This is a genomic window from Intestinimonas sp. HCP28S3_D6 (assembly GCF_052065695.1).
Lineage (GTDB): Bacteria > Bacillota > Clostridia > Oscillospirales > Oscillospiraceae > Intestinimonas.
The window spans coordinates 1-43061 of the sequence record NZ_JBQHTM010000033.1; the positions used below are offsets into that span (position 1 = coordinate 1).

General features: G+C 61.4%; 41 protein-coding genes, 6 tRNA genes and 1 riboswitch. Of the genes, 32 read left to right on the top strand and 15 right to left on the bottom strand.

Annotated features, from left to right (window positions below; translation table 11 throughout):
* Positions 1–83 precede the first annotated feature (83 nt).
* Complete coding sequence (locus ACTNBK_RS11330) at positions 84–332, top strand: hypothetical protein (RefSeq protein ID WP_441146147.1); 249 nt, start codon at positions 84–86, stop codon at positions 330–332.
* A gap of 98 nt (positions 333–430) precedes the next feature.
* Here the strand turns inward: ACTNBK_RS11330 and ACTNBK_RS11335 are convergent.
* From ACTNBK_RS11335 to pyrB, 6 genes are all read right to left on the bottom strand, one after another.
* Positions 431–506, bottom strand: a tRNA-Lys gene (locus ACTNBK_RS11335).
* A gap of 40 nt (positions 507–546) precedes the next feature.
* Positions 547–621: transfer RNA gene (locus tag ACTNBK_RS11340), tRNA-Gln, on the bottom strand.
* 65 nt (positions 622–686) lie between these two features.
* Positions 687–762 (bottom strand) — tRNA-His (locus tag ACTNBK_RS11345).
* A 76-nt stretch (positions 763–838) separates the two neighbouring features.
* A tRNA-Arg gene (locus ACTNBK_RS11350) sits at positions 839–915 on the bottom strand.
* Positions 916–918: 3 nt separating this feature from the next.
* Positions 919–992, bottom strand: a tRNA-Gly gene (locus ACTNBK_RS11355).
* 131 nt (positions 993–1123) lie between these two features.
* Positions 1124–2182, bottom strand: coding sequence for an aspartate carbamoyltransferase (gene pyrB / locus ACTNBK_RS11360; RefSeq protein ID WP_441146149.1), 1059 nt, complete (start codon positions 2180–2182; stop codon positions 1124–1126).
* A gap of 182 nt (positions 2183–2364) precedes the next feature.
* Between pyrB and ACTNBK_RS11365 the strand changes: the two genes are divergently transcribed.
* From ACTNBK_RS11365 to ACTNBK_RS11380, 4 genes are all read left to right on the top strand, one after another.
* On the top strand, positions 2365–2934 hold the full coding sequence (locus ACTNBK_RS11365; RefSeq protein WP_441146151.1) for a putative ABC transporter permease: 570 nt from the start codon (positions 2365–2367) through the stop codon (positions 2932–2934).
* 124 nt (positions 2935–3058) lie between these two features.
* Complete coding sequence (trhA, locus tag ACTNBK_RS11370; RefSeq protein WP_441146153.1) at positions 3059–3799, top strand: PAQR family membrane homeostasis protein TrhA; 741 nt, start codon at positions 3059–3061, stop codon at positions 3797–3799.
* Positions 3800–3886: 87 nt separating this feature from the next.
* Complete coding sequence (locus tag ACTNBK_RS11375; protein WP_441146155.1) at positions 3887–4696, top strand: DeoR/GlpR family DNA-binding transcription regulator; 810 nt, start codon at positions 3887–3889, stop codon at positions 4694–4696.
* A 475-nt stretch (positions 4697–5171) separates the two neighbouring features.
* Positions 5172–5417 (top strand): hypothetical protein, encoded by a 246-nt coding sequence (locus ACTNBK_RS11380; protein WP_441146157.1) that lies wholly within the window; start codon positions 5172–5174, stop codon positions 5415–5417.
* 50 nt (positions 5418–5467) lie between these two features.
* On the opposite strand, the gene ACTNBK_RS11385 is transcribed toward ACTNBK_RS11380, so the two are convergent.
* Both ACTNBK_RS11385 and ACTNBK_RS11390 read right to left on the bottom strand, forming a co-directional pair.
* Positions 5468–5554: transfer RNA gene (locus ACTNBK_RS11385), tRNA-Leu, on the bottom strand.
* A gap of 96 nt (positions 5555–5650) precedes the next feature.
* Positions 5651–5923 carry a DUF6514 family protein gene (locus ACTNBK_RS11390; RefSeq protein WP_441146159.1) on the bottom strand — a complete coding sequence of 91 codons (273 nt, stop codon included), beginning with the start codon at positions 5921–5923 and terminating at the stop codon, positions 5651–5653.
* A 287-nt stretch (positions 5924–6210) separates the two neighbouring features.
* Between ACTNBK_RS11390 and ACTNBK_RS11395 the strand changes: the two genes are divergently transcribed.
* From ACTNBK_RS11395 to ACTNBK_RS11425, 7 genes are all read left to right on the top strand, one after another.
* Positions 6211–7158: a 2-hydroxyacid dehydrogenase gene (locus ACTNBK_RS11395; protein WP_441146161.1), complete on the top strand. Its 948-nt coding sequence runs from the start codon at positions 6211–6213 to the stop codon at positions 7156–7158.
* Between the two features lie 135 nt (positions 7159–7293).
* Positions 7294–7887 carry an AAA family ATPase gene (locus ACTNBK_RS11400; protein ID WP_441146163.1) on the top strand — a complete coding sequence of 198 codons (594 nt, stop codon included), beginning with the start codon at positions 7294–7296 and terminating at the stop codon, positions 7885–7887.
* 23 nt (positions 7888–7910) lie between these two features.
* On the top strand, positions 7911–9251 hold the full coding sequence (locus ACTNBK_RS11405) for an MATE family efflux transporter (protein WP_441146217.1): 1341 nt from the start codon (positions 7911–7913) through the stop codon (positions 9249–9251).
* A 134-nt stretch (positions 9252–9385) separates the two neighbouring features.
* A complete protein-coding gene (locus tag ACTNBK_RS11410) occupies positions 9386–10102 on the top strand; it encodes a DUF554 domain-containing protein (protein WP_441146165.1) in 717 nt (238 codons plus the stop codon).
* 235 nt (positions 10103–10337) lie between these two features.
* Entirely contained in the window at positions 10338–11114 is a 777-nt protein-coding gene (locus tag ACTNBK_RS11415; RefSeq protein WP_441146167.1) for an enoyl-CoA hydratase-related protein, read from the top strand.
* A gap of 108 nt (positions 11115–11222) precedes the next feature.
* Positions 11223–12074, top strand: coding sequence for a 3-hydroxybutyryl-CoA dehydrogenase (locus tag ACTNBK_RS11420; protein WP_441146169.1), 852 nt, complete (start codon positions 11223–11225; stop codon positions 12072–12074).
* Positions 12075–12157: 83 nt separating this feature from the next.
* Positions 12158–13231: a M24 family metallopeptidase gene (locus ACTNBK_RS11425; protein ID WP_441146170.1), complete on the top strand. Its 1074-nt coding sequence runs from the start codon at positions 12158–12160 to the stop codon at positions 13229–13231.
* A 52-nt stretch (positions 13232–13283) separates the two neighbouring features.
* Here ACTNBK_RS11425 and ACTNBK_RS11430 read toward each other — a convergent pair whose 3' ends face one another.
* From ACTNBK_RS11430 to fumC, 3 genes are read right to left on the bottom strand one after another with little or no spacing between them, the layout of a single operon-like run.
* On the bottom strand, positions 13284–14306 hold the full coding sequence (locus ACTNBK_RS11430; protein ID WP_441146172.1) for an aldo/keto reductase: 1023 nt from the start codon (positions 14304–14306) through the stop codon (positions 13284–13286).
* 14 nt (positions 14307–14320) lie between these two features.
* Positions 14321–15493 carry an NAD(P)-dependent malic enzyme gene (locus ACTNBK_RS11435; protein ID WP_441146174.1) on the bottom strand — a complete coding sequence of 391 codons (1173 nt, stop codon included), beginning with the start codon at positions 15491–15493 and terminating at the stop codon, positions 14321–14323.
* An 18-nt stretch (positions 15494–15511) separates the two neighbouring features.
* Complete coding sequence (gene fumC, locus ACTNBK_RS11440; protein ID WP_441146176.1) at positions 15512–16879, bottom strand: class II fumarate hydratase; 1368 nt, start codon at positions 16877–16879, stop codon at positions 15512–15514.
* A gap of 126 nt (positions 16880–17005) precedes the next feature.
* On the opposite strand from fumC, the gene ACTNBK_RS11445 reads away from it, so the two are divergent.
* From ACTNBK_RS11445 to ACTNBK_RS11455, 3 genes are all read left to right on the top strand, one after another.
* Positions 17006–18436 (top strand): S41 family peptidase, encoded by a 1431-nt coding sequence (locus ACTNBK_RS11445; RefSeq protein ID WP_441146178.1) that lies wholly within the window; start codon positions 17006–17008, stop codon positions 18434–18436.
* A gap of 94 nt (positions 18437–18530) precedes the next feature.
* Complete coding sequence (locus tag ACTNBK_RS11450) at positions 18531–19037, top strand: RNA polymerase sigma factor (RefSeq protein WP_441146180.1); 507 nt, start codon at positions 18531–18533, stop codon at positions 19035–19037.
* A gap of 37 nt (positions 19038–19074) precedes the next feature.
* Positions 19075–20349, top strand: coding sequence for a DUF4367 domain-containing protein (locus tag ACTNBK_RS11455; protein WP_441146182.1), 1275 nt, complete (start codon positions 19075–19077; stop codon positions 20347–20349).
* A 58-nt stretch (positions 20350–20407) separates the two neighbouring features.
* On the opposite strand, the gene ACTNBK_RS11460 is transcribed toward ACTNBK_RS11455, so the two are convergent.
* Positions 20408–20866 (bottom strand): Lrp/AsnC family transcriptional regulator, encoded by a 459-nt coding sequence (locus ACTNBK_RS11460; RefSeq protein ID WP_441146184.1) that lies wholly within the window; start codon positions 20864–20866, stop codon positions 20408–20410.
* A 277-nt stretch (positions 20867–21143) separates the two neighbouring features.
* Here ACTNBK_RS11460 and ACTNBK_RS11465 point away from each other — a divergent pair, with 277 nt between their 5' ends.
* The 5 genes from ACTNBK_RS11465 (at position 21144) to ACTNBK_RS11485 (ending at position 25516) form a co-directional block, all read left to right on the top strand.
* Positions 21144–21725, top strand: a complete 582-nt coding sequence (locus ACTNBK_RS11465) for a chromate transporter (RefSeq protein WP_441146186.1) — start codon at positions 21144–21146, stop codon at positions 21723–21725.
* Positions 21722–22273, top strand: coding sequence for a chromate transporter (locus tag ACTNBK_RS11470; protein WP_441146188.1), 552 nt, complete (start codon positions 21722–21724; stop codon positions 22271–22273). The genes ACTNBK_RS11465 and ACTNBK_RS11470 overlap by 4 nt, the downstream gene beginning before the upstream one ends.
* Before the next feature lie 172 nt (positions 22274–22445).
* The gene (locus tag ACTNBK_RS11475; protein WP_441146190.1) at positions 22446–23870 is read left to right on the top strand and encodes a Na+/H+ antiporter NhaC family protein; all 1425 of its coding nucleotides are present in this window, start codon (positions 22446–22448) and stop codon (positions 23868–23870) included.
* 19 nt (positions 23871–23889) lie between these two features.
* Positions 23890–25029 carry a M20 family metallopeptidase gene (locus ACTNBK_RS11480; RefSeq protein WP_441146192.1) on the top strand — a complete coding sequence of 380 codons (1140 nt, stop codon included), beginning with the start codon at positions 23890–23892 and terminating at the stop codon, positions 25027–25029.
* Between the two features lie 136 nt (positions 25030–25165).
* A complete protein-coding gene (locus ACTNBK_RS11485; protein ID WP_441146194.1) occupies positions 25166–25516 on the top strand; it encodes an arsenate reductase family protein in 351 nt (116 codons plus the stop codon).
* A gap of 4 nt (positions 25517–25520) precedes the next feature.
* Here ACTNBK_RS11485 and ACTNBK_RS11490 read toward each other — a convergent pair whose 3' ends face one another.
* On the bottom strand, positions 25521–26459 hold the full coding sequence (locus tag ACTNBK_RS11490; RefSeq protein ID WP_441146196.1) for a lysophospholipase: 939 nt from the start codon (positions 26457–26459) through the stop codon (positions 25521–25523).
* Positions 26460–26607: 148 nt separating this feature from the next.
* On the opposite strand from ACTNBK_RS11490, the gene pepT reads away from it, so the two are divergent.
* The 3 genes from pepT (at position 26608) to ACTNBK_RS11505 (ending at position 29525) form a co-directional block, all read left to right on the top strand.
* Positions 26608–27819 carry a peptidase T gene (gene pepT, locus ACTNBK_RS11495; RefSeq protein WP_441146198.1) on the top strand — a complete coding sequence of 404 codons (1212 nt, stop codon included), beginning with the start codon at positions 26608–26610 and terminating at the stop codon, positions 27817–27819.
* A gap of 453 nt (positions 27820–28272) precedes the next feature.
* A complete protein-coding gene (locus ACTNBK_RS11500) occupies positions 28273–28827 on the top strand; it encodes a nucleoside-triphosphatase (RefSeq protein ID WP_441146200.1) in 555 nt (184 codons plus the stop codon).
* An 11-nt stretch (positions 28828–28838) separates the two neighbouring features.
* Positions 28839–29525: a FadR/GntR family transcriptional regulator gene (locus ACTNBK_RS11505; protein WP_441146202.1), complete on the top strand. Its 687-nt coding sequence runs from the start codon at positions 28839–28841 to the stop codon at positions 29523–29525.
* A gap of 68 nt (positions 29526–29593) precedes the next feature.
* Here ACTNBK_RS11505 and ACTNBK_RS11510 read toward each other — a convergent pair whose 3' ends face one another.
* Positions 29594–30598: a hypothetical protein gene (locus tag ACTNBK_RS11510; RefSeq protein ID WP_441146204.1), complete on the bottom strand. Its 1005-nt coding sequence runs from the start codon at positions 30596–30598 to the stop codon at positions 29594–29596.
* A 28-nt stretch (positions 30599–30626) separates the two neighbouring features.
* Positions 30627–32084, bottom strand: coding sequence for an MBOAT family O-acyltransferase (locus ACTNBK_RS11515; RefSeq protein WP_441146206.1), 1458 nt, complete (start codon positions 32082–32084; stop codon positions 30627–30629).
* A 172-nt stretch (positions 32085–32256) separates the two neighbouring features.
* On the opposite strand from ACTNBK_RS11515, the gene ACTNBK_RS11520 reads away from it, so the two are divergent.
* The 9 genes from ACTNBK_RS11520 to ACTNBK_RS11560 all read left to right on the top strand — a co-directional run bounded on the left by ACTNBK_RS11520 (position 32257) and on the right by ACTNBK_RS11560 (position 43001).
* The gene (locus ACTNBK_RS11520) at positions 32257–33384 is read left to right on the top strand and encodes a hypothetical protein (RefSeq protein ID WP_441146208.1); all 1128 of its coding nucleotides are present in this window, start codon (positions 32257–32259) and stop codon (positions 33382–33384) included.
* Between the two features lie 157 nt (positions 33385–33541).
* Positions 33542–34543: a hypothetical protein gene (locus tag ACTNBK_RS11525; protein ID WP_441146210.1), complete on the top strand. Its 1002-nt coding sequence runs from the start codon at positions 33542–33544 to the stop codon at positions 34541–34543.
* Between the two features lie 63 nt (positions 34544–34606).
* Positions 34607–36037 carry a MutS-related protein gene (locus ACTNBK_RS11530; protein WP_441146211.1) on the top strand — a complete coding sequence of 477 codons (1431 nt, stop codon included), beginning with the start codon at positions 34607–34609 and terminating at the stop codon, positions 36035–36037.
* Between the two features lie 60 nt (positions 36038–36097).
* Positions 36098–36274: riboswitch (Lysine riboswitch) on the top strand.
* A gap of 148 nt (positions 36275–36422) precedes the next feature.
* A complete protein-coding gene (locus ACTNBK_RS11535) occupies positions 36423–36809 on the top strand; it encodes a hotdog fold domain-containing protein (RefSeq protein WP_130850820.1) in 387 nt (128 codons plus the stop codon).
* An 83-nt stretch (positions 36810–36892) separates the two neighbouring features.
* Positions 36893–37711, top strand: a complete 819-nt coding sequence (locus ACTNBK_RS11540; RefSeq protein ID WP_294512755.1) for a 3-keto-5-aminohexanoate cleavage protein — start codon at positions 36893–36895, stop codon at positions 37709–37711.
* A gap of 320 nt (positions 37712–38031) precedes the next feature.
* Positions 38032–39072 carry an L-erythro-3,5-diaminohexanoate dehydrogenase gene (locus ACTNBK_RS11545; protein ID WP_441146214.1) on the top strand — a complete coding sequence of 347 codons (1041 nt, stop codon included), beginning with the start codon at positions 38032–38034 and terminating at the stop codon, positions 39070–39072.
* Between the two features lie 158 nt (positions 39073–39230).
* Positions 39231–40502, top strand: a complete 1272-nt coding sequence (gene ablA / locus ACTNBK_RS11550) for a lysine 2,3-aminomutase (RefSeq protein WP_441146215.1) — start codon at positions 39231–39233, stop codon at positions 40500–40502.
* A 148-nt stretch (positions 40503–40650) separates the two neighbouring features.
* Positions 40651–42210 carry a lysine 5,6-aminomutase subunit alpha gene (locus ACTNBK_RS11555; RefSeq protein ID WP_441146219.1) on the top strand — a complete coding sequence of 520 codons (1560 nt, stop codon included), beginning with the start codon at positions 40651–40653 and terminating at the stop codon, positions 42208–42210.
* Positions 42210–43001 carry an OAM dimerization domain-containing protein gene (locus ACTNBK_RS11560; protein WP_294512763.1) on the top strand — a complete coding sequence of 264 codons (792 nt, stop codon included), beginning with the start codon at positions 42210–42212 and terminating at the stop codon, positions 42999–43001. Before ACTNBK_RS11555 ends, ACTNBK_RS11560 begins: the two co-directional genes overlap by 1 nt.
* The last annotated feature ends 60 nt before the right edge of the window (positions 43002–43061 follow it).

Here is a 43061-nt window from a genome sequence, read left to right on the forward strand (position 1 = left end):
CCCCCCCCCCCCCCCCCCCCCGCCCCCCCCCTCTCCACTTTTTTCCTTTACCAGATCGGGCGCCTGGCTTGCAGGCGTAGAAGTTGACGGGTGGTCTGCATGCGGCGCTGTGTGTGGTATTGCAGATACCGTTTCTTGGCGGCGCGCTGCACCTGCTGTTCCGCCTGAAATTCCCGCCAGAGGCCGCAGCTCTTGTGGCATCCGACACAGTACATGGCACAGGTGTTTTGACAGGGAAGCATATTTTGACCACTCCCATCCGGATGATGCTTTGTCCGTTCCTGGGTACAGTATATGCTTTGGATTTGGTTCCCACTACCATGTCCGTGTAAAAACTGGGTCAAGCTCCCGGGAAGCAGGGAAGGGGGTAGCAGATATTTTTGTGCATGAGCATAAAAAATGTGGTCGCAAAGCGAACTTTGCGACCACGTGGTGACCCAGCGGGGATTCGAACCCCGGACCCATTGCTTAAAAGGCAATTGCTCTGCCAACTGAGCTACTGAGTCTCATCAATATTGCAAAAGCCGACAAGGCGGCAGGAATATTTGGCTGGGATGGCTGGACTCGAACCAGCGGATGCGGGAGTCAAAGTCCCGTGCCTTACCACTTGGCTACACCCCAATACAGCGGTACCTAAAAGCGAAGGGCCGGAGCGGACGCTCCGGCCCTTCCGCCTTGAGGTCATATGGGGTGGGTGATGGGACTCGAACCCACGACACTCGGAACCACAATCCGATGCTCTACCAACTGAACTACACCCACCATATTAAAGACCGTGTATGAGTTTGCGCAAGCAGTTCAAGAATGTGCAACCGATCCCGGCCGCTTCTGGATCGTATGGCACGCCAGAAGGGACTCGAACCCCCGGCCCACTGCTTAGAAGGCAGTTGCTCTATCCAACTGAGCTACTGGCGCGTATGGAGCGGGTGATGGGAATCGAACCCACGCAACCAGCTTGGAAGGCTGGGATTCTACCATTGAACTACACCCGCACGGGCACTGTCCATCCTCGAATGTCAGCCAGGATATATTAACACATCGGGGGAGGGTTGTCAATCGATTTTTCCCACTTTGTGAAAATTTTTTTCTGCCCCGGCTCTGCCGGGGCAGAAAAGGGCTCTCGTCAATCCAGAGCGGCGTCGCAGTAGGCGCAGCAGTCCACACCGCCGTTCTTCTTCACCAGCGGGGGGAGGTAGTGCTCGGTCTGCGTGATGCAGCGGGGGTTGTGGCACACGGGCTCATGGCCGATCTCCACGGCGCCGGGGTCAATCCGGGGCTGGTTGGCCAGGTCGGTGAGCAGGGCCATCCGGGCGAACATGCCGTAGCGGGCCTGCTTGAAGTAGACCGCCCGGGGGTCGTCGTCCACGTCGATGTCGATCTCGTCCACACGGGGCAGGGGGTGCATCACCAGCAGGTCCTTCTTGGCACGGTCCAGCTTCCGGCGGGTGAGGACATAGATACCCTTGTTCCGCTCGTACTCCAGGGGGTCCACGAAGCGCTCACGCTGAATGCGGGTCATATAGAGCACATCCAGCTGGGGGATGACCGACTCCAGGCCGGTAACCTCGGTGAACCACATGTCGTTCTCCCGCATGAAAGATCGCATGTACTCGGGGATGGCCAGCTCACGGGGGGCAATGAGGAAGAACTTGATGCCCTGGAACTTGGCCATGGCCTTGATGAGGGAGTGGACGGTGCGGCCGTTCTTCAGGTCGCCGCACAGGCCCACGGAGAGACCGTCCACCTTGCCCCGCAGGCGGGTGATGGTGGTGAGGTCAGCGGTGGTCTGGGTGGGGTGCATGTGGCCGCCGTCGCCGGCGTTAATGACGGGCACGTCGGAGTAGAGGGAGGCGGCCTTGGCGGCGCCCTCCTGGGGATTGCGCATAACCACCACGTCGGCGTAGCCGGAAACCATCTTAATGGTATCCTTCAACGTTTCGCCCTTGGCCACCGAAGAGGAACGGGGATCAGCAAAGCCGAACACCGTGCCGCCCACCCGGAGCATGGCGGTCTGAAAGGAGAAGTTGGTGCGGGTAGAGGGCTCATAAAAAAGGCTTGCCATGACCCTGCCCTTGCAGGCGTCCAAAAAATCAGCGGGGTGGTCCATGATTTCACTGCACCGCTGGTACAGCGAATCCCACTCCGCTCGGCTGAGGTCTCCAAAGTCGATGAGATGCCGCATATCTTGACGATCCCCTTTAGAATTTTTTTCATTCTACCACAACCGCCGCTGAGAGACAAGGGGCAAGGTGACAAATTTCCCCTGACTTTCCGGCCATTCCTTGTGGCAGACGGGCAGGAAGGTGGGTATGTTTTTTGGATGCCCGACCATCCTAAGATGGAGACGTCAGGAGGGATGGATTTTTGGAGCGGTTGCTTTGGTATTTTATCCTTTATAGTTTTCTTGGATTTCTGGTGGAGGTTGCATTTGCTCGGGTGGTGCGGGCAGAGAAACAGGACAGGAAATGCTTCTATTTTCTTCCTTTATGTCCGGTCTACGGGCTGGGCGCCCTGCTGATTCTGGCACCGGCGCACCGGCTTTACCCTTATCCCGTCCTGGTGGCGGTGTGGTCGGCCATGGCCGCTACCGGCGCGGAGTATATCATGAGCCTCTTTTACGAAAAGGTGCTGGGGGTGTCCTTCTGGGATTATACCCAGCTGCCCGGAAATCTCCGGGGAAGGATCTGCCCCCTCTTTTCCGCCTTCTGGAGCCTGCTGGGGCTGCTGTCGGTCTATCTCATCCAGCCCCTGGCCGCTGAGGCGGCGGACCAGATCCCCACGCTGCTCCTTCGGGCAGTGGCCGTGCTCCTGCTGCTGGACGGCGGACTCACGGTCATTCTCCTGCGGAAAACCGGTTCGACCGACGTGCTTTGCTGGTATCGCCGTTTGCCTTTACTCATTCTGCCCAATTCTAAATCTGATTTAGAAAACTAGATTTTGTGATTTTTATATTGATATTTTGAGATGGGGCGAGTTATAATAGGAGCAGAGAAAAAACAGATCTTCGGACGACGTCAGGCCATCCGGAGGAAGCATCGTAAAGGGCGCGGTGATGAGTATGGATGAGCGCATGGAATATCGGACCCTTCCCATGGCAGGTGTGGAGCGGCAGCGCCGGTCCAGAGTCCGACGGGAGAAGGGGAGAGACCCCTATGATGGCCTGCGGCCCTGGTCGGCCATCACCCACGGGGTGGGCGCTGTGCTGGGCGTGATCGGCACCGTTCTGCTTCTGGTGCGGATGGTGGTGCTGGGGAGCGGCTGGGCGAGCACCGCTGCCTTCCTCATCTACGGACTGAGCATGATCGGCCTCTACACCGCCAGTACCCTCTACCACTGCATCAACACCAGCGTGGCGGGGCGGATCGCTTTGCGGAAGTACGACCACATCTCCATCTATTTCCTTATCGCGGGCACCTACACCCCCATCTGCCTGCTGACCCTGCTCCATGACGGCGGCATCCCCATGCTGATCATTGTCTGGGCGGTGGCGCTGCTGGGCACCGTGATGGCGCTGGTGTGGATCGACGCCCCGCGGTGGATCACTGCCGGTGTCTACCTCCTCATGGGCTGGATGTCGGTCTTTATGCTGCCCTCTCTGCTGCGGAACATGCCCCCTCTGGGTATCTTCTGGCTGGCGCTGGGCGGCGTCTTCTACACGGTGGGCGGCGTGCTGTACGCCATCAAGTGGCCCGGGCGGAACAATCCACGGTTCGGCTGCCACGAGATCTTCCATCTCTTTATCCTGCTGGGCAGTGTGGCCCACTTTTTCCTCATGTATCAGGTGGTGGCCTTACAGTGAGACGCACTTGGCCCCAACACCTCGCCGCCGGGATTTTATCTCCCGGCGGCGATTTTCTTTTACTTGCGTTTTGGCAGGAAATGCGCTATGATACTCTTTAAGAGAAAACCAGCCGGTATTTCGTACGGCGTACAGGAGGCTTTCGCATTGTTCAATCAACGGCAGTTAGAGATCATTGATCTCCTCCAGACGGAGGACAAGGTCAGTGTCAGCGAGCTCACCCAGCGCTTTGGGGTGTCTCTGGTAACGGTGCGGCAGGACCTGAAGAAGCTGGAGGACCAGGGCGTTCTCAAGCGGACTCATGGCGGAGCCATCCCCGTGGACAACGGATATGATACCTCCACCCGGATGTGGAACAACTATGAGCAGAAGCTGCGGATCGCCCAGCGAGCGGCGGAGATGGTGAGCGATGGGGAGACCGTCATCGTCGAGACGGGGTCCACCTGCTCTCTGCTGGCCAGGGAGCTGGCCTCCAAGCGGGGCGTCACCGTCATCACCAACTCGGTATTCCTGTGCAACTTTGTGCGTCGGTGCCCGGCGCTGGATGTGGTGCTGCTGGGCGGCTCCTTCCAGCACGACGCCGAGGCCAACGTGGGTCCCCTCACCAAATTGGGCCTGGCCCAGTTCTCGGTGGACAAGTGCTTCATCGGCGCCGACGCCATCAGTGAGGACAAGGGTATCTCCACCATCAACCTCTTCCGGGCTGAGGTGGCCCGTGCCATGGCCAAGTCGGCCAAGAAGATGATTGTGCTGGCCACCTCCGACAAAGTGGGGGCCAACGCCGTGGCGTCCAGCTTCCCCCTCTCGTCTGTCCACACCGTTATCACGGATAAGGACCTGAGCAAAGAGGGAAGGACACTGCTGGACCAGGCAGGCGTGGAAGTCATTACCGTCTGAGACCAGGAAATACCAGCGGCCCCCGGACACTGTCCGGGGGCCTTTTTGCGGGTTCACAAATTGTTCACGCATCCTTCAAAGTTTGTCCATCCATTCCCCGTGGCGGATGTGGTATCCTATGAGCGTGGACAGGATAACAGATAAAAACATCACTTCATCATCTCCAACCTCCTCTCTCTTTCTCAACTCAACACAGGGAAACGCCTCGCTGACAGCGGGGCGTTTTTCTATCTTCAGAATCGGACGACGGTTATGGTTGGCAAAGGAGGCTTTGCATTGAACGCAGGGGAAGGATATCATATCCCGTTTCGGAAAAGTACGGATCAGGAGTTGATACAGCGGCTTGTTAGGAAGGTGGATGTCGAGCCGGTCGACTTGTCCATTTTCTGCTTATTTTGTGAAGAGTCTTTATTTCAATGCGTTTCACGCGATTACCAATTATGTGCCCGCTCTGAAGCCGGAGGATTTTTGCTTTGTGGCCTATAAACTCCTGGATTCGGCGCGGAATACAGCGTATAATCAAGTCCTGATGGGAATAAAAGAAAAATTCGTTTATTTTATCCTGGAACGCAAAACCGGCTATATTATGTGCAACAGCCCACAGCTTTTTTGGGAGGGCATGGTCAAACGGGGCATCGGACCAGAGGAATATGAGAATGAACCCGCATTTTTGATGTACTATCTTGATTGCGTAGAAACCTATCGCATGCAATATCTGTGATGATCGGGAAAAAGAAAAAGAGAGACAGGACTAAGTCCTGTCTCTCTTTTTGGTGCGGCTGGCGGGAGTCGAACCCGCACGCCCATACGGACACAAGCACCTCAAGCTTGCCAGTCTACCAGTTCCAGCACAGCCGCAAAATGCGACCCAAGTTTGAATCGCAAGGGTTATTATATCTGCTGTGGCTGGATTTGTCAACAGCTTTTTTTCAAGTCGCAGCATTTCTGTTGCGGTCACAGCCAGTCATCCACCACATCCCGGACTCCGGCGGGGCCCACCGTGTTTCGGGTGAGCAGCTCCATGAGGCTGTCGATCCGTTCGGTGTTCACGGTGAGGTCGGGGATGGCAGCCGTCTCGCCGCCTGCCTCTCGAACCTTGACGCCATAGCTCTCGCAGGCAAAGTGTCCCCCCACTTCCATCTGCCCAATGAGCACGTAGTATTCAAAGCGGTGGGGTTGTCCATCTTCTCCGGATGCTGTCCGGCTGCCCACGAACAGTTCACGCATGCTTATACCTCCTCTTTTGTTATGATTACCATTATATGTAATATTATTCCAATTTCAAGGGGCGCGTATCGCCTGTTTTGACAGAAAACGTCCGAAGCCGTCCCCAAAACCGGGGACGGGATGGGGGATGGTGGCGAAAAAGCATGGCGGAAGAAGAGGACCGTCGGACGATTCCATAAATGGTAGTACCCTTGCTTTTGACGGCGCTGGTGGTATAATGGATCTATTCAGACGGATTGCGAGGCGGCGCTAAGCCGCCGGGACCACAGAGAATGGGAGGATCATAGATGAAGATCGTACTTTTGGAATCTCTGGGCGTGCCGGATGCCCTCCTGAACGAGTGTGCCCGGCCCTTTGTGGAGGCCGGACACACCTTTGAAGCCTATCCTAAGGACACCGATCCCAAGGTCCAGCTCCAGCGGGCGGTTGACGCCGACGTCATCATGCTGGCCAACATGCCCCTTACCGGGGAGGTCATTTCCGGTTGCTCCAACCTGAAGTTTATCGATGTGGCCTTCACCGGTGTAGACCACGTGGATCTGGCCGCTGCCAAGGCCAAAGGGGTGACCGTGTCCAATGCGGCGGGCTACTCCACCCAGGCGGTGGCCGAGCTGAGCCTGTGCATGATGCTCTCCCTGCTGCGGAACGTGCCCCAGGTGGGGGAGCGCTGCCGGACCGGCGGTACCAAGGACGGCCTGGTGGGCTCCGAGCTCCGGGGCAAGACGGTGGGCATCGTGGGTGCCGGCGCCATCGGCACCCGTACCGCTCAGCTGTGCGCCGCCTTCGGCTGCAAGGTGCTGGCCTACAAGCGCCACATCAAGGGGGACGAGCCTGACTTCATGACCTTTGTCTCCCTGGATGAGCTGCTGGCGCAGTCTGACATCATCTCCCTCCACTGCCCCCTGAACGATGAGTCCCGGGGTATGATCAACCGGGAGACCATCGCCAAGATGAAGGAGGGGGCCCTCCTCATCAATGCCGCCCGTGGTCCCGTGGTGGACAGCCAGGCCCTGGCCGACGCCCTCAACAGTGGCCGTCTGGGCGGAGCCGGCATCGACGTCTTTGAGATGGAGCCGCCGGTACCTCAGGACCACCCCCTGCTCCATGCCAAGAACACCATCGTCACCCCCCATGTGGCCTTCGCCACCGCCGAGTCCATGGAGGAGCGCTGCCACATCGTCTTCGATAACCTGAAGGCGTGGATGGATGGAACGCCCGTCAACCGGGTCCTCTGAGCACAGCGTAAAAGGTCTACAATATACAATAGAATGGAAGAAAAACCACGGTCTGGTGTGGAACCTGACCGTGGTTTTTTCAACGGTAATATGGTATAATGTTAGCAGAGAACAAGGGAAAAAGGAGGTACCATTATGGCCCATACTGTGATCACCATCGGCCGTCAGTTTGGCTCCGGCGGACGCATCATCGCCCAGCGGGTGGCAGAAACCCTGCATATCCCCTTCTACGACAAGGCCGTGATTGACCTGGCAGCCAAGGAGACCGGCCTCTCCGAGGAATTCATCCGTCAGGCCGAGCAGAAAAAGACCAGCAGCTTCCTCTACAACCTCTACATGAGCACGCAAAATCTCCCTGTTACCGATCAGGTGTTTATCGCCGAGAGCGAGGTCATCCGCAAGGTGGCCGCCGTGGGACCCTGCGTCATCGTTGGCCGCTGCGCCGACTATGTCCTGCGTAACCAGGAGGGGGTTCTCAATCTCTTCATCCACGCTCCTCTGGATGAGCGGATCTTCCGGGCCAAGGAGGAGTACAAGGTAGATGCCCCCGATGTCCGGGCCTATGTGCTCAAGCAGGACAAGAACCGCGCCGCCTTCTACGAGCACTTCTCCGACCGGGTCTGGGGCAAGGCGGAGAACTACCATTTGGCCATCAACAGCACCATCGGCCTGGACACCACGGTAGATCTTATTTTGGCACTGGCCGAGGAACGGGGGCTCCATAAGTGAATCAGCAGCCCCAGGAGAACAAGATGGGCGTTATGCCTGTCAACCGTCTCCTCATCACTATGTCCCTGCCCATGATGATCTCCATGCTGGTGCAGGCACTCTATAACGTGGTGGACAGCGTTTTCGTCTCCTACATCAGCGAGGACGCCCTGGCCGCCGTGGGTCTGGCCTTCCCGGCTCAGAATCTGATGATCTCGGTGGCTGTGGGCACCGGCGTCGGCATCAACGCCCTCCTCTCCAAGAGTTTGGGCGAAAAGAACTATGAGACCGCTAACCGCACGGCGGTCAACGGTATTTTCCTGGCTTTCTGTTCCTGGGTGGTTTTCGCCGTGCTGGGCGGTTTCTTCGCCCGGACCTTCATGGAACTCCAGACCCCGGTGGAGAGCATCGCCGACTACGGCACCACCTATCTCTCCATCGTCGCGGTGGTGTCGGTGGGCATGATGTTCCAGATCTGTTTCGAACGGCTCCTCCAGTCCACCGGCAAGACCATTTTCACCATGATCTCCCAGGCAACCGGCGCCATCATCAATATCATCATGGACCCCCTGCTCATTTTCGGCGTGGGGCCGTTTCCCAAAATGGGCATCGCCGGCGCCGCCTGGGCCACCGTGCTGGGGCAGATCGTGGGCGCTCTGCTGGGACTCTACTGCAACTTGCGGATGAATCCGGAGATATCCATCTCCTTCCGAGGCTTCCGGCCAAGCGGTGCCATTATTGGCAAAATCTACTCCGTGGGTGTGCCCTCCATCATCATGTCCTCTATCGGCTCGGTGATGACCTTCGGCATGAACAAGATTCTGGGTGCCTTCAACTCCACCGCGGTGGCGGTCTTCTCCGCCTACTTCAAGCTGGAGTCCTTCATCTTCATGCCCGTCTTCGGCCTCAACAACGGCATCGTCCCCATCATTGCCTACAACTACGGCGCCCGGAAGCCGGAGCGCATCAGCCGTACCGTCAAGCTGGGGGTGCTGTATGCGCTGGCCATCATGGCAGTTGGCGTAGCCCTTTTCTGGATCGTCCCCCGGCAGCTGCTGGGCATCTTCAACGCCTCTGACTATATGCTGGAGCTCGGTGTGCCCGCCCTGCGGGTCATCAGTTTGAGCTTCCTCTTCGCCGCCTTCGGCATCGTCACCTCCTCGGTGTGTCAGGCCTTGGGCAAGGGTGTGCTGAGCCTGATGGTGTCCGTGCTCCGGCAACTGGTGCTCATTCTGCCTGCCGCCTGGGTCCTGGGCCGTATGTTCGGTCTGAGCGCCGTGTGGCTGGCTTTCCCCTTCGCGGAGATTTTCTCCTTCCTCCTGAGCATGACCTTTATGGCTTATATGTTCCGAACCATCATCCGGCCTATGGCAAAGCCCCAGTGACCGGAATGAGCGACCCGGCGAACAGTTGTGCGCCGGGTCGCTTTTTGTTTTATCACTTTAACGCTTTACATGGACAGCTAATCTGTGGTATGATAATCCCAATGTGTGCTCAAGAGAAAGAAGGTCCCATTTTCATGCTTGCAACCATCATCAATGCCGTGCTCGTTCTGATCGGAAGCATCCTGGGCGTGCTTTTTAAAAATCGAATCGGTGCCCGGTTCAATACCATCCTTACCCATGCACTGGGTCTGTGTGTTCTGGGCATCGGTGTCACCTCCGCCATCGCTACGGAGAATACGCTGTGCGTCATTGTCTGCATGGTCTTGGGGACCATCCTTGGGGAGGCCATCCGCATCGAGGACCGGCTGGATGCGGCAGGGGAACTGCTCCGGCGAAAGCTGGCTGGTGGAGAGAGCGGCAACAGCAGCCGTTTTACGGAGGGCTTTGTGACCGCTGCTGTTCTGTTTTGTGTGGGCTCCATGGCCATCATGGGCTCCATGGAGGCTGGCATCCAAGGGAAATATGATATTCTGATCTCCAAAGGTGTCATTGATGGTGTGACCTCCATCACGCTGGCCTCTGCCATGGGTGTGGGTGTGGCTTTTTCCGTGCTGCCGCTGATGATCTATCAGGGGGGGCTCACCCTCCTTTTCGCCCAGGTGGGGCCCTTCCTGGACAGCGCCGCCATCACGGAAATGAGCGCCGTGGGCGGCACCATCATTGTGGGCATCGCCATCAATATGCTGGGGCTGGGCAAGGCTAAGATTCGGGTGGGGAATATGCTGCCGGCCATTTTTCTGCCGCTGCTCTATCTGCCGGTGTCCCAGTGGCTCTCCGGGTTGGTGGGGTGACAAATTCGCCATAACGGGAATTTGGCGGCCAAGATGTTCCCAAAAAACGGGAAAATTGGTGCTACCACATGAAAATGATGCGAAAAAGAGCCGCTTATTTTGTAAATACTTGTGCTTTTGAAACAAAAATTTTCCCTTTTGCCCTCTTGCACAGTGGGGAGAAACGGTCTATACTGATACTTGCGAAAGGCCTGGTGGGAAGGGCTGCATCGCATTACAAAGGAGGTAGCAAACTATGGGATTTGTCAAAATTGAACAGCAGGGTCATGTTGGTATTTTGACCATTGACCGTCAGGAAGCCCTGAACGCCCTCAACAGCCAGGTGCTCAGCGACCTGGATGCGGCTATCGATGAAGTGGCCGCCAATGATGATATCTATGTAGTGATCCTCACCGGCGCCGGCCGTTCCTTCGTGGCTGGTGCCGATATCGGTGAGATGCGGGACCTCACCTCCATCAGCGGCAAGAAGTTTGGTGTCCATGGCGGCAGCGTCTTCCTGAAGCTGGAGAATATGGCCAAGCCCGTTATCGCCGCGGTGAACGGCTTTGCTCTGGGCGGCGGCAACGAGCTTTGCATGGCCTGTGATATCCGTCTGGCCAGCGAGAAGGCCAAGTTTGGTCAGCCCGAGGTGGGCCTGGGCATCACCCCCGGCTTCGCCGGCACCCAGCGTCTGCCCCGTATCGTGGGTATCTCCAAGGCCATGGAGCTGATCCTCACTGCCAAGGTCATCGGCGCCGCCGAGGCCAAGGCCATCGGCCTGGTCAGCGAGGTCTATCCCCCCGAGGAGCTGATGCCCAAGGCCATGGAGCTGGCCAACGGCATCTGCGCCAACGCTCAGATCGCCGTGCAGGAGTCCAAGCGTTGCATCCGTATGGGCATGCAGACCGACATTGCCACCGGTTCCGCCTTTGAGGCTGAAGCCTTTGGTGTCTGCTTTGGTACCGAGGATCAGACCGAGGGTATGAGCGCTTTCCTGGAGAAGCGCGCTGAGAAGCACTTCCAGAACAAGTAATACGGTTCCGGGTTACATATGGCACCCGTTATCGCACGTCCGGACGATCAGGTCTGGAACATGATCAGACATGATTTTAATAAAATTTGGGAAAAGGGGTATGCAACTATGAAAAAGATCGTTGTCATCGGCGGCGGCACCATGGGCCTGGATATCGCCCAGGTCTTTGCCAAGAAGGGCTTTGATGTGACCGTGCGCGACATCAACGACGACATCATCAAGGCTTCCGAGGCCCGCCTGAACAAGGGCCTGGACAAGCTGGTATCCAAGGGCAAGCTGGATGAGGCCGGCAAGAAGGCCATCACCGACAAGATGACCTTCACCACTGACCTGAATGCCGCCGCCGATGCCGACCTGGTTGTTGAGGCCGCCATCGAGAAGCTGGAGATCAAGAAGAGCATCTTCGCCGATCTGGACAAGATCTGCAAGCCCGAGACCATCCTGGCCACCAACACCTCCTCCATCTCCATCACCGCCATCGCCGCCGCTACTCAGCGCCCCGACAAGTTCATCGGCATGCACTTCTTCAACCCCGCCACCGTCATGAAGCTGGTTGAGGTCATCCGTGGCGCCAAGACCTCCGACGAGACCTACAAGACCATCCACGACCTGTCCGTGGAGATCGGCAAGGAGCCCGTCGAGGTCCACGAGGCCCCCGGCTTTGTGGTCAACAAGATCCTGATCCCCATGATCAACGAGGCCGCCGACCTGCTCTACACCGGTGTCGCTACCGCTGAGGGCATCGACACCGCCATGAAGCTGGGCGCCAACCACCCCATGGGCCCCCTGGCTCTGGGCGATCTGATCGGTCTGGACGTCTGCCAGGCCATCATGGACACCCTGTACAGCGAGACCGGCGACTCCAAGTATCGCTGCTCCCTGCTGATCCGCAAGATGGTCCGTGCCGGCCAGCTGGGCCGCAAGACCGGTGTGGGCTTCTTCGACTACACCAAGAAGTAAGACAATCTCATAAAGTGAAGGACGCGGGCCTGCCTGACGGCGGGACCGCGTCCTTTTTAACTGACACAAAGGAGATACACGCTATGAATCAGACGCGCCTAGACCGTGTGGTGGCGAACATGGCCGCCCAGGGCCTGGGGCAGATCGTGGTGACGGCGACTGCCTCGGTGTACTACCTCACCGGCATCCACGTGGAGCCCATGGAGCGGATGCTGGCCCTGCTCATCCGGGACGACGGCAGCTGCACCCTGTATGCCAATGAGCTCTTCGCCCTCCAGCCCCAGCCCGACCTGCCCATGAAGCTCCACACCGACAGCGACGACCCTGCCGCCATCCTGGCCGCCGACCTGAAGCCGGGGAAGCTGGGGGTGGACAAGTCCTGGCCCAGCAAGTTCCTCATCGGAGTTCTGAGCCGCCGCAGTGACATTGTGCCGGTGCTGGGCTCCGCCCCGGTGGACGACGCCCGGATGTGCAAGGACGCAGCTGAGGTCGACGCCATGCGCCGGGCCTCTAAGATCAACGACCAGGTGATGGCGGCCACCATCCAGGCCATCCATGCAGGCGCCACGGAGAATGAGCTGGCCGGCCTGGTGGAGAAGCTCTTCCGGGACCACGGCGCCGACCGGTCCAGCGAGGGCCAGCTGGTCTGTTTCGGGCCCAACGGCGCCGATCCCCACCACGGCCCCAACGACACCGTGCTCAAGCGCGGAGACTCGGTGGTCATGGACATCTTCATCCCTATCCAGCGGTACTGGTGCGACATGACCCGCACCGTCTTCTTCGGCCAGGTGAGCGAGGAGGGGCGGAAGGTGTATGAGACCGTCCGGACGGCCAATGAGGCCGCCGAGGCCATGATTCGCCCCGGCATCCCCATGCGGGACATTGACGCCGCCGCCCGGAAGGTCATCACCGACGCTGGCTACGGCCCCTACTTCACTCACCGGCTGGGCCACGGCTGTGGCCTGGAGTGCCACGAGCCCCCGGACAACTCCTCTGCATGTGAGGTGCTCACCCGGCCGGGCATGGTCTTTTCGGTGGAGCCGGGTATCTACCTGCCCGGCAAGCTGGGGGTGCGCATTGAGGATCTGGCGCTGGTCACCGAGACCGGCTGCGAGGTCCTCAACGCCTACCCCAAGGACCTGCTGGTGGTGGAATGACGATAAAAAAGGACCGTGGAACTTGTCGTTCCACGGTCCTTTTCTGTGCCTGTCAGGGCTGTTTGCCCGCCAGGATCTCCTTGTAATCCTTATAATTCTCCTCCAGCAGCTTGGGGGTGTCCAGGCCGTAGGGGCACTTGGAGGCGCACTGACCGCAGTGGAGGCAGTTTTCGATCTTGGCCATCTTGGCCTGCATCTCCGGGGTAAGCTGATCGGCCTGGGGGGCCCGGCGGATCATGAGGGACATGCGGGCGCAGTTGTTGATCTCGATGCCCACGGGGCAGGGCATACAGTAGCCGCAGCCCCGGCAGAAGCTGCCCTTTAGCTGTACCCGGTCGGCCTGGATGAGGGCCTGCCGGGCCTCGTCCAGGGCGGGGGGCTCCTTCACATAGGAGAGGAACTCCTTCAGTTCGCTCTCCCGCTGGACGCCCCAGATGGGCAGGACCTCTGGGTATTGGGCCAGCCAGGCATAGGCGGCGGCGGAGTCCCGGATGAGGCCGCCGGAGAGGGCCTTCATAGCGATGAAGCCCATGCCGGCGTCCCGGGCGGCAGTACGGATGGCCTGGTCCTTGTCGGTGGCCAGGTAGCAGAAGGGAAACTGGAGGGTGGCGTAGAGGCCGGAGTCGATGGCCTCCTGTGCCACTGCCAGACGGTGGTTTGTGATGCCGATGAAGCGGACCTTGCCCTGGGCCCTGGCGGTCTCCATGGCCTCGTAGAGGCCGGTGCCGTCGCCAGGCTTGGGACAGAAGGCGGGGTTGTGGAACTGGTAGAGGTCCACATAGTCGGTTTTCAGGTTGCGGAGGCTGGTCTCCAGGTCGGCCCAGAAGCCTTCCGCCGTGACGGCCGCCGTCTTGGTAGCCAGGAAAAACTCGCTCCGGCGATGGGAGAGGGCATAGCCGATCTTCTCCTCACTGTCGGTGTAGAACCGGGCGGTGTCGAAGAAGGTCATGCCGCCGTCCAGGGCCATAGTGAGGAGCCTGGCGGCCTCTTCACGGCTCACCCGCTGGATGGGGAGGGCGCCGAAGCCGTTCTTGTTGACGGTGATGCCGGTCTTACCCAGGGTCACAGTGTCCATGTCATGTTCTCCTTTCAGATGCGGGCGATGCCCTGCTCCCGGGCCTCGTCTGCCACGGCCTTGGCCACGGCCTCGGCCACCGACTTGTCCAGCACCGAGGGGATGATGTAGTCGGGGGTGAGCTGGTCGTCGGGGATGAGGGCGGCGATGGCCTTGGCGGCCCGGATCTTCATACCCTCGGTGATGTCCCGGGCCCGGACCCGGAGGGCTCCCTTGAAGACGCCGGGGAAGACCAGCACGTTGTTGATCTGGTTGGGGAAGTCGCTGCGGCCGGTGCCGATGACGGCGGCGCCGCCCTTTTTGGCCTCGTCGGGCATGATCTCGGGGACGGGGTTGGCCATGGGGAAGACGATGCCCTGGTTCATGGTAGACACCATCTCGGCAGTGACCAGGCCGGGTCGGGAGACTCCGATGAAGGCGTCGGCTCCCCTGAGGGCGTCGGCCAGGGTGCCGTGGAGGTGGTCGGGGTTGGTGACGTGGCTCATCTCCTCCTGGCCGGAGGTGAGGCCCTCGTCCCCCTCACAGATGATGCCGTGGATGTCGCAGAGGGTGACGGTGCCGAAGCCCATGGAGAGGAGGAGCTTGGCGATGGCGATGCCGGCGGCGCCGGCGCCATTGATGACGATCTTCACCTTGCCCATCTCCTTGCCGGTGACCTTCACGGCGTTGAGGAGGGCGGCAGCCACCACGATGGCGGTGCCGTGCTGGTCGTCATGGAAGACGGGGATGTCGCAGAGCTCTTTTAAGCGGCGCTCCACCTCGAAGCACCGGGGGGCGGCGATGTCCTCCAGGTTGATGCCGCCGAAGCTCTTGGAGATGAGGGCGATGGTCTCCACCAGCTTGTCCACGTCCTTGGTGTCCACGCACAGGGGGATGGCGTCCACGTCGCCGAACTCCTTGAAGAGGGCGCACTTGCCCTCCATGACGGGCATACCGGCGGCGGGGCCGATGTCGCCCAGGCCCAGCACGGCGGAGCCGTCGGTGATGACGGCCACCAGGTTGCTCCGGCGGGTGAGGGCGAAGGACTTTTCATAATCGGCCTGGATCTCCCGGCAGGGCTGGGCCACACCGGGGGTATAGAGGAGGGACAGGTCCTCCCGGGTCTCCACGTGCTTGCGGGCGATGACCTCGATCTTGCCGTGGAGGGCGTAGTGGAGGTCCAGGGACTTTTGGCTGATCTCATCCATGGGGATAACTTCCTTTCCTTATACCATCTCTTCGGGGTGGAACACTTCGTCGAACTTTTCGGGGGTCAGAAAGGCCAGCTTCACGCAGGCCTCCTTGAGGGAGATGCCCTCGTCGTAGGCCAGTTTGGCGGTCTTGGCGGCGTTGTCGTAGCCGATATAGGGGTTGAGGGCGGTGACCAGCATGAGGGAGTTGTGGAGGTTGTGGCGGCACTTCTCCCGGTCGGCGGTGATGCCGGCGGCGCAGTTGCGGTCAAAGGAGACCATGGCGTCGGAAAGGAGCCGGGCTGACTGGAGAAAATTGTAGATGCACACCGGCATGAAGACGTTGAGCTCGAAATTGCCCTGGCTGGCCGCCATGCCAACCGCCACGTCATTGGCCATGACCTGAACGGCTACCATGGTCAACGCTTCACACTGGGTGGGGTTGACCTTGCCGGGCATGATGGACGAGCCGGGTTCATTCTCTGGGATGCGGATCTCCCCCAGGCCACAGCGGGGGCCCGAGGCCAGCCACCGCACGTCGTTGGCGATCTTCATGAGGTCGGCGGCCAGGGCCTTGAGGGCGCCGTGGGTAAAGACCAGCTCGTCCTTGCTGGTGAGAGCGTGGAACTTGTTGGGGGCGGTGACGAAGGCCTTGCCGGTGAGGGCGGCCACCTCCTCGGCCACCGCCGTGTCAAAGCCGGCGGGGGCGTTGAGGCCGGTGCCCACGGCGGTGCCGCCCAGGGCCAGCTCGTGGAGAGGGGGCAGAGCGGCGCGGATGAGGGCCGCGTCCCGCTCCAGGGAGGTCCGCCAGCCGCTGATCTCCTGGCCCAGGGTGATGGGCACCGCGTCCTGGAGGTGGGTGCGGCCCGACTTCACCACATCGGCGTTCTCCGCCTCCAGCCGCTTCAGAGTGGCGGACAGGCCCTCCAGGGCGGGGAGGAGATGGTCCTCCAGGCTGACCACCGCCGCGATGTGCATGGCGGTGGGGAAGGTGTCATTGGAGGACTGGGACATGTTCACGTGGTCGTTGGGGTGGAGGAGCCTTTCCCCCAGCAGCTCGTTGCCCCGGTTGGCGATGACCTCGTTGACGTTCATGTTGGACTGAGTCCCGGAGCCGGTCTGCCACACCGCCAGGGGGAAGTGGCCCTCCAGCCTGCCGGCCAGGATCTCGTCGCAGACGGCGCAGATGGAGCCGCACCGGGTCTCGTCCAGCTTGCCAAGCCGCCGGTTGGCCAGGGCGGCACCCTTCTTGAGCAGGGCGAAGGCCCGGATGATCTCCACGGGCATCTTCTCCACACCAATTTTAAAATTCTCAAAGCTGCGCTGGGTCTGGGCGCCCCAGTACCGGTCCGCCGGTACCTTCATCTCGCCCATGCTGTCCCGCTCTATGCGGTATTCCGCCATAAGCACCCTTCTTTCCGTGCAGATTTCTTCTCTATTTTTATACCACACTTCCCGCCGCCCTTCCACTCTTTGGGTGACAGGGGAAAGGAAAAATGTTAGAATGGGCAAAAAAGGGGGAATTGGACTGTGAAATTTAGGAAAATCGCTGCCGGTGTCCTCTCGGTGACGCTGCTGCTCACCGCCTGTGGTCCGGCGGGGGAGGGGGACGCCTTTTCTCAGCTTCTGGCGGAGACGGAGGCGAAAAACGCTGCCCTGAACGCCCCCACCGGGGAGCTGGATGCGTACCGCTATGATTTCGAACAGGGCAGTCCCCTGCTTACCGAGGCGGAGTTCTCACTCCTGCGCCGGGAGGAAAAGACGGTAGGTATGCTGACCGGGGCGGAGGCAAGGGCTGAGGTGGACTATCTCTTCCGGCTGCTGCGGACCTATTACGGCCTTTACACCTGGTTCGGGGGCGACGAGGCCTTCGGCGCGGCGGAGGAGCGGGTCCTCCGTGCCATGGAGGGACGAGAGGAGATCCCTGTGGGCAAGTACCAGCAGATTTTGAAGGAGGCCCTGGGCTTCGTGCAGGACGGGCACTTCGGCATCGGGGGCAGCGGAACCCTGGAGCCGTCTGCCCTCTACTGCGCCGAGGGGGCAGTCTTTGACCGCCGGAACGGCACCTTCTATGGAGGGGAAAATCTGGACCGGGCGGTGGTTTCCGTCCAGGGGGAAGACCCCGACAACTACCTGAAGCGGGCCATTGGTCCGGAGGGGGAGCTCACCTGGAAGCTCTACCGGACGGATGTGGCGTCGGGACGGAGCAGCGCCGTGGTGACCTATGCCGACGGGGAGGAGACCCTCATCCTGGACCCGGCGGGCACCCAGCCCCTGGACCAGGGGAAGGAGACCTTCAGCCGGAGCACCCTGGCCGGGGCGGAGCTCCTGCAAATGACCAGAATGCCTTTTGAACCCGGGGACGCCGGGCCGGAGGGCGGCTATGACGGGGCGGCTGTGGAGGCCTTTCTGGCCGCGGCGGAGGAGGGGCGGACCTCCGACGGCGTTCTGGTGGTGGACCTCACCTCCAACCCCGGCGGGAATGGGAACCTGCCGGGGGAGTGGTTCCGGGCCTTTACCGGGGAGACACCGGAACCCAATTATGCCACCCTATGCCTGGACCCCTATGACTGGACCTGCCGGGAAGGAGAGGTGAAGGAGGAGGGCTACCGGGTCCGGCGGCCGGAGGAGCAGTATCTGGAGCGGGAGGAGGGCCCGTTTCTGGTGGTGCTCACCTCCCGTGGGACTGCCTCTGCCGCCGAGGCTTTTACCGATCTGACCCGGAACGTGGGACGGAGCCTGGTTATCGGCTCCAACACCGGCGGCTGCCTCACCGGCTCCCAGACCTACCGGGGCTATCTCCCCTGGTCGGGGACAGAGCTGGCCTGGGGGCTGGACCTCTTTGTCTGGCCGGAGGGCTACTTTGCGGAGGGGGTGGGACTGGAGCCCGACGTCTACCTCACCGGGCCCGACCAGGAGGCCCGTCTGGAGCAGTTCCTCCAGCGCTATCTGACCGGCTGATGGGGTTTCCGGCAGCATTCCCAAAACGCATGGGATATGATATAATAACCACCATGACTGCGGACGCGAAAAGAAGTAAGGAGGTGTTTTCCGGATGCAGATGGATTGGGACAGCCGTTTTACCGCCCTGTACCGGGAAAACGCCCCCAAAATGTTCGCCTATGCCCTGCGGCAGCTCCGGAACCGGCCGCTGGCGGAGGAGCTGGTGGAGGAGGCCTTTGTCCGGCTGCTCCAGCAGAAGGAGGGACTGGAGGACCACCCCAGTCTGGAGGGCTGGCTATGGAAGACCCTCCAGCACCTGATTCTCACTGAGGTGAAGCTGGCCAAGTATCACCGGGAGGTGCCCCTGGAGGACGCCAACACCTGGGCGGCCAGTGAGGAGGAGCGCTCGGATCTGGCCGAGGCCCTGCCTGATGGGCTCAGTGACAGCGAGCGGGAGGTGCTGCTCCTCTTCTATGAGGATGGGTATTCCCACCAGGAGATTGCCCGGCGTCTGGGCATCTCGGAGATGAACTCCCGGACCCGGCTGTTCCGGGCCAAAAACCATTGCAAAAAACTTTTGGAAAAAAATTTCCAGACGTGTCACAAATCCAGCGGCTGAATCGATATATGGGATGAGAGAATGGGAGGTGATGGACATGGACAAGGAAGAGCGGAAGGCCGCGGAGGCGGAGCGGCTTACAGAGGACCTTTCCGATTACCTGGACGGGGTATCGGAGGAGGACTTTGACCCGGTGGCGGTGGAGCGATGGCTGGCCGCAGCGGAGGAGCTGGACGGCGCGGAGGATTCCTTCGACGCCGAGGCCGCCGAGGCGGCGTTCCGGGCACGGCACGGGGACCTCTTCCCAAGGCCGGTGTCCAGCCCCGAGGTGAGACATCTCCGTCCCAGGCGGTTCCTGCCCCGGTTGGCCGGCATCGCCGCGGCGGCGGTGCTTGTGGTGGCCTTGGCGGCCCAGAGCCTGGGTGTGGACCTCTTCCGGCATGTGGCCAGCTGGACCCGAGGTGAGTTCACCTTCTCCACGGGGGAGGGCGAGATGCCGGAGACGGTCAGCTATTCCCACGGGCAGGCGGCATTGGACGCCTATGACGTCCGGGTGCCCATGATGCCCACCTGGAATCCCGCCTGGGAGGGAGACGACGTCCCGGGGCTGGACGTGACGGTCACCGAGGAGGCCGACGGCACCCTCGTCTTTACCGAGGACCACCGCACGGATGCCGGTGACGGCTACACCTTCGTGGTCCGGCAGCGGAAGGACAAACAGCAGGCAGAGGCCGACATTCAGGGTAAGGATGAGCCAGACACCATCGTCTATGAATTTGACGGCAGGAGCTATTACATTGTCCCCCTGGACGCAGGCCAGTACCGCATCACCTGGGCCTGCGGCCGATATTCCGGCGAGATCTGGGGCGATATGGACCTGGAGCAGGCCAAACACTTTGTGCGCTCCATCACAGAGCCGGATGAGTGGGTGTATACGGCGCCCGATATGAGCATCCCGCCGAAGTATGAGACCATCCAGGAGGCCATGGAGGATGTGGGCATCGATCCCGATTACGCCCCCAGCTGGCTGCCGGAGGGGTTTGTGACGGTGGAGTCCGACACCTACGTATCCGAGGAGACGGGTTGGTATTCGGCCTATCTCTTTGCCACCGACGTGGAGGGCGAGCGGAATCTTTCCCTCTCCTTCGACCTGCGCACCAACCCCGACGGGGTGGGGACCACGGTCTATCCCAAGGACGATACCCCCGTCGTCACCTTTGAGAAGTGCGGCATCACCTTCTACATCATCAGCAACGGCCCATGGCGCAGTGTGGCTTGGATGGATGGCGGAGTGGCCGGCTCCATCGGTGGGAACCTGACCGAGGAGGAGTGCCGTCAGATCGTGGACTCCATTCCCCGCTATGCCTCCTGAGCAGAGGTCCCGAAAACAGCGAAAAGCCTCCGTTCCCACGGGAACGGAGGCTTTTTTGTCAGATCCGCATGCCCTTCCGGGTCTTAATGCGGGAGATGATGAGCTCGCTGCTGATATGCTCGATGCCGGGCAGGGGATAGAGCTTTTCCATGACGAAGTGTTCCAGGTCCTGGTTCATCTCCAGCACCGCATGGACGTGGAGCTTGCTTTCACCCGTCATAAGGTACATGTCGGTGACCGCCTCCTCGGCGGCCAGGGCGTCGGCCACCTGGTGAAGGCAGGAGGGCGACACCCGGATGTCGAAGAATACAGAAACGTTCCGGCCGATCTTCTCCGGGTCCAGGACCACAGTGTACTGCTCGATGACGCCGCTCTTCTCCAAGGCGTCGATGCGGTTTTTCACGGCGGCCCGGCTCAGGCCCACCCGCTCGGCGATCTCAATGAGTGAGGCCCGGGCGTTCTCGATCAATATGCTCAGGATCTGCTGATCCACGTTGTCCAAACCCTTGCTTTTCACAGTGATTCCCCCAAATCAGGAGCCCTCTGGTGCCGTGGACGGCAGGGCACGCTCAATTCGTGGTCTATTGTAGAAGATTCTCACCAGAGGTGCAAGTGTTTTTTCAAAAAAATAAAACAAAGTGCAAGATTACAATATTTGTTTTGAACAGCAAAATCGAAAATTATATGTCAAAGTGAAAAATCTATGTTGCATTTTGGGAATGAGAGGAGTAAGATAGGCACGATAACTGGAGAGAGGGATTCTCCTGAAAACTGTGGAGTAGGAGGAAACGGAATTGAAGCGGCTCTTTGAGATCTTTGGCATCTTCTTCAAAATCGGGCTCTTCACCATCGGCGGCGGCTACGCCATGCTGCCGATCATCCAGAAAGAGGTGGTGGAGAGCAAAGGCTGGATGACGGACGAGGAGTTCCTGGACGCCATCTCCCTGACCAACAGTCTGCCCGGCCCTCTGGCCACCAACTCGGCCACCTTTGTGGGCTACCGCGTGGCGGGGGTGCCCGGTTCCTTTGCAGCGGTGCTGGGCGCGGCGACCCCCAGTGTCATCATCATCCTGCTCATCGCCATGGTCTTTACCAACATCATTGATTACCCGGTGGTGCAGAACGTCTTCAACGGCGTGCGTCCCGCCGTGGTGGCCCTCATCTTCTACGCGGTGGTCAAGCTGGCCCGCTCCGCCAAGGTGGGGGAGTACTTCAACTGGCTGGTGGCCCTGGCGGGCTTTGCCGCCATCGCCGTGTTCGGCCTGCACCCCATCGTGGTGGTGGTGTGCGCCGCGATCTATGGCATTTTTATCCGCAACAGTGTGGTGAAGGCAGTGGATGCCAGCCGCGGTAAGAAGGAGGAAGAGAAGAAATGATCGAGCTTTTGATCCAGGCCTGTATCTCCTTTCTGAAGATCGGAGCCTTTTCCTTCGGCGGCGGCTACGCCGTGGTGGCTTTTATCCAGCGGGAAGTGGTGGACGGCCACGGCTGGATCTCCCCGGAGGACTTTGTCAACATCGTGGCCATCGCCGAGATGACCCCCGGCCCCATCGCCGTCAACTCCTCTACCTTCGTGGGCTATAACCTCTTCGGTGTGCTGGGCGGTATCCTGTGCTCGATGTCCACCCTGGCCATCCCCTTTATCCTGGCCCTCATCGTGGCCATCTATTTCTCCAAGTTCAAGGACAACATCTACCTGAAAAACGCCCTGTCCGGTATCCGGCCCGCTGTCATCGGCCTTATCGCTGCCTCCTGCCTCTCTGTGGGCAAGATCTCCTTTACCAGCTGGCACAGCGTGATCTTCTTCGCTGTGGCCCTTGTTATGGTGTGGAAGTGTAAGGTGAACCCCATCATCACCCTCATCACCTGCGGTGTGCTGGGCGCTGTTTTGTATGGCTGGCTCTTTCCCCTCATGGGGATCTGATCGGCGTTCAAGGAAGAACGACATATGGGCGGGAGCAGGGCAAAGGCGGCCCGCTTCCGCCTGTATGTCATTTTTTATTGTGCTATGATTTCACACAATACTCTGTGTGTGGAATAACGGCCCTGGACAGGCAAGACTCCGCCCGGGACCGGAGAAAGAGGAGGAATGAACAGTGAGTGAAACTACACAGCGCAAGATCGTCAAACCCTGGCAGGCCTTGCTGATGATCGTCGTCGGCATCGCCATCATCTTCCTGGGCCTTATGGTGTTCAAGGCCAAAAACCACGTGATCCTGCTGACCGACGGCGTGGTGATGTGCGTCATGGCCTGCTGCTTCGGCATCAAGTATGACGACCTACAGGCCGACATCAAGGCCACCATCAACTCCATGCTGGTGGCCATCCTGATTCTCATTGCCGTGGGCGTCCTTGTGGGTACCTGGATGATTTCCGGTACCGTGCCCATCATGATCTACTACGGCATGAAGGTCCTGACCCCCGGCCTGTTCCTGCCCATCACCTGCATCGTCTGCACCCTCATGTCCACCATGGCGGGTACCTCCTGGGGCACTCTGGCCACCGTGGGCGTGGCCTTTATGGGCGTGGCCCAGGGCCTGGGCGTGCCCCTGCCCGTCACCGCCGGCGCCATTTGCGTGGGGGCCTTCTTCGGTGACAAGATCTCTCCCCTGTCCGACTCCCCGGTGCTGGTGTCCAGCGTCACCGACGTGCCCCTGATGGACGGTATCAAGCACTCGCTGGTCTCCACCGGCCCCGCATGGCTGATCTCTGTGGTATTCCTGACTGTTTATGGCATGCAGTTCCACAACGGCACGGTGGGCGGCGAGGTCTATGACGCCATCATGAGCACCGTTACCACCAGCTTCAACCTCAACCCCATTCTGCTGCTGCCCCCGGTGGTGGTTGTCGTTCTCATCGTTATGAAAAAGCCCACTCTGCCTACGTTCACCGCCGGCATCGTGGTGGGCGCCGTCCTGGCGGTGGCCTTCCAGGGCACCCCCCTCATCCAGACCACCGACGGAGCCCAGAGCATCTTTATGGCCATGTATGAGGGCTACACCGGCGATACCGGCAACGATATTGTTAACAGCATGATCCAGCGCGGCGGTCTCACCAGCATGCTCAACACCATCGGCCTGCTGATCTCCGCCGGCGTTTTCGGGGCTCCCCTGCGCACCGCCGGTGTGGTGGATATTCTGCTGGACTATGTCCGCAAGATTGCCCACAACGGCAAGGTCATGGCCACCGGCGTACTGATCCTCCACGGCGTTTTCTTCACCATTACGGGCGCCTACTACGTCTCCTATCCTGTGGTTGGCTCCATGGTGAAGGACATGTTCCCCGAGTATGGTCTGGACAAGAAGAACCTCATGCGCATCATGCTGGACACCGGCACGGGACTTGCTCCCCTGGTGCCCTGGGCCACCACCGGTGCCTATGTGGCCAGCACCCTGGGGGTGGACAACATGTCCCTGGCTCCCTTTGCGCCCATGCTTTGGCTGTCCATCGTGATTTCCGTGGTCATGGGTCTGACCGGCATCGGCATGGTCAAGCTGAAGGACCAGAAGGCCGCCCGCTAGAGAGAGGAAGGAGTACAGTATGGAAAAGATCATTCAGCGCTGGTATGACATGATCCGCATCAACTCCGTCAACGGACGCGAGGTGGACATGGCCGACTATGTGGCCGGAGAGCTGCGGGCCATGGGCCTGGAGCCCCACTACAGCTATTTTCCCGAGGACAGGGAAGAAAAGGTCCGGCCCTCCGTCTGGACTATTCTGGACAGTGGTAAGCCGGGCAAGACCGTCATGCTCATCGGCCATATCGACACGGTGGCCGTGGCCAATGGTTGGAACACCGACCCCTTTACCCCCACCGAGGATGGGGACAAGGTCCACGGCCTGGGCGCCATGGATATGAAGGGCGGCCTGGCCGCCATTCTGGAGACCCTGGAGTACTATTCCCAGCACAAGGAGGCCTTCAATGGCCGCATCGAGGCCTGCTTTGTCTCTGATGAGGAGGGGCTCTCCAAGGGCACCTATCAGTTGGTAGAGGAGGGTATCGGTGCCGACTACGCCATCATGGCTGAGTGCCGTTACGACAACGTGGCCATCGGCTTCCGCGGCCGGTTCAGCTTTGAGGTGACGGTCCACGGTGTGGCCGCCCACGCCAGCTACTACCCCGCCGTGGGGGAGAACGCCCTTATCACCGGCGGAAAGCTGGCCGCCGCCATCGAGGCCCTGCCCACCCTCACCCATCCCAACCTGAAGCACGGCACCTGGTGCGTGTGCTACATGGAGGGCGGTAACGCCGGCACCCTGGTGGTGCCAGACAGCTGCTACCTCTTCGTGGACCGGTACGTGGTCCCCGGCGAGACCGAAGAGACCTGCATCGAGCAGATGATGGGGGCCGCCCGGGAGCTGGGACTGGAGGGCAAGGTGGACGTCCGCCTCAAGCCCCGGTCCTCGCCCTACATGCAGTCCTTTGCCCTGGAGCCCGAGGACTTCCTGGTCACCACCCTTCAGGCCAAGTTCAAGGAGGTCACCGGAGGAGAGCTTCCCGTGGCCTATGACCCCTCCGTCTGCGACTCCAACATCCTAGCTGTTTCTCTGGGAATCCCCACCGTCACCTTTGGCCCCTCCGGCGGCGGCATGCACGCCGCCAACGAGTATGGCCACCCCTGGCAGGTGAAGAACTGCGCCGAGATCTACAAGCGTACCCTGGCCGAGCTGCTGAAATAAGGCAAAACGAGACCGCCGGCGCCACTGAGAAGGTAGCGCCGGCGGTCTGTGCGTTCCGTATAGGATTGCGGTCCGGGTCGGGATATGGTATAACAGCAGTAACAGCCGCCGGAAGGCGGAGGAAGGAGCAAAACATATGTTATTTGTTTGGTACCCCAAGTGCAGCACCTGTCAGAAAGCCAAGAAGTGGCTGGAGGCCCAGGGCAAGGCGGCAGAGGTCCGGGACATCAAGGCCCAGCCCCCCACGGCGGAGGAGCTTTCGGCCTGGCAGGAGAAGAGTGGCCTACCCCTTAAAAAGTTTTTTAACACCAGTGGCCAGTCCTACCGGGCCCTGGGCCTGAAGGACCGGCTGGACACCATGGATCGGGCCGAGCAGCTCGCCCTCTTGGCTGGGGACGGTATGCTGGTAAAGAGGCCTATCCTGGTGAATGGGGACACTGTGCTGGTGGGCTTCAAGGAGGCCGACTGGGCGGCCGCTTTGGACTGAGCCATCAGGTCTCCAAATGGTTTTCCAGCCAGGTGAGGAGATCGGAGAAAACCTCCTCCCGGTTGGTCTCGTTGAGGAGTTCGTGGCGGGCGCCGGGGTAGAGCTTCACGGTCAGATCCCGGCAGCCGGCCCGGCGAAAAAAGCCCTCCACCGTCCGGACGCCCTTGCCTCGTCCGCCCACCGGATCGGCGTCTCCGGAAAAGATGCCCACCGGGGTTTCTGGGTCCATTTTGGCCAGCCCTTTGGGGTCGGAGATCCGCTGAAGCCCGCCCATCATGTCCCGGAACATCCCTACCGTGGGGACAAAGCGACATAGGGGATCGGAGACATAGGCATCCACCACGGCGGTATCCCGGCTGATCCAGTCGGCACCGGTGCGGGCGGGGCGGAACTGGGCGTTGTACGCCCCCAGGGACAGGGCGATGACCAGGGCGCTGTGGTAGCGGGTTCCCCTCAGACGGCACAGAGCGCCGGAGACCGCCTTGCCGAAGGCCACCAGGGCGGGGGCCTCCTGACCGGTGCCCAGGAGCAGACAGCCGTCCACCGAACCCGGGTACTCGATGAGGTGGGTCCGGGCCACAAAGGAGCCCATGGAGTGGCCCAGCAGAAAGTGGGGGACACCGGGGAAGCGGCTGGCCAGGTCGTCGTGGAGGGCCTTTACGTCCCGTACCAGGTAGTCCCAGCCATCCTTATCACTGAAAAAGCCGTATTCGCTCTTGTCCAGAGCGGTGCCGCCGTGGCCCAGGTGGTCGTGGCCGGCCACGGCAAAGCCGTGATCGGTGAGGAACCGGGCAAAGGCGTCGTACCGGCCTATATATTCCGAGATACCGTGGACCAGCTGTACCGTGGCCCGTGGCATCTGGTCCTGAGGGAGCCACCGGAGACCGTGGATCTGGTGGACGCCGTCGCTGGAGGGAAAGTGAAATTCCTCCCGTAAGGCCATAGCGATCACGCTCCTTTTATGTTAAAATAGACCTGTCATGATCTGACGGGACGGCGCCTGTCCGTCCTGCCGTTACCCAAAGTTTAGCCCAAGGGGCGCCCGTCGTCAATGTTGGATGCGCCGCCTGGGGGAAAGGATCTGATCACCTATGCATGTCGTTGAACGTTTTTTACGGTATGTCTCTTATGATACCCAGTCCAGCGAGGACTCCACCACCGTGCCCACCACGGAGAAGCAGAAGGTCTTAGGAGCCGCTCTGGCCCAGGAGCTCTCTGAGCTGGGGCTCCACGGGGCCAAGCTGGATGAGTACGGCTACGTCTACGGCTGGCTCCCCGCCACCGTGGGCTGCGAGGGGGTTCCCTGCCTGGGACTCATCGCCCACATGGACACTGCGCCTTCCGCCCCCGGCGCCGATATCCACCCCAAGGTGGTCCACTACGAGGGCGGGGACATCCCCCTCTCCGAGAGCGTGGTCATGCGGGCGTCCGAGTTTGCCAGCCTGTCTCGGTATGTGGGCCAGGACTTGATCGTCACCGACGGCACCACCCTGCTGGGTGCCGACGACAAGGCCGGTGTGGCCGAGATCCTCACCGCTGTGGAGTATCTGGCCGCCCATCCTGAGATCCCCCACGGCCGCATTGCTGTGGCCATCACCCCCGATGAGGAGGTGGGCAGCGGCGCCGACCACTTCGACGTGGAGGGCTTCGGCGCCGCCGCGGCCTACACAGTGGACGGCGGCGAGCTGGGTGAGCTGGAGTATGAGAACTTCAACGCCGCCTCCGCCAAGGTGACTGTCCGGGGATTCAATATCCACCCCGGCTCTGCCAAGAACAAGATGCGCAACGCCTGCCTCATGGCCCTGGAATTTGTCAACATGCTGCCTCCGGCAGAGACCCCCGCCCATACCGAGGGCTATGAGGGCTTCTATCACCTGGGCCATATGGAGGGCGACGAGACGGAGGCGCGTCTGGAATTCATCATTCGTGACCACGACCGGGCCCGTTTTGAGGAGCGGAAGGAGCGGATGAACCTCATCGCCGCCTACCTCAACGGGAAGTATGGCTCCACCACCGTCCAGGTGGAGCTGAAAGACTCCTACTACAATATGAAGACACAGATCGAGCCTCACATGTATCTCATCCACCGCGCCCGTGCGGCCTTTGCTAAGGTGGGTGTAGAGGCCCAGGAGGTGCCCATCCGGGGCGGTACTGACGGTGCGCGCCTGTCCTTTATGGGCCTGCCCTGCCCCAACCTGTCCACTGGTGGTGCCAACTTCCACGGCGTCATGGAGTATATCCCTGTCCAGTCCATGGAAAAGATGGTCCAGGTCCTGGTGGAGCTGGTCACCGAACAGAAGTAAAAGCGCTTTGACCGCCCCACCGGGCAACCGGCGGGGCGGCTTTTATGTAGGGAAAGCCTGATGTGGGACGGGAAAAGGGGAACGGCAAGTGATGAAAAATGTATTTTAACCGCCAGGAAGACCGCGATGGGCTGGAAAAAGTAGAATAATTGGTAGGACAACTTGAAGGTATTGGTCATATCAACGATTTTAAAAGAGGCCCTACCTTTTTTGGTGAAATGTGCTATAATGATGACTGCTGAATCAATTGCAAGGCGTTTTATTTGTGCGGTGTACACCTGTAATCCCAAAAAAGATAGCAGATGGTCTACCCTTTTTTCAATTTGGTCCTATTTTTGCCTGATGACTGTAAATTGTTGGTTTTGTGCAATGCGCAGTGGGATCCGGTGAAAAGAATCTTCTTGGCATGCAAAATGCTAGAAAAACAGCCGGTGTACGCCGAGGTGAACAGCAATGTATGTATTTTTGACTGGACCGAGCGGGGTGGGTAAGTCCACCGCGCTGGACCGTACTCTGGCCCTTTTAGGGGTCAGGCCCGGAGGATTCCGCACCGGCTTTACGCCGGACCGCACTCGACTGTGTCTGTGGCCGGCTTGGGAGACGCCGGACTGGTCGGAGGGACAAACGGTAGCGCGGATGGTGCAGGGGCGCCTGACCGGTGACCCGGCGGCCTTTGACCGGCTGGGGCCTCCCATTCTGGCGGAGAGCCGGTCCTGGGCAAGGCTTCTGGTGCTGGACGAGCTGGGCTGGCTGGAGCGGAATGCGGCGGTCTTTCGCAGGGCCGTGTGGGACAGCGTGACGGGAGATCTCCCGGTACTGGGCGTAATCAAGCCGGAGCAGCAGCGGACTGGTACCTGGCTGGAATCGCTGGTGCAGGCGCCTGACGGTACCGTGGTGGCAGTGGATACGACCAACCGGGACAGCCTGCCGGTTTTGCTGGCGGAGCAATTTGAAGAAACTCTGGCCGGTATGGAGAAAAAACAGGAAAGAGCTGGGAACAAGCGATGAAGGAAGAAAGTTTGCAGCAGGGAAAAGCCTATGAGCGTGTAATCACATATATCAAGAGTGAGATCCTTAAGGGGGATCTCAAGCAGGGCGAAAAGCTGCCGCCGGAGCGGGAACTGGCGGAGAAGCTGGGTGTGGGCCGGAACTCGGTCCGGGAAGCCCTGCGGACCCTGAGTCTGATGGGCTTTATCTCCAGCACCCAGGGGGCGGGGAATTTTGTCTCCTGCGACATCGAAAAGAATCTGGCCGAATCCACCCAGATGATGATGCTCCTGGGGGCCACTGACTATCGGCAGGTCAGTGAGCTACGGCAGGGCCTGGAGAGCCAGGCGGTGTTGCTGGCCTCGGAGCGGATCACTCCCGCCCAGCTCAGCGAGCTGGAGGACATCGTGTGGCAGCTCCGGGACGAGAACGACCTGGAGCGAAGCACCATGCTAGATAAGCGTCTCCATTACCTGATTGGGGAGGCGGCGGGGAACCCCCTTATCATGGTTATCCTCCGGGCCATGAGCGAGACCATCGACAGCTTTATCAGCCACATGCGGGAGAAGATGATGCAGGATGAGGTCTACCGCAAGAAGCTCCAGGACAGTCACCAGGGGATTGTCCTGGCCCTTCAGGACCGCAACGGCACCGAGGCCGTCCGCATGATGCGGGAGCATTTCCAGGTGGTGGACAGCGCCATGGTGGACCTGTTTTAAGGGACTGCCGAAGACAATGCAAACGTGTAAAAGAGGTCCTGTGGCCAATGGCCACAGGACCTCTTGGTTTAATCGGGGACCATATGCCGATCCTGAACCGCCCACTTCCAGGCACTTGTATTTTCCGCCGTCTGCGTTCTGGGGGAAAGTCCCAGCTCGTCGATAAGAAAGCTTCCCAGCCAGGCGGAGAAGATGGCCGCCCCCTCCTGGTTGAGGTGGCCGGGGTCGTAGTAGTGGAGGGTGGGGGTGATGCCCATGGATTGGCTCTCCTCCGTCCAGTCGAAGAAGGAGATACCCAGCTCCGCTGCGTCAGCGGCGATGCGCTCCCGGGTGTCGGCGGGGAGCTGGCTGTAGGTGGGGTGAAAGACCAGGGCCAGGGGAATGCCGTGCTTCTCGCACAGGTCAGCGATCTTGGAGAGCCAGGTGAGGTTCTCCTCATAGATCTCCTCCGACTGGGGGTCCCGGGTGAAAGGCCCATCGGAGATTTGCTCAAAGACACCGCTCACCGGAGTGAAGCCCTTTAGGGAATCGGTCTCCGAGAGGAGAAGGGCGTCGGCGGCCTCGCTCACCGTCAGCTCCTTCCACCGGCTGTGGTAAAAGTAGAGCGGGAAGAGGAGCCCAGTGCGCAGCTCCGGCTCCGAGGCGGTAAAGATGGCCCCCAGCTGGTTGAGCCCGGCAGGCATGTAGCCCACATTGACCTGGGTGTAACTCTGATACTGCTGGAAGGCCAGGGCGGAGCCCTCCAGCACCACCAGGGAGGGCTTTTGGGTCTTAAAAGCCTCCCGGAGGTACCAGTAGGTCTGGGACAGGGTCTGCTCCGGCCCGGCTAACACATACCCGGTGAGTCCGGTCTTGTCGTAGATCTCCACCGGGTCCACGTCGCAGTAGGCGTAGGAGCTGCCCAGGTAGAGGTAGTCCAGGCTGTCCTTGGGCTCGGCCAGATAGGGGCCCCAGACGGCGCCGTAGTCCACACGGATGGGCCGGAAGGCCAGAGAGAGAATGCCGATGAGGAGGGCGGCTAGGACCAGAAAGAGCAGGGCGAAGATGGGTTCCCGCCATTTGGAAGTTCGCAAAAGGGACCACTCCGTTTCGTGTGCCATGTCAGAATTTGAAGTAGATGAAGTCCTGGGGGTCATAGCCGGTGCCGTAGACGCCGAAGATCAGCACCGACAGCAGGAGAACCAGGGCGAGGACCCAGCGGACGGGCCGGGGCAGGGAGAAGAAGGTCTGACGGGGGCTTCCTCGGAGGACGGAGAAGAGGTCCACCGCCAGCAGGAGAAGCACCGCCAGAGCCACTACCACCAGCTCGGGCAGGTCCAGGCCCCAGGCGGAGAAGGGGCGGGTGAGCCAGGGACCGGTGAACATGGCCCGGAAGATGGATAGGGAGTGGGTAAAGGAGCCGCCCTTGAAAAAGACCCAGGCCACGGTGCTCAGCAGAAAGGTGATGACCACCTGGAGCACAATGGTGAAGGGGGCATCGTCGGCCAGACCCAGCCTGCGGCGGACGCGGTCCCGTGCCTTCTGGGTCATGCCGCCAATGACCTGATAGATGCCGTTGAGGAGTCCCCACACCACAAAGGAGAGGGCGGCGCCGTGCCACAGGCCGCTGACGGCGAAGACGATGAGGATGTTAAGGTACTTCCGCCGCTTGCCCTTCCGACTGCCTCCCAGGGGGATGTAGAGGTAGTCCCGGAACCAGGAGGACAGGGAGATGTGCCAGCGCCGCCAGAACTCCCCGATGGAGCGGGAGAAATAGGGAGTGCGGAAATTCTCCATGAGATGGAAGCCCATGACCTCGGCACAGCCCAAGGCCATGTCGGAGTAGGCGGAGAAGTCACAGTAGATCTGAATGGAGAAGGCGATGGCGGCGGCCGCCACCTGGAGCCGACCGAAGCTGTCCGGGGCGGCATATACGGTGGAGACCATCAGGCCCAGCCGGTCGGCAATGACCAGCTTTTTGAAGGCGCCCCACAGAAAACGCAGCAGGCCCCGCCGAAGATTTTCCCAGCAGAAAGGGGCAGGTTTGCGGAATTGGGGCAGCAGGCTGCCGGCCCGGCCGATGGGGCCGGAGAGCAGATAGGGGAAGCAGGAGAGGAAGAGGGCCAGATCCAAATAGGACTTCTCCGCCGGGCGGTCCCGGCGATAGACGTCGATGAGGTAGCCCGCCGCCATGAAGAGGTAGAAGGAGAGGCCGGCGGGGAGGATCAAGTCCAGGGCGGGGGAGGAGAAGGCTAGCCCGGCGGCGGCGAGGAGCCGCTCCAGCAAGTTTAGAGAGAAAGTCAGATATTTGAGGAGAAAGAGGGTTCCGAAAAGGAGCGCCAGAAGAACGGCCAGAATGGCCTTTCGCTGCCTGCCTCTGCACCGGTCCAGGAGCCGGGCACCCAGATAGGTGACCACGGTGGCGGCCAACAGGGAGAGAAGGTGCTCCGGGCCGCCGCACAGGAGGAACCACCAGCTGGCACACAGCAGCCAGAGCTGCCGACTGGCGGTGGGTAGCAAAAACCAGACCAGGGTGACCACGGGGAAGAAGAGGAAGAAGCCGGGGGAGAGGAAACTCATGGAGGGGGGCACCTTCTTTCGGCGAGGGAGTAGAGTGAGGCCGGGAGGACCGGCCAACCGAAAATGATTTCCTCTATTTTACCCGACAAACCTCCAAATGGCAAGGGTATGCTGCACCGGCGGCGGTAGCGCGGCATACCCTGAGTTAGAAACGGTATTGGGAGGTAAGACCATGACAACGGAACCAAAGGTCCGATATTACCTTGGAGCCAATTCCCCCAGCGGCTTTTATTCACTCTATGACCAGCTTCTGGACCCAGGGGAGGCGGAGGAGCTATTGATCCTTAAGGGGGGCGCCGGCTGCGGCAAATCCACCCTGATGGGGCAGGTGGCTGCCCGGGCAGAGGAGCAAGGGCTCCGGGTGGAGTACATACGCTGTTCCGGGGACCCGGACTCCCTGGACGCCATCATCCTGCCCGACCGCCACGCCGCCATCGTGGACGGCACGGCCCCCCATGTGGTGGAGCCCAAATTGCCCGGGGCGGTGGAGCGGTATGTGAATCTAGGCGCCTGCTATGACCACGAGGGCCTCAAGAAGGTCCGCGGGGAGCTGGAGCAGGCCATGAAGGGCTACAAGGGTTGCTACGCCCGGGCCTACCGCTGCCTGCGGGCGGCGGCCGAGATCACCGCCGACCGCACCGCCCTCATCCAGACCCCGGAGCTGGAGGAGAGGATTGCCAAGCGGGCCAAGGGCATCCTGTCCCGGGAGTGCCGCCGGGGCGGCGAGGGGGAGGGAAAGGTGTGCCAGCGTTTCCTCTCCGCCGTTACCCACCAGGGCTTCCTGGTGGAGTTCGGCACCGTGGAGCGCCAGTGCCGGCGGGTCTATGAGCTGGTGGACACTTACGGCCTCAGCCATCTGCTCCTCACCCACATCCTCTCCGGCGCTGCTGCAGCGGGCTGGGACGTGATCGCCTGCCCCTCGCCCCTGGCACCCGACCGGCTGGAGCACCTCATCCTGCCACAGCTCTCCCTGGCTTTTGTCACCACCGGCGGCAGTACGACCTACCCCAGGCACCCCTACCGCCGCTTGCGGATGGATGCCATGGTGGACCGGGAGCTGCTGCGGCGCAGCAAGGCCCGGCTCTCCTTCTCCCGAAAGGTGTCGGCCGCCCTGGTGGAGGAGGCGGTGTCCTCTCTGGCCCAGGCCAAGGCCATGCACGACGACCTGGAGCGCATCTACAATCCCTATGTGGACTTCGGGCGAGTCCGCGCCGCGGCGGAGTGGGCCGTCCGGGAAGTGCTGGGAAATGAGGCTGAGCATGGCGAGGAAGAGATGAGCACAGCGGATCAGCAGGAATAAAATAGTTGAGCATGCTCACGCCCGGCGGCCAAGTTTGGGGCCGCCGGGCGCCGCTCTGCATGGGCATTGACATTTCCCTCTGCGCCCCCCATAATGAAAACAGAATGGGAAAAGCGGGAAGCAAAGATCGGCAGTGAGACGACAAGGAGGGAACGCCATGACGCCGATGCTCGCCCCCCTGGTGGGGGACGCGCCTACCGTCACGTTTATCGGACTGTGTAAAAATGCGGGCAAAACCACCGCCATGTGCCGCCTCATCGAGGAACTGTCGGGGGAGACCCTGGCCATGACCTCGGTGGGGCGGGACGGCGAGCGCACCGATGTGGTCACCGGCACCGAAAAGCCGGAGATCTGGGTCCGCTCCGGGACCCTGTTCGCCACCGCCCGGGGGATGCTCCCCCTGTGCGACACCACCCTGCGGGTGGAGGGGGTCACCGATGTGATGACCCCGCTGGGGGCGGTGGGGATCTTCCGCGCCCTCAGCGACGGCTATATCCAGCTGGCCGGGCCCTCGGCAGTGAATCAGCTGGGGCCGCTGTCCCAGACCTTCCGGGCCCTGGGCGCCCAGCGGGTCCTCATCGATGGGGCGGCGGGGCGCAAGTCCCTGGCCGGCGCCGAGGCGGGAGCCACCGCCGTTTTGTGTGTGGGCGCCTCCGTGGACGGAGGCATCCCCTTCATCGCCGCCGAGACCGCCCACATCTGCCAGCTCTTCGCTGCGCCGGAGGCGGAGGACCCTGTCCTCCATGCCGCTCTGGACGGGGAGGAGGAGCGTTATGCCCTCTTCAGTCTCCAGGGGGAGCGACTGCCCCTGGAACTGGAGCAGAGCGGCCAGCCGGCGTGGCATGCCCTGCCCCGTGAGCACTGCGTGCTGTGGATCGGCGGCGGCATCACCGGGCCGCTGCTGCGCACCCTGGCCCGTCGGGGCGCGCCCCTCACCGTGGCTGCCCCCGACGCCACCCACTTCCTGTGCGACCGTGGCTCCGCCGAAACCTTCCACCGCTGCGGCGGGTCGCTGATGGTGGCCCGTCGTCTGCGCATTGCTGCCGTCACCGCCAACCCCTGGTCGGCCTACGGCAAGCACCTGGACGGTCCCGCTCTGCTGGCGGCCCTCCGGGAGGCCGTGGATGTGCCCGTGGTGGACGTGCGGCAGGAAGCATAAGGTCCTATCGAATGGTTTTACGGCTCCGGACGATCGGAGCAGCATATCGACGAGGTGAAACGAATGAAACTCAACGCGCAGCTCAAAGAGGATACGGGCTACAGCTGGGTCATGGCCAGGATGGAGCCCGCCTCGCCCTTTGGACACGCTCTGGTGCGCGCCCCCCGGTGGTACGGTCCGGGGGAGGAGGCGCAGCTGGAGGAGGAGCTCTCCCGGGTAGAGGCCCTCCGCACCCTGCTGGACAGCGGGGAGATGGCTCTGGACAGCATCACCCACATCCTTTCGGAGTTCCACGACATCCGCAATTCCCTCAAGCGGCCCACCAACGCCCCCATGGACGAGGTGGAGCTCTTCGAGGTCAAGCATTTCCTCATCCACCTGGAGCGGTTGGCCCAGGCCTATGCCGCCATCCCTGCCCTGGAGGGGCTGGAGATCCGGCCCATGACCGAGAGCCTGGATCTGCTGGACCCCAGCGGACGGCGGCTGCCGGCGTTTTCGGTGGAAAACGCCTTTGAGCCGGCTCTGGAGCGGGTCCGGGAGGAGAAGGCCCTGGTGGAGGGTCTCCTCCGGCAGACCGAGAAGAAGGGCCGGGACGACCTGATGGCCCGCCGGTCTGAGCTGGTCCGGAAGGAGGACCGGCTGGAGCTGGAGGCCCGGAAGCGGCTGACCATGGCCATACTGCGGGAGCGGGATACCTTCCTGGCGTCCATGGAGGCCATCGGCCGGCTGGACCTGCTGCTGGCCAAGGCCCGGCTGGCCCGGCGGTTTTACTGCTGCCGCCCGGAGATCGTGGACAAGCCCAAGGTGGTGGCGGTGGACATGGTCCACCCCGAGGTGGCCGACCACCTGCAGGAGCGGGGCGGCTCCTTCACCTCCGTGTCCATCACCCTGGAGCGGGGGGCCACCGTCATCACCGGCGCCAATATGGGCGGCAAGAGCGTGTCCATGAAGAGCCTGACCCTCAACCTGCTGCTGACCCAGACGGGCTTCTTTGCCTTTGCCGGCAGCTTTTCCGCGCCGCTGTTCGACAGCGTCTCCCTCATCTGCACCGACCGGCAGTCTGTGGAGCAGGGTCTGAGCTCCTTCGGCGCCGAGGTGGCCGCTCTGGGCGACGTTCTGCGGGAGGAGAAGGGGAAGTTCTTCTACATCGCCCTGGACGAGTTTGCCCGTGGTACCAACCCCCGGGAGGGCGCCGCATTGGCCAAGGCCCTGGTGGAGTATCTGGGCCGGCTCAACTGTGTGGCCCTCATGACCACCCACTACGACGGGGTCTCCGATGCCGCCCGGCGGCACTACCGGGTGGCCGGCCTGGGGGCACTGGACACCGCCGCCATCCGCAAGGACGAGGCGCCCCTGGACCGGCTCTCCCGGCTCATGGATTACCACCTCATAGAGGCGGAGCCCGGGGAGCCCTGCCCCCGGGATGCCCTCAGAGTTTGTAGGCTTTTGGACCTGGACCCAGAGCTCATGGAAATCTTTTCGAAAAATAGTTGACAAAAGACCTGCGTGTGGTATAATAGGTTTTGTTAAAAGTACCTAAAACAATTTAATAATATGGTGGATAGAGGAGCGGTGCGCCAGGTACCGCCGTGATGCAAAGGGTTGGCAGGCCCGATGCGCGGCGTGAATGGGACCACCGCCGAAGGAACGGGGACGCTGCATGGAACCGTTCCTGCGCCGTGCGCTCAGTGCGTACGGAGTGTCATGACTACATGGTGCGCTATTCGTGTCAGGGGTAACCCTGGCACGAATAGCGTGTCTTTTTTTCGTTATGAAGCGCTGTTCGAGTGCTGCCTTTGGGGCGGCGCCCGCAGCGCTTTGTTTTTTGCTCGGTGAACAAATTCTAAAAATTTGACAGGAGGACATTACCATGGAAGAGATCAAATCCCTGCTCCGGCTCCGCATGAGCGCGAAGGATGCCCACTACGGCGGAAACCTGGTGGACGGCGCCCACATGGTCCATCTCTTTGGCGATGTGGCCACAGAGCTGCTCATTATCTGCGACGGCGATGAGGGCCTGTTCTGCGCCTACGACAACGTGGAGTTCCTGGCTCCCGTGTACGCTGGCGACTACATCGAGGCCGAGGGCAAGATCACCAAGATCGGCAATACCTCCCGCAAGATGGAGTTCGAGGCCCGGAAGGTCATCGTCTCCCGCCCCGACATCAACGACTCTGCCGCCGACGTGCTGCCTGAGCCCGTGGTGGTGTGCCGTGCCTCCGGCACCTGTGTGGTGCCCAAGGACAAGCAGCGCAAGACCCGGTAAGATATCTTCCGGACGACGGGTCCGAAACAGGAGGGCGGCTCCCCCAGGGGGCCGAACGCCAAGTGACAGAAAGGAGCGGTCCCATGGAGAAGCTGATCATCACCGCCGCCATCTGCGGCGCGGAGGTCACAAAAGCCCATAACCCCGCAGTCCCCTATACCGTGGAGGAGATGGTCCGGGAGGCCAAGAGCGCCTTTGAGGCCGGTGCCGCAGTCATCCACGTCCACGTCCGTGAGGATGACGGCACCCCCACCCAGGATCGGGAGCGGTTCCGGGTGGTGCTGGACGCCATCAAGGAGGCTTGCCCCGGCGTCATCCTCATCCCCTCCACCGGCGGCGCCACCGGCATGACCCCGGAGGAGCGTCTCCAGCCCACCGAGCTGTGCCCCGAGATGGCCACGCTGGACTGCGGCACCTGCAACTTCGGCGACGACATCTTCGTCAATGATATGCCCACCATGCGGGCCTTTGGAAAGCGGATGCTGGAAAACCATATCAAGCCCGAGTACGAGTGCTTTGAGATCGGCCATCTGGATACCGTTGTCAGTATGGCGGAGAAGGGCCTGGTGCCCGGCGCTCCCATGCAGTTCAACTTCGTGTTGGGTGTCAGCGGCTGTACCCCCGCCACCGTGGGTAACCTGGACTACCTGGTCAAGCAGATCCCCGCCGGGTCCACCTGGACGGTCACCGGCGTGGGCCGTGGCGCCTGGCCCATGGCCGCCGCCGGCATCATCATGGGCGGCAACGTCCGGGTAGGCTTTGAGGACAACATTTATCTGGAAAAGGGCCACAAGGCTGCCTCCAACGGTGAGCTGGTGGCCAAGGTGGTCCGCCTGGCCAAGGAGCTGGGCCGTGAGATCGCCACTCCTGACGAGGCCCGTAAGATCCTGGGCCTGATCTGAGCGATCCCCTGCCGGGTGAGTCCCGGAGTACATTGATTTATAGTCCCAGCCGGTGAGGACGCGAAGGGGGACCCGTGTTCCCGCGCCGGCATCCATATCCCAAACCAAACCCAATATACATTTCCCATTCCCAATTCCCAAACCAATACCCAAACCGATCCCAAATTCCCAATTCCCAATTCCATTTCTAAATTTCCCAAACAAAAAACCAAACCACAAAACCATTCCCATTCCCAAACCCAAACAAAAGATCCCACAGCAGCCCGCACCGTCCGGATAGACGGAGGGGTCCCCAAAGCAGAATGTATGGAGGTCAAAACATGCAGAAAAAAGGCAACAAGTACGGTGTCCATCGCGTGATCGAGCCCAAGGGCCTTCTGACCCAGGCCGCCAAGAAGATCGACAATACCATGGAGTGCTGGTCCAACGAGATCCTGTGCGACGTGTCCGCCCTGAACATCGACTCCGCTTCCTTTACTCAGATCTATGAGGCCTGCGGCAAGGACCTGGATAAGACTGAGCAGATGATCCTGGATATCGTGGCGGAGCGCGGCAAAATGCAGAACCCTGTCACTGGTTCTGGCGGCATGTTCATCGGTACCGTCCGCGAGATCGGCGAGGATCTGGTGGGCAAGATCGACCTAAAGGTGGGCGACAAGATCGCCTCCCTGGTCTCCCTGTCTCTGACCCCCCTGAAGATCAACAAGATCAAGGCCATCCACCCCGAGATCGACCGTGTGGACGTGGATGCCCAGGCCATCCTCTTTGAGTCCGGCCTGTATGCAAAGCTGCCTGAGGACATGAGCGAGGAGCTGGCCCTGGCCGCCCTGGACGTGGCCGGCGCTCCTGCCCAGACCGCCAAGCTGGTGAAGCCCGGCGACTCCGTCCTCATCCTGGGCGGCGCCGGCAAGGGCGGTATGATGTGCTGCTACGAGGCCATGAAGCGGGTCGGCCCCACCGGCAATGTGGTGGCTCTGGTCATCTGCCAGGAGGACGCCGACCTTCTGAAGAGCATGAACCTCTGCCACCACGCCATCGTGGGCTCCGCCACCAACCCCGTGGAGGTGCTGGAGAAGTCCCTGGCCGTCAACGATGGCAAGGAGTACGACGTGTCCATCCTCATCGTGAACGTCCCCGCCTGTGAGATGAGCGCCATCCTCCCCGTCCGGGATAACGGCACCGTCTACTGCTTCTCCATGGCCACCGATTTCGCCAAGGCCGCCCTGGGCGCCGAGGGCTGCGGCAAGGACGTCACCATGATTATTGGCAACGGCTACACCAAGGACCACGCCGCCATCACCCTGGCCGAGCTTAGGGAGAACCCCCAGCTCAAGGCCTACTTCGAGAAGAAGTACCTGTAAGCGGAACCGGAAGGGGCGATGCCCCGCCGGGGTCAAGAAAAACGAATGCTTCTGTTCCGGTCCCGGCTCAGAGCGGGACGGGGCCGGATCTTCAGGACGCCCACACCGGGCGCAGGCCGGGCCTGCGGGCCCAATACGACGAAAGGCGGTAACCAACTATGATCTATCAGAACGAATCTCGCCGTAAGCAGCTTTTCCCCGATGTCTCTGACGCCGACTGGAACGACTGGCACTGGCAAGTGGCCAACCGGGCCGAGACTCTGGAGGATCTGAAGAAATACATCACCCTGACCCCCGAGGAGGAGGAGGGTGTCAAGGCCTGCCTGGGTACCCTGCGCATGGCCATCACCCCCTACTATCTCTCCCTCATCGACCCCAACGATCCCCACGATCCCATCCGGAAGCAGGCCATCCCCACCGCCAAGGAGCTCCACCAGTCCCCCGCCGACCTGCTGGACCCCCTGCATGAGGACTCCGACTCCCCGGTGCCCGGCCTGACCCACCGCTATCCTGACCGTGTGTTGCTGCTGACCACCGACCAGTGCTCTATGTACTGCCGTCACTGCACCCGCCGCCGCTTCGCCGGCCAGCACGACACCAGCGTGCCCGTGGAGCAGATCGACAAGTGCATCGAGTACATCCGCAACACCCCCACCGTCCGCGACGTCCTCCTGTCCGGTGGCGACGTGCTGATGATCTCTGACGAGATGCTGGAGTACATCATCTCCCGCCTGCGTGAGATCCCCCACGTGGAGATCGTGCGTTTGGGCTCCCGTACCCCCGTGGTGTGCCCTCAGCGCATCACCCCCGAGCTGTGCAACATGCTCAAGAAGTATCACCCCATCTGGCTCAACACCCACTTCAACCACCCCAAGGAGATCACCAAGGAGGCCGCCGAGGCCTGCGCCCGTCTGGCCGATGCCGGTGTGCCTCTGGGCAACCAGTCCGTGCTGCTGGCCGGCGTGAATGACTGCGTCCACACCATGAAGAAGCTGGTCCAGATGCTGGTCCAGATCCGGGTTCGCCCCTACTACATCTATCAGTGCGACCTGTCCATGGGCCTGGAGCACTTCCGTACCCCCGTCAGTAAGGGTATTGAGATTATCGAGGCTCTCCGCGGCCACACCTCCGGCTACTGCGTGCCCACCTTCGTGGTGGACGCCCCCGGCGGCGGCGGCAAGACCCCTGTCATGCCCCAGTACGTCATCTCCCAGACGCCTCACAAGGTCATCCTCCGCAACTACGAGGGCGTCATCACCACCTACACCGAGCCCGAGCACTACGAGGAGACCTGCCAGTGCGAGTACTGCAAGGCCGAGCGCGAAGGCAAGCGGAAGGTGGAGCTCATGGGCGTGGCCGGTCTGGAGCGGGGCCAGGCGCTGTCCATGGAGCCCGCCAACCTGGAGCGCCACAAGAGAGAGATGCACTGATCCTTTGTCCCTGACGGGACGAGAGACCGGACGCGGACCTCAGACGGTGAGACCGCCGGTCCATGCCCGGGCCCGACGACGGGCCCGGGGCGTCCCCTCTCTCGTCTCGTTCCCTTTTCCCAAATACATGGAATGGAAGTGATATGTGTTGGAATCCAAGCTCAATCTGAACTTTGACCTTGTGGAGCAGGCCCGTAACCATGCTTCCAAGGTGGCCGACGACACCCAGCGCTTCATCGACCGGCACACCACTGTGGCCGTGGAGCGCACCGTGTGCCGTCTGCTGGGCATCGACGGCGTCAACAGCTTCGACGTGCCCCTGCCCAACGTGGTGGTGGAGCACCTGACCGCCAAGGGTGCCCTGGCCCAGGGCGCCGCCTTCTGGATCGGCAACGCCATGGTGGAGACCGGCAAGGACCCCCAGGCCATCGCTGAGGCCGTGTCCGACGGCTCTCTGGACCTCACCGCCCTCCCCGCCCATAGCGATGCCGACATCGACAAGGCTCTTGACCCCGTGGTCCAGGACGCCCTGAAGAAGATCGCCGCCCGCCGCAACCGCCGCGAGGAGCTGCTGGCCAAGTATGGCGACAAGCAGGGCCCCTGGCTCTATCTCATCGTGGCCACCGGCAATATCTATGAGGACATCGTTCAGGCCACCGCCGCCGCCCGTCAGGGCGCCGACGTCATCGCCGTCATCCGTACCACCGGCCAGTCCCTGCTGGACTATGTGCCTTACGGCGCCACCACCGAGGGCTTCGGCGGTACCTACGCCACCCAGGAGAACTTCCGCCTCATGCGAGAGGCCCTGGACAAGGTGGGCGAGGAGCTGGGCCACTACATCCGCCTGTGCAACTACTGCTCCGGCCTGTGCATGCCCGAGATCGCCGCCATGGGCGCCTTCGAGGGCCTGGATGTGATGCTCAACGACGCCCTCTACGGCATCCTCTTCCGTGACATCAACATGCAGCGCACCCTGGTGGACCAGTCCTTCTCCCGGGCCATCAACGCCTACGCCGGCGTGGTCATCAACACCGGTGAGGACAACTACCTCACCACCGCCGACGCGGTGGAGGAGGCCCACACTGTGCTGGCCTCCCAATTCCTCAACGAGCAGTTCGCCCTCCGGGCGGGCCTCCCCGAGGAGCAGATGGGCCTGGGACACGCCTTTGAGATCGACCCCGCCGTGGAGAACGGCTTCCTCTACGAGCTGGCCCAGGCCGAGATGGCCCGGGAGATCTTCCCCAATGCCCCCCTGAAGTACATGCCTCCCACCAAGTTCATGACCGGCAACATCTTCCGGGGCCATGTGCAGGACGCCCTCTTCAACGTGGTCACCATCCTCACCGGCCAGAAGATCCACCTGCTGGGCATGATGACCGAGGCCATCCACACCCCCTTCCTCTCCGACCGCTTCCTGGCCATCCAGAACGCCCAGTACATCTTCCGCACCATGCACGACCTGGGCTCCGAGCTGGTCTTCAAGGAGGGCGGCATCATGCAGAACCGGGCCAACGACGTCCTCACCAAGGCCAACGACCTGCTGGCCGAGATCGAGCGTGTGGGCATCTTCGAGACCCTGGAGAAGGGCATTTTTGCCGACATCAAGCGTCCCCGTGACGGCGGCAAGGGCCTGGACGGCGTGTTCCAGAAGGCCCCCGGCTACCGCAATCCCTTCATGGAGCCCATGATGAAAGGAGGCGCTCGCTAATGAGTTCCGGACTGTATCAAATCAGAGATAAAGACCTGGACACCACCCTGGACCTCACCAAGCTGCGCCCCTACGGCGACACCATGAACGACGCCAAGGTCCAGATGTCCTTTACCCTGCCCGTAAAGGACGACGACAAGGGCGCCGCCGCCGCTGTGCAGCTGGCCCAGAAGATGGGCATTGCTGACCCCAACGTGGCCCTGCGCCAGAAGCTGGACGAGAACTTCACCTTCTACGTGGTCTACGGCGCCACCACCCACAGCGTCAACTACAATGAGATCGAGGTCCTCACCGTGGCCGACGAGGCCATGAGCATGGAGGAGACCAACGAGTACATCAAGGAGCACATCGGCCGCAAACTGGTGGTGGTGGGCGCCTCCACCGGCACCGACGCCCACACCGTGGGCATCGACGCCATCATGAACCGGAAGGGCTTCGCCGGCCACTACGGCCTGGAGCGCTACGAGATGGTGGAGGCCTACAACCTGGGCTCCCAGGTGCCCAACGACGAGTTCCTCCACAAGGCCGAGGAGCTCAATGCCGACATCCTCCTCATCTCCCAGACCGTCACCCAGAAGGACGTCCACATCAAGAACCTCACCGAGTTCATCGAGCTGGCCGAGGCCGAGGGCGTCCGCGACCGGATGGTCCTCTGCTGCGGTGGTGCCCGCATCACCCACGCTCTGGCCAAGGAGTTGGGCTTCGACGCCGGCTTCGGCGCCGGCACCTACGCCGACGACGTCATCACCTTCGCCGCCAAGGAGATCGCCCGCCGTATGGGCCGGGAGTGATCCACGCGCACCTTAATTATATAAGGTAGAAAACAGGCTCCCCGGCCGGCATATGCCGGC

Coding starts and splice junctions, on each gene's coding strand:
- pepT (WP_441146198.1), top strand. CDS start 26,608: ATGCATGTCGTTGAACGTTTTTTACGGTATGTCTCTTATGATACCCAG.
- ACTNBK_RS11410 (WP_441146165.1), top strand. CDS start 9,386: ATGCTTGCAACCATCATCAATGCCGTGCTCGTTCTGATCGGAAGCATC.
- ACTNBK_RS11450 (WP_441146180.1), top strand. CDS start 18,531: ATGCAGATGGATTGGGACAGCCGTTTTACCGCCCTGTACCGGGAAAAC.
- ACTNBK_RS11405 (WP_441146217.1), top strand. CDS start 7,911: ATGGGCGTTATGCCTGTCAACCGTCTCCTCATCACTATGTCCCTGCCC.
- ACTNBK_RS11415 (WP_441146167.1), top strand. CDS start 10,338: ATGGGATTTGTCAAAATTGAACAGCAGGGTCATGTTGGTATTTTGACC.
- ACTNBK_RS11525 (WP_441146210.1), top strand. CDS start 33,542: ATGACGCCGATGCTCGCCCCCCTGGTGGGGGACGCGCCTACCGTCACG.
- ACTNBK_RS11485 (WP_441146194.1), top strand. CDS start 25,166: ATGTTATTTGTTTGGTACCCCAAGTGCAGCACCTGTCAGAAAGCCAAG.
- ACTNBK_RS11455 (WP_441146182.1), top strand. CDS start 19,075: ATGGACAAGGAAGAGCGGAAGGCCGCGGAGGCGGAGCGGCTTACAGAG.
- fumC (WP_441146176.1), bottom strand. CDS start 16,879: ATGGCGGAATACCGCATAGAGCGGGACAGCATGGGCGAGATGAAGGTA.
- ACTNBK_RS11540 (WP_294512755.1), top strand. CDS start 36,893: ATGGAGAAGCTGATCATCACCGCCGCCATCTGCGGCGCGGAGGTCACA.
- ACTNBK_RS11490 (WP_441146196.1), bottom strand. CDS start 26,459: ATGGCCTTACGGGAGGAATTTCACTTTCCCTCCAGCGACGGCGTCCAC.
- ablA (WP_441146215.1), top strand. CDS start 39,231: ATGATCTATCAGAACGAATCTCGCCGTAAGCAGCTTTTCCCCGATGTC.
- ACTNBK_RS11560 (WP_294512763.1), top strand. CDS start 42,210: ATGAGTTCCGGACTGTATCAAATCAGAGATAAAGACCTGGACACCACC.
- ACTNBK_RS11480 (WP_441146192.1), top strand. CDS start 23,890: ATGGAAAAGATCATTCAGCGCTGGTATGACATGATCCGCATCAACTCC.
- ACTNBK_RS11520 (WP_441146208.1), top strand. CDS start 32,257: ATGACAACGGAACCAAAGGTCCGATATTACCTTGGAGCCAATTCCCCC.
- pyrB (WP_441146149.1), bottom strand. CDS start 2,182: ATGCGGCATCTCATCGACTTTGGAGACCTCAGCCGAGCGGAGTGGGAT.
- ACTNBK_RS11500 (WP_441146200.1), top strand. CDS start 28,273: ATGTATGTATTTTTGACTGGACCGAGCGGGGTGGGTAAGTCCACCGCG.
- ACTNBK_RS11425 (WP_441146170.1), top strand. CDS start 12,158: ATGAATCAGACGCGCCTAGACCGTGTGGTGGCGAACATGGCCGCCCAG.
- ACTNBK_RS11395 (WP_441146161.1), top strand. CDS start 6,211: ATGAAGATCGTACTTTTGGAATCTCTGGGCGTGCCGGATGCCCTCCTG.
- ACTNBK_RS11530 (WP_441146211.1), top strand. CDS start 34,607: ATGAAACTCAACGCGCAGCTCAAAGAGGATACGGGCTACAGCTGGGTC.
- ACTNBK_RS11435 (WP_441146174.1), bottom strand. CDS start 15,493: ATGGATGAGATCAGCCAAAAGTCCCTGGACCTCCACTACGCCCTCCAC.
- ACTNBK_RS11545 (WP_441146214.1), top strand. CDS start 38,032: ATGCAGAAAAAAGGCAACAAGTACGGTGTCCATCGCGTGATCGAGCCC.
- ACTNBK_RS11470 (WP_441146188.1), top strand. CDS start 21,722: ATGATCGAGCTTTTGATCCAGGCCTGTATCTCCTTTCTGAAGATCGGA.
- ACTNBK_RS11420 (WP_441146169.1), top strand. CDS start 11,223: ATGAAAAAGATCGTTGTCATCGGCGGCGGCACCATGGGCCTGGATATC.
- trhA (WP_441146153.1), top strand. CDS start 3,059: ATGGATGAGCGCATGGAATATCGGACCCTTCCCATGGCAGGTGTGGAG.
- ACTNBK_RS11430 (WP_441146172.1), bottom strand. CDS start 14,306: ATGGACACTGTGACCCTGGGTAAGACCGGCATCACCGTCAACAAGAAC.
- ACTNBK_RS11390 (WP_441146159.1), bottom strand. CDS start 5,923: ATGCGTGAACTGTTCGTGGGCAGCCGGACAGCATCCGGAGAAGATGGA.
- ACTNBK_RS11515 (WP_441146206.1), bottom strand. CDS start 32,084: ATGAGTTTCCTCTCCCCCGGCTTCTTCCTCTTCTTCCCCGTGGTCACC.
- ACTNBK_RS11375 (WP_441146155.1), top strand. CDS start 3,887: ATGATACTCTTTAAGAGAAAACCAGCCGGTATTTCGTACGGCGTACAG.
- ACTNBK_RS11400 (WP_441146163.1), top strand. CDS start 7,294: ATGGCCCATACTGTGATCACCATCGGCCGTCAGTTTGGCTCCGGCGGA.